This is a genomic window from Microvirga sp. P4_A5 (assembly GCF_056402495.1).
In genome coordinates, this window is sequence record NZ_JBFUHH010000011.1 from 1 (window position 1) to 57,671 (window position 57,671).

Consider the following 57,671-nt stretch of genomic DNA (forward strand, 5'->3'; position numbering starts at 1 on the left):
ATGGGAGAGGTTGCCGGCGGCGTCGGCGACGACGGCGCGGAACTGATAGGTGCCGTCTTCCAGGTCCGCCTGTGCGGCGGTCGTGGCGGTCCAAGTGCCGGTTGCGGTCTTGACCTGATAGGCGACGGTCGCGCCGCTCTCCTGACCCGTCAGGGCAAGGTCGAACGTGCGATCTGTCGTGGCCGCGGCGGAGCCCGCGAGATTGGCGAGAGACAGCGTTCCGGCCGCCGGAGCCGCCGTGTCGACCGTCACCGCGATCTCGTTCGAATGGGAGAGGTTGCCGGCGGCGTCGGCGACGACGGCGCGGAACTGATAGGTGCCGTCGGCCAGGTCCGCCTGTGCGGCGGTCGTGGCGATCCAGCTGCCGGTTGCGGTCTTGAGCTGATAGGCGACGGTCCCGCCGCTCTCCTGACCCGTCAGGGAAAGGTCGAACGTGTGGTCGGTCGTGGCCGCGGCGGATCCTGCGAGATTGGCGAGAGACAGCGTTCCGGCCGCCGGAGCGGCGGTGTCGACCGTCACCGCGATCTCGTTCGAATGGGAGAGGTTGCCGGCGGCGTCGGCGACGACGGCGCGGAACTGATAGGTGCCATCTTCAAGGTCGGCTTGTGCGGCGGTCGTGGCGATCCAGGCGCCGGTTGCGGTCTTGACTTCATAGGCGACGGTCGCGCCGCTCTCCTGACCCGTCAGGGCAAGGTCGAACGTGCGGTCTGTCGTGGCCGGGGCGGAGCCCGTGAGATTGGCGAGAGACAGCGTTCCGGCCGCCGGAGCCGCCGTGTCGACCGTCACCGCGATCTCGTTCGAATGGGAGAGGTTGCCGGCGGCGTCGGCGACGACGGCGCGGAACTGATAGGTGCCGTCGGCCAGATCCGCCTGTGCGGCGGTCGTGGCGATCCAGCTGCCGGTTGCGTCCTTGACCTCATAGGCGACGGTCGCGCCGCTCTCCTGACCCGTCAGGGAAAGGTCGAACGTGCGGTCGGTCGTGGCCGCGGCGGATCCCGCGAGATTGGCGAGAGACAGCGTTCCGGCCACCGGAGCCGCGGTGTCGACCGTCACCGCGACCTCGTTCGAATGGGAGAGGTTGCCGGCGGCGTCGGCGACGACGGCGCGGAACTGATAGGTGCCGTCTTCCAGGTCCGCCTGTGCGGCGGTCGTGGCGGTCCAAGTGCCGGTTGCGGTCTTGACTTCATAGGCGACGGTCGCGCCGCTCTCCTGACCCGTCAGGGCAAGGTCGAACGTGCGGTCTGTCGTGGCCGCGGCGGCGCCCGTGAGATTGGCGAGAGACAGCGTTCCGGCCGCCGGAGCGGCGGTGTCGACCGTCACCGCGATCTCGTTCGAATAGGAGAGGTTGCCGGCGGCGTCGGCGACGACGGCGCGGAACTGATAGCTGCCGTCGGCCAGGTCCGCCTGTGCGGCGGTCGTGGCGGTCCAAGTGCCGGTTGCGGTCTTGACCTGATAGGCGACGGTCGCGCCGCTCTCCTGACCCGTCAGGGCAAGGTCGAACGTGCGATCTGTCGTGGCCGCGGCGGCGCCCGTGAGATTGGCGAGAGACAGCGTTCCGGCCGCCGGAGCGGCCGTGTCGACCGTGTATGAGCTCGTGGAAATCGCAAGAACGGAGCTGCCAGCGTCACGGACTTCGACAATTATCGTATGGCTCGATAGAAGTGAGCTGATCTGGCCTTCGGTGACAGGAAAGCTCCAGGTTTTTTTATTCGGCAAGAGTTCGGCACGATAATAGTCGGTACCGTTCATGCTGACCCAAATCGTCTCACCTGCCGTCAGTCGCAATGATGTTCCGCCCGTGACGGTTAGCGCTTGATTGGCTTCGGAATTATTGATGATGCCGTCGCCCGCAACTGGGTCGATTGTTACCGATAAGCTGGTAGTCGCCATTTAAAATTCCCCCGTCGCACGCCGTTCTGGCGAACGCCTGTTGTATTTTCACCGCCGCTGCACACAGCTACACGTGGCCACTCACGCGACGTCTTGTCCGCCACAACGGTTTTGTTGCAGCCATCCCTGGATGGACAATCGTCCACCACGAGAGCTTTCTCATGTGCGTGAGTTTTGGATTGCGAATTACGAGACGGCATTCGCCGGAGCCGCTCGACCAAGCTGCAGGTAAGTCCTGCATCCTTTCGAGTGGCTCGCCCTGACTTTTTTGCTCCGCGGGAAGCGGGCCTGACAGTTAGCTCTCAATAGTGATTATCGTCCCAGAAGGGGAAATGATAGATACCTCTTAGGGGTTAGTCCGTTAAGTCTAGTCCGCAGAACGTAGTTAGGTGACTGTGCGAGCGACAACACGCCACGCGTGATCCGCAACCGGGCAAAGAACTGTTGAAGCGGCCGCTGAGAACCTCGCTGTACATCATAACACAATCGGGTAGGGCTCAGATCATTTATGAAATCTGTCGATGACCGGCGGGGACACTGATCCGCGGTGCCTCGGCAGAGGCCCGTCAGCGCGTCGAGAAAAAGGAAGCGATCCTGGTGGCGCGAAGCTGCGCTGCTCTCCATGGCCTCTTTGGGCCCTAGAAGGCATTCGAGCGTCTCGCCTTCTGGAATGACGGCGCTCCGATTCGATGGACTTGAACGGAAAGGCGGTGGCAATGCAGCCGACTCTACTGCGCCACCCCGCATTGACCAACTTGGCTGCTAGGTGTAATTTCTTCGGCGGCCGGAGTTTTGTTTCCTGCGCAAACTAAAGACTGCCGGAATATTAGTGGTGAACTTGCAGAGCGTTTAGGGAACAGTTCTATAAACGTCCGCCACGCGTGAGTTGAGTTGTCGCCTTCTACTTCATACCCATTGCCTTCCGGCAAGGATGAACAGGATGGCTGTAGCGCTCATATTGGTTCTGGTGGCCCTTGGCTCGGTGGCGTTCCACCTGTTTAGCCCTTGGTGGTGGCCGCCGATCGCTTCGAACTGGCGCTATATCGACACGACGATCATCATGACGTTCTGGATTACCGGAATCGTCTTCGTGGCGGTCGTGTTTTTCATGGCCTATTGCGTGTATCGTTTCCGGCATCAGCCGGGACGTAAGGCGCTTTACGAGCCAGAGAACAAGCGGCTCGAGTGGTGGCTGACGGTGGTGACCGGAATCGGTGTCGCGGCCATGCTGGCGCCAGGTTTGTACGTCTGGCGGCAGTTCATCACAGTCCCGGAGAATGCGACTGACATCGAAGTCGTGGGCCAGCAATGGCAATGGAGTTTCCGGCTGCCCGGCCCCGATGGACGTCTAGGAAAAACCGGCGTCCGCTATATCGATCTTGATAATCCGCTGGGTTTGGATCGCGATGACCCAAGCGCAAAAGACGACGTCATTGTCGAAGGCGGCGAACTGCATATGCCAATCGGCAAGCCAGTAAAGGTTCTGCTCAGGTCTCTGGACGTCATTCACGACTTTTATGTGCCTGAGCTGCGCGCAAAGATGGACCTCGTCCCCGGCCAGGTTTCGTATGTCTGGTTCGCGCCGATCAGGACCGGAACGTTCGAGATCCTGTGCGCCGAACTCTGCGGCGTCGGACACTCACAGATGCGCGGAACGGTAATCGTTCAGGAAATGGCCGATTACCAGGCATGGCTTGAAGATCACACGTCGCGAAATCTAGCCCGGCTCGCGCCTGTCGCCAACTGAACGGGAGGATCGGATAAAGGACTGAAAAGAGGCGCGTTGAGAATCTGGTCGTCGCGCTCACAGGGAGCAGAGGAGGGAGTGCCCTGATGGTTGACGTCCCGCTTGGTGCGGTCGGGATCGAGCCGGCCGAAGCTGACGATGTAGAATTGTACCATCCCAAAAGCTGGGTGACGAAATACGTCTTCAGTCAGGACGCGAAGGTGATCGCGATTCAATATTCGGCGGTCGCGCTGTCGGTGGGCCTGCTGGCGCTCGTATTGTCGTGGCTCATGCGGCTGCAGCTGGGCTTCCCGGGGGTGTTTTCCTTCATCGATCCCGGCGCCTATTACCAATTCATCACCATGCACGGCATGATGATGGTGGTTTATGTGCTCACGGCTTTGTTCCTCGGCGGCTTTGGCAACTACCTCATCCCGTTGATGATCGGCGCGCGCGACATGGTTTTTCCCTATGTCAACATGCTCAGTTTTTGGCTCTATCTGTTGGCGGTGGTGATCTTGATGATCAGCTTTTTCGCGCCTGGCGGACCCACCGGCGCCGGCTGGACCCTCTATCCTCCACAGGCGATTCTTTCCGGCACGCCGGGCGGGCAGGATTGGGGTATCGGGCTGATGCTCGTGTCGCTCATGGTGTTCATCATTGGCTTCACCATGGGCGGGCTGAACTATGTGGTGACGGTGCTTCAGGCGCGGGCCCGGGGCATGACCTTGATGCGCATGCCGCTGACGGTTTGGGGAATATTCACTGCGAGCTTTATGGCCCTCCTGGCTTTCCCCGCATTATTCGTCGGCGCCGTCATGATGCTTTTCGACAGATTCCTGGGGACGAGCTTTTTCATGCCGGCAATCGTCGAAATGGGTCAGCCGCTCGAGCGGAGTGGTGGCAGCCCACTCCTATTTCAGCACCTCTTCTGGTTCTTTGGCCATCCCGAAGTCTACATCGTCGCGCTGCCGGCCTTCGGCATCGTGTCGGATCTGATCAGCACCCACGCGAGGCGAAACATCTTCGGGTATCGCATGATGGTGTGGGCTCTTCTTGCAATCGGCGCGCTCAGTTTCGTGGTTTGGGCACACCACATGTACGTGAGCGGGATGAACCCTTATTTCGGGTTCTTCTTCGCCACGACGACCCTTATTATTGCTGTTCCGACGGCTATCAAGGTTTACAATTGGATCTTGACCCTATGGCGAGGAGATATTCACCTTACGGTTCCGATGCTGTTTGCGTTGGCTTTCATCGTCACGTTCGTGAATGGGGGCCTCACCGGCCTTTTCCTCGGCAATGTGGTCGTGGACGTCCCGCTATCAGACACCATGTTCGTCGTCGCGCATTTTCATATGGTGATGGGCGTGGCACCCATCCTGGTCATCTTCGGCGCCATCTACCACTGGTATCCAAAAGTGACAGGGCGGATGCTGAATGATGTGCTCGGGAAGTTCCATTTCTGGGTCACGTTCCTCGGGGCTTACGCGATCTTTTTTCCCATGCATTATCTGGGCCTGATGGGCGTTCCGCGCCGCTATCATGAGATCGGTGACATGGCCTTCGTCCCGCCATCGGTCCACACACTCAATGCGTTCATCACAATCGTGGCGCTCGTGGTTGGCGCAACGCAGCTCGTCTTCGTCTTCAACCTCATCTGGAGCCTGCGTCACGGCAAACCGGCCGGCGGCAATCCATGGCGGGCGACGACATTGGAGTGGCAAACGCCCGAGACGCCGCCGCCGCACGGCAATTGGGGCAAAGAACAGCCGGTCGTCTACCGCTGGGCCTACGATTACAGCGTACCGGGTGCGACCCAGGATTTCATACCGCAGAACCAGCCTCAGACCAACCGAACTGCCTCGGGATCGGCCCATGGGTAGCATTCTACTCTTCCTCGGCGTGCTGGCGGTCATCGGCGCTTGGTGGCTCTCAAAGCAGGGATTGACTTCGAAACCGTGGTTGGAGACAGGAGCCGAGGGCGTTTTTCTGGCGACGGATGAGGTGCGAGGGTCCCCGGCGAAGATCGGATTGGGCGTGTTTCTCGCTGTCGTCGGATGCCTCTTCGCGCTTTTCATCAGCGCCTACGCCATGCGGATGCAGATGCCGGACTGGCGCCCGCTGCCGGTGCCGAGCCTGTTATGGCTCAACACAGGAATGCTTGCTCTCAGCAGTGTCGCGTTGCACGGAGCGCGGAATGCCGTGCGACGGGGACAAAAGGTCGAGTTGAAAATTGGCCTACTTGCCGCAGGTGTCGCCGCGCTCGCGTTTCTGTCTGGCCAACTCTTGGCGTGGCGTCAGCTGACGGCTGAGGGGTATCTGCTCACAAGCAATTCAGCCAATGCGTTTTTCTACTTGGTGACCGGTGTCCACGGCCTGCATCTCGTGGGCGGTCTGGTCGCGCTATGCCGCACCGGGGTCAAAGCGTGGCGTGGCTTTCCCGCCGACGAGCTGCGCGTCAGCGTGGAGCTCTGCGCAACCTACTGGCATTTTCTGCTGCTCGTCTGGCTGGTCTTTCTCAGTGTACTGACCGGGTGGGCCGGCGACTTCGCCGACATCTGTCGGCAGTTGCTCACGTGAAGGGAGTCCTGCCCATGGCGGAACAAGCTCTAATCGACCGGCGGGCGCCTTCCGAGAGCACTTCCGGCTTGGCAAGCATCGCCACCGATTTTTCCGCTGAYCGCAAGGCTTTCAGGAACGTGTCCTGGGGAAAGGCGATGATGTGGATCTTTCTGCTCAGCGACACATTCGTCTTCARCATTTTCCTGATCTCATACATGACAGCCCGGATGTCCACGACGGTGGCGTGGCCGAACCCCAGCGAAGTCTTTGCCTTGACGATTGGCGGCACGACACTTCCACTTATCCTGATCGCCATCATGACGTTCGTGCTGATCAGCAGCAGCGGGACAATGGCGATGGCCGTGAACTTCGGATATCGCCGCAACCGGCGGATAACTGCGATCCTGATGCTGATGACGGCCATTCTCGGAGCCACATTCGTTGGAATGCAGGCGTTCGAATGGACGAAGCTGATCCATGAAGGCGTCCGGCCTTGGGCCAACCCCTGGGGCGCGGCCCAGTTCGGATCGACCTTCTTCATGATCACAGGATTTCACGGGACCCACGTGACATTGGGCGTGATCTTCCTGCTGATAATCGCGCGAAAGGTCTGGCGGGGCGACTACGACCGCGAGACGAAAGGGTTTTTCACCAGCCGAAAGGGAAATTACGAAGCCGTCGAGATCATGGGTTTGTATTGGCACTTCGTAGACCTGGTCTGGGTCTTCATCTTCGCCGTTTTTTATCTTTGGTAAAAGGACCCGAACATGGGACAGGCGAACGCACAGGCGGCCACAAAGCAGCATCCGATAACGCTCTACCTGACGGTGTGGGCATGGCTGTTCATACTGAGCGCGTGCTCCTACATGGTCGATTATTTCCAGCTGGAGGGAGGTGTGAGATACTCTCTCATCCTCCTTTTCATGATGTTGAAGGCAGGTCTCATCGTAGCCGTGTTCATGCACATGGCATGGGAACGTCTTGCGCTGATCTATGCAATTCTGGCCCCGATCAGCGCCGTTCTGGTCTTCGTGGCGATCATGATGCTTGAGGCCGACCACACGCTTCTCTCTCGCGCATCGTATTTTTCGCCAGCGCCCTAGGACGTTTCGGAGAAACGCCCAGCGCTCACGTCGCAGGGTGGGCTTCCTCGACGGGCGGCGGTTCCACCACGCGCCGGTAAAGGTGCCAGGTTGCGTGCCCGAGCACAGGCATCACGATCGCAAGTCCGACGAAGAGCGGCAAGGAGCCGATGAGAAGCGCTGCCGCCACGATCAATCCCCACAACGCCAACATCAGCGGGTTTTTCGCCACCGCTTTCACTGAAGTGTAGACCGCCACCGCGACACCGACATCCCGATCGAGAAGAAGGGGGAACGAAATTACGCTGATGCTCAAGACCAGCACCGCGAAGGCGAAGCCGATGACATTGCCGAAAATGATCATCCTTCTTCCTTCGGGAGTGTCCAACACCTGCCCGAGGAACTGCACATAGGATTCCGGCGCCGCGTAGCCGAAGAGAGACTCGTAGAGTGCCCGGGCGGTCATCAGCCATGCGAGAAAGATGATCAACAGCACGACGCCCAGCGCGATGATCGAAGGAATAGAGGGTGATCTCAACACGTCGAACGCATTCATCCAGGAGGTTGGCAGGCCAAGCTCCCGCCGACGGCTGATTTCATAAAGTCCAATCGCCGCGAAGGGGCCGACCAAGGCAAAACCCGAGGCCAGGGGATAGATCAGCGGCAGCGCATTGTTGCTGAATGTGAGGGCGGCAAGGCATATACCGACGATCGGATAGATCAGCCCCAGGAAGACCAAGTGAGATGGCATGGCAAGGAAATCCTGGAGACCCTTTGCCAACGCCTCGAGCAGATCTGAAGCATTGATTTTTCGAATAACCGGATGCGCCGGTGTTTCGCCCGCGCCGGCCACAATATGGATGTTCGCCATACCGCTTCTCCCTGGCACCTCAGGTCGCGGCAACGCTGTGAACCACACAAGGTTACACGCAAGCGTCATTATACGCCCGCCCGCCGCGTCTGTCGCCGCGAAACAGCCTGATAATGGGTTCTCGGGGCACGCACCCCACCATCTCGACACACGCCGGCGCTCAATCATCGCCGGGGAGGTCGATTGCACTGCGTCGACACCTTACAAGATCGACCAGCCCGCTTCGAACCTGAACAGTTATTCTGCTACGCGCAGATTCGCGCGCATTGGCACCGCCCCGACTTACGGACAGGAAAACAGGGGTCTAGACTGAAACCGGATCAATCTGGAGCGTGGCCGATGGAATCAGCGGACCCGTTCGACCTCAACCGTTTCATCACCGCGCAGGCGGATGTCTTCGCCACGGTGCTGGCGGAATTGCAGGCGGGTCGGAAAGAGAGCCACTGGATGTGGTTCGTGTTCCCGCAGTTGCGCGGCCTCGGATCCTCCCCCATGTCCCGGTTCTATGGCATAGGCACCCTCGACGAGGCGCGGGCCTACCTGTCCCATCCGCTCCTGGGCGACAGATTGGTGGTTTGTACCCGCACGGTCCTGGCGATCCGGGGAAGATCGCTCGTTGCGATTTTCGGAACCCCGGACCATTCGAAATTCTTCTCCTGCATGACCCTCTTTGCGCTGGCCTCTGGCGAAGGGAACGGCTTGTTCGGGCAGGCGCTCGACCGCTATTGCGACGGCCGGAGGGACGGCCGCACGTTGGCGCTCATCGAGGCAGGAACCGCATCGCCAAAGCCCGCATGAGACGGCCGCTCGCCTGCCAGCCTCACGCATGGTCTTCGACGGGCGGCGTGCCGTACGTGTGGAAGGACTCGACCGTCTTCATGCCCCAGGCCTGGCCCTTCTTGCGCTCCTCCTCCGTCCACACGATCGGCTTCCAATCCGGCGCCAGGATGAGGCGCGCGCCGGCATTGCAGACTTCCACGCGATTTCCTCCCGGCTCGTAGACATAGAGAAAGAAGGTCTGCTGCACGGCGTGCTTGTGCGGTCCGGATTCGATCGGGACGCCCGCCTCGAGGAAGATATCGGCGGCCCTCAAAATTTCCTCGCGACTGTCGAGCGCGTAGGTCAGGTGGTGAAAGCGTCCTTTGGCCCCCGTATGGTCCCGGGTGAAGGCGAAATCGTAGCTCTTGTTGGTCAGCGTCATCCACATGCCGGCCTCGGTGCCGTCGTTCATGACGATCTGTTCGGTGAGGCGGCATCCGAGATAGTTCTCGAAGAACAGGCGATTTGTCCGGATGTCGGACGCCAGGCAGTTGAGGTGGTCGAGCCTTCGGACATTCACTCCGCGAGCGGGAAACCGCTGCGCCTGGTTCTTCAGCGCGGGCCTCAGATCCGGCGGCGCGACATACCACTCGGTCTCGTAATAGAGCTCGATCGTATGGCCGTCGGGATCGCGGCAGAGAAAGGCCGGCCCGTGGCCGAGGTCACCGTCGGTCCAGCCCACATCGTAGCCGGAGCCGTTCAGTGCTGCGATCCGCCGTTCGAGAGCCTGCTGGCTTCGGGCGCGGAAGGCCATGTGGCCCATGCCGGGCCGCTTCGAGGCGGTGAGCTTGAGGGAATGGCGCTCGTAATCGTCCCAGCCGCGGAGATAGACGGACTCGCCCTGGCGGCCGCTCTCGGTCATGCCCATCACGTCCACGAAGAAGCGCAGGCTTTCGTCAGGCTTGGGGGTCAGAAGTTCGAGGTGGCCCAGATGGGCAAGGTCGAGGATGGGTTCGGCTTGCATGGTCATGATCCTTGTCGGGGAGCCTTCCCAGGCCCGCCGACCTGCTTGGCGAAACTCTCGTGCCGGTCGGCGATGGCGTTGGCGAGCGTTCCGTCGAGACCGAGTTCTTCGATCATGAGGCTCGCCTCCCGCATCTCGGCGGCGCGGCGGATGCCATGCTGGCCCACGCGGGACATCATTGTCTTGGCGAGGTTCTCCCAATCCATGCCGGGATAGGACGCCCCCAGGCTCGCCAGCACGGCCGGCATGACGCCGGCCCGCTGGGATGCGAGCGTGAAATCGACCATGAGAGCCTCCATGCCCTTGATGACGATGCTGCGGCACAGTTTTGTCGCGGAGGCCGTTCCGATGCCGATGCTGACCGGGTTGATCGTCATTCCCACTTCATTGAGCAGGTCCGAGACCTCGCGGGCCTTTTCGCCGCCGCTCAGGATGGGGACCTCGAGCCCCACCCCGCCCACAGGAGCCATGACGGCGAATTCGACGAAGCTCGCGCCGCTTTGGCCGATCTGTTCGGCGACCCGCATCTTCGTCGCGGGCGAGACGGAATTGAGGTCAACGTAGATCTGTGACGCCGTGAGCGAAGGCGCAGCCTCCTTCGCTGCCGCAACGGCCGATTCCGCGGTCACGGCGGAGATTACGATGACGGCGCGGCGGCAGGCCTCAGCCGTGCTGTCGGCCGCGTGAACTCCGGATTCCGCAGCGCGCCGCCGCAGTTCCGCACCCAGCACGGGATCCTCGAAAAGGATGTCGTAGACCGACACCCGCACGCCCGGCTTGGCCGAAAGCTGCATCGAGAAGAGCTGTCCCACTTCCCCGTACCCGATGATGGCGATCCCAAGGGTCATGTCAGTTCTGGTCCTTGTATTCCACATAGACGAGGCCTGCTTTCGCGAGCGGCTCCCGCATCTTGTAGAGGTCGAGCCCCAGCGTGCCGGCGGCAAGAAGCGCGCGCTTCGATTCTTCGTTGGCGACGCGCGCCTCGCCGCCGGCCGCAGCCGCCCCGGCGTCGCCGCGTGGGACCACCACGACTCCGTCGTCATCGGCGACGATCACGTCGCCCGCATTCACCAGAGCGCCGGCGCAGACCACCGGCACATTCACCGAGCCGAGCGTCGCCTTCACGGTTCCCTTCGCGGAGATCGCGCGGGACCAGGCAGGAAAGTTCATCTCCGTCAGCGTTTTCACGTCGCGGATTCCCGCATCGATCACCAGCCCGACGACGCCGCGCGCCTTGGCGGAGGTCGCCAGGAGATCGCCGAACATTCCGTCGGTGTTGTCCGCCGTCACCGCCACGACAAGGATATCGCCGGGCTGGCATTGCTCGATGGCGACGTGGATCATCCAGTTGTCGCCCGGCTGCGCCAGAACCGTGACGGCGCTTCCCGCCACTTGGGCGCCGGCCCAGATCGGCCGCATATAGGGCTTCATGAGTCCCAGGCGCCCCATGGCCTCGTGGGTGGTCGCGGTGCCGAGGGCGGCCAGTCGGTCGACGATGGCCCGGTCGACGCGCGGTGTGTTGGTGACGACGACGGGTTTCATGCCAATTCCTCGACGATCTGGGGAAAGATGCGCTGATAGGCTTCGCCGTAGGTCATCGCGCGACCGGAATTCCGGCCGCCCTGCATGCCGCGGTTCAAGGCGACGCGAGTGTAGTATTCCCACAGGTGCTTCTGCGCGGCGAGAATCTCGAACGCCTTGCGCTTCGCCTCCCATACCGCGTCGATGTTCAGGATCACGTTGGGCTTGTAATTGCACTGCTCGGGCTGGTGCGGCTCGAACAGGAACACCGGCGGCGCATTGTAGGCGAGATCGGGGCTCGGCTTGTGCCCGGCCGCCTGTGCGATGATGCGGGCTTCCTGGGCAAAGCGCGCTGCTTCCGGGTGGTCGACGTTATAGGGATCCTCGAGGGAGTGCGTGAGCACGAAGGACGGCTTGAGATCGCGGTAGATGTCGATCAGTCGGTCCAGCATCTCGGGCGTCGTCCGCAGCGGGTAGTCGCCTGCTTCGAAAAACTCGATCTCGGCGCCCAACGCCGCCGCCGCGCGCTCGGCCTCGTCGCGACGCTGCGCCATGACATCGGCAAGGGACGCGTCGCCTTTCTTCCAGGCCCACTGGCTTTCACCGCGTTCTCCATAAGAGAGGCAGACGATTTTCATCCGGTAGCCCTTTTGCGCATGGAGGGCGATGGCGCCGCCTGCGCGCCATACGAAGTCACCCGGATGGGCGGTGACGACAAGTCCGGTTTTGCCAGTAGTCATGAGAGCCTCGAAGGAAACGAAATGTCGGTTTGACGATCAGGCCGCGTCGCCTCCGGCCTCGCCGGCAAGCTGCAGATCTTCACGGGCGAACGCATAGCCGTCGAAGAGGAGGCGGGCCGTGCGCAGGAGGCCGGCGCGGTCCACGATGGGCTGTTCGGGCGTTCCGCCGACCTCGATCGTCACGCTGAACTCGCCGGTAGGGTGCTCCACCGAGAGCAGCTTCCGGCGTCCTGGCGGGATCTGCGCCACGCGGGCGGCGGGAGAGCCGGGGAGCACGCAGGCTGTGGCGACCGTCACGGCGGCAAAAACCCCGATGGCGGAGTGGCATTCATGGGGGATGAAGCTGCGGGTGCAGATGTGCCCGCCCGCGATAGGATTCGAGACCAGCGCGATCTTGGGGATCACCTTGGACGAGACGTCCCCGAGGCCCATGAGCCGGCCGGCCTCAAGGCGAATCTCTTCCAGACGGGCCTTCAATTCCGCATCCTTGTCGAGCATCTCGCGCGGTTCGTATCCCGTCCTTCCCACGGATGCCGCCTCGATCACGACGACCGGCATGCCGTTATCGATCAGCGTCGCGTCGACGCCCGCCACGCGGTCCACGGCGTTGCCTGTCGGCAGCAGCGAACGGCAGACCGAACCGGCAGAGTCGAGAAACTCGACGGCGATGGGCGCGGCGGTGCCGGGAACGCCGTCGATGCGAGCGTCACCGCCATAAACCACACGGCCGTCCTCGTCGGTTTGCACCGTCAGTTCGGCAACAGTTCCGGTATTGAGCGTGCGCACGCGAACCCGCGTGACAGGGCCTGTCGCCGATACGAGGCCGCGTTCGATCGAGAAGGGGGCGACGCCCGCGAGGATGTTGCCGCAATTGGGCGTGACATCCACCTGCGCTTTGTCCAGGGACACCTGCCCAAAGAGAAAATCGATGTCGCAATCCGCCCGCTTCGACCGGGACACGATGGCGATCTTGCTGGTGAGCGGATGCGCCCCGCCAATGCCGTCGATCTGCCGCGGATCGGGCGACCCCATGATCGACAGCAGCAGCGCGTCGCGCCGGGCCGGATCGTCCGGAAGATCCTCGGCGAGGAAGTATGCTCCCTTGGAGGTTCCGCCCCGCAGGATCATGCATGGAATGCGCGGTTGAATGGTCGCTCTCCCACCGACGGGTAAACAGGTTGCCATCAACCTGCATCAGTCAAAGAGGTGCAACAAATGGTTTGTTTTTGGTTTTCCGTGAAAGAGATTCATGAACGACCGAGCGGATCGGTGTCTCTCACGCAAACATTCCGACGATGATTCGTCGCAATTCGTCGGCGAGGGGCGAGAGGGGAACGCCGCGCTTCGACACGATGCCCAACTGCCGCGTGACGATCGGATTGCGGAGGGACACGAGCTTGATCCCGCGCTCATCGGGCGTGTCGATGGAAAGTCGCGGAATCACCGTGAGCGCGACGCCGGCTCGAACCAGCGCGATGGCGGTCTGGATGTGCTGGACCTCGAAGCGCCAGCACAGGGATTCCCGTCGACTCCCCAGCGCGTCGTCAATGATGATCCTGTTGCCGGCCCGGGAGCTGATCCTGATCAACGGTTCGTCGGCCAGGTCCGCCCAGCTCAGGACGGGTTGGGCGGCGAGCGGATGGTCCTCGGGGCAGACCAGCACGAAGGGATCCTTGATCAGCATCTCGATGTCGAAATCCCATCGATGGGCCGCCACCATGGTGATGCCGAATTCGACCGTGCCGGCCTGGACGAGATCGGCGATCTCGGTAGCGGAATTGTCGTAGATCCGGACGAACACGTCGGGATGCTGTTCCTGGAATCGACGAAGCGTGCGCGGCAGTCGCCCCGACGCAACCGTCGGGAGGCAGCCGATCGCCAGCATCTCCTGCCGACTCCGCCCCTCGCTGCGCAACTCGTCCAGAGAGCCGGAGAGGCTCTCGATGGTTTCCTTGACCTTGGGCAGAATTTTGAGGCCTGCCTGCGTCAGCGACACCTCCCGGGTCGTGCGGGACAGCAGCTTGACGCCGAGATCCTCCTCCAGCTTGCGAATGCGATGGCTGAGAGCCGTCTGGGACAAGTTGAGATGCGCGGCGGCATGCTGAAAACTGCCGCGTTCCGCAATGGCCACGAACGCATGAAGGCCAAGAAAATCAATGCGCATTCGGGGCTCCGAAAGAGGTCCTGCCGTTCAGGGGCATGGGCTCGCGTTGGTCGATCGATGAGGTATTTTCATCAATCGGCGGAAAGAAACCACTTATTTCAATCGATAGGAATGGCCCTCCGCGAAGTCCCAGCGACGGGCGCGCAAGCCTCCTATCCGTGCCGGCGAGCAATTGCGTTCGGCTGAGGTTTCCCGTTGCCAAGCAACGTGCCCTTAGATGAATAAAGTTAAGCAATGGCGGCAAAATAATAATTTGCTTCAGCTTCAATTTGCTGGCGTCCTTAGCCGAACCGCTCGTGAATTGAACGGAGCGGAGCACGGAGGAGACCATGGAATGAGCGAAAGCATGCCCACGCGCCCTGTTCGTTCGGATATCACGCGCCGAAATATCCTTCTGGGCGCCGCCGCGGCGACTGTCGCTGCCGGACATCCGGGACGGGCGAGCGCGCAGGCCTATCCAAGCCAGAACATCACGCTTGTGGTGCCTTTCACGCCGGGCGGATCAACCGACATCCTGGCGCGCCTCCTCGGGCAAAGGCTCGAAACCGCTCTGAAATTTCCGGTGATCGTCGAGTCGAGGCCGGGCGCAGGCGGGTCCATCGGCGTGGGGTCGGTCGCCCGCGCACCCGCGGACGGCCACACTCTGGTGATGGGACATATCGGAACGCTCGCGGTCAATCCGGCCCTCTATCCCAAGTTACCATACGATCCGCTGACGAGCTTCGCGCCGGTGAGCGGCATCGCGAACGTGCACAACATGCTCGTCGTGAACCCCGATGTTCCGGCACAGACGCTGCAGGAATTGATCGACTACGCCAGGAAAAACCCCGGGCAGCTGAACTACGCATCGGGCGGAATCGGCAGTGCGGCGCATATTGCCATGGTGGCGCTCGCCGATCGCGCGGGCATCACGATGACGCATGTCCCCTATCGAGGAACCGCCCCCGCCGTGACGGACCTTCTCGGAGGGCGGGTGCAACTCACCTTCACGGGAGCGCCCAACCTGATCCAGCACGTCGAAGCCGGCAAGATGCGCGCGCTTGCGGTTTCGGGGCTGTCGCGCCTGAAGGCTGCTCCCGCCGTTCCGACCGTCGCCGAATCCGGGTTCCCTGGATTCGAGGCATCGCAATGGTATGGCATCTTGGTGCCGGCGGGCACTCCGGAACCCGTGGTCTCACGCCTGAACACCGAGATCCGGGCCGCGATGGCGGCTCCCGAGATCGCCGAACGCCTGTCTCTGGAAGGCGCCGAGGCCTGGACCGATACGCCGGCCGAGTTTCGTGATCATATCGCGCAGGAAATGGTGCGCTGGGGAGAACTCGTGAAGCGGGCCGGGATTAAGCCCGAATAAGGCGATGCGGGACGCGCGAGGTTCGCAATATCACTTGCAACTCAGCGGCGCGCGAAGTCTCACTAAGCTGACGGGCATCGCGGCGCGTCATGTTCCGCCCGTTTGGCGCCTGCTGCACGGACAGTTGGGCGAAAACGCCAGAGCACGCGACACTGCCGACGCCAGCAGCGAACAACAGGCGCATCGAAGCCTGAAACAAGGGCAATGACGCCAAAGAGGGAAGGAAGAAATATGCTACGTCGGACTTTTCTAGGGACTGCGGGCGCAGCCCTCACCATTCTGGCTCTCGGCGGGGCGGCATCGGCCCAGGAAGCCTTCAAGATCGGCCTCATCCTGCCGATGACCGGGCCCTTCGCATCCACGGGCCGGCAGATCGAGGCGGCGGCCAAGCTCTACATGCAGCAGAAGGGCGATACGGTCGCGGGTAAGAAGATCCAGCTCGTGGTCAAGGACGACACCGGCATCGCCGACGTGACCAAACGCCTGGCGCAGGAGCTCATCGTCAACGACAAGGTCGGTGCGATTGCGGGCTTCGGGTTGACGCCGCTCGCGCTCGCCACCGCGCCGCTTGCCACGCAGGCCAAGGTGCCGGCGGTCGTCATGGCGGCCGCCACCGCCACGATCACGGAGGCCTCGCCCTATATCGTCCGCACCAGCTTCACGCTGCCGCAAGCGACGGTGCCGATGGCGGATTGGGCGGCGCAGAACGGCATCAAGAAGGTCGTGACCCTGGTGTCCGATTACGGCCCGGGCATCGACGCAGAGAAAGCATTCGCAGGGGCCTTCACGGCGAAGGGCGGGCAGGTCGAGAGCCTGCGCGTGCCGCTGCAGAACCCCGACTTCTCGCCGTTCCTGCAGAAGGTTGCCGATGCGAAGCCCGATGCGCTCTTCGTCTTCGTACCCTCGGGAGTCGGAGCGCAATTCATGAAGCAGTTCGTCGAGCGCGGCCTCGACAAGAGCGGCATCAAGCTCATCGGACCCGGCGACGTGACCGATGACGATATCCTCAACGGCATGGGCGACGTGGCGCTCGGCGCCATCACCACCCAGCATTATTCCGCCGCTCACGACAGCCCGGAGAACAAGGCATTCGTGGAGGCGTTCAAAAAGGCCAACCCCGGCATGCGGCCGAACTTCATGGCAGTAGGCGGCTATGACGGCATGCACCTGATCTACGAGGCTCTGAAGAAAACCAACGGTGCGGGTGGCGAAGCCCTGATCGATGCCATGAAGGGCATGAGCTGGACGAGCCCTCGCGGCCCGGTCTCGATCGATCCGCAGACGCGGGACATCATCCAGAACATCTACGTGCGCAAGGTCGAGCGGAAGGACGGGGAACTCTACAATGTGGAGTTTGCCACGATCCCGAACGTCAAGGACCCGGTGAAGGCCGCCAAGTCGAACTGACGCCCGTCGCGTATTCGGGAAGCGCTGTCCCAAAGCCGCGCTTCCCATGCTTTTTTCGGAGAGAGAGTTGCTGACGATCCTCTTTGACGGCATCGCCTACGGCATGCTGCTGTTCGTTCTGGCCTGCGGACTTGCCGTGACGCTCGGACTGATGAACTTCGTGAACCTGGCGCATGGCGCATTCGCGATGGCCGGCGGCTATGTGATGGCCGTTATGATGAACCGCTACGGCGTGCCCTTTCTCGCGACGCTTCCGTTCGCCTTCATCGTACCCGCCCTCATCGGCCTCGTTCTCGAACGGACCCTCTACCGGCGGCTCTATGCGCGCAATCACCTCGATCAGGTGTTGTTCTCCATCGGCATCGTCTTCATGGCTGTCGCCGCCGTCGATTACAGCATGGGCTCCCAGCAGCAATTGATCCAGCTGCCGACCTGGCTGCAGGGTCGCGTCGACGTCTACGGCGTGCAGGTCGGCCTCTATCGCAGTTTCATCATCGCCGTATGCGGCGTGCTCGTGGTCGCGCTGCAACTTGTCCTGACCAGGACGCGCTTCGGCAGCCGGTTGAGGGCGGCGGTGGACGACCCCCGTGTCGCCCGGGGGCTGGGGATCAATGTGAGCCTGATCTTCGCCGCCACCTTCGCCGTCGGCTCCGGACTTGCAGGCTTGGGCGGAGCGCTCGGAGCCGAGATCCTGGGGCTCGATCCGACCTTCCCGCTGAAGTTCATGATCTACTTTCTCATCGTCGTCACGGTCGGCGGAACGACGAGCATCACCGGCCCGTTTCTGGCCTCGCTGCTTCTCGGCATCGCCGACGTGGCGGGAAAGTATTACGTGGCAAGTCTGGGCGCCTTCGTCATCTACACGCTCATGATCGTCGTCCTCGTTCTTAGACCGCAGGGACTCTTCGCCCGTGCCCGCTGATTCGACCGGAAAGAACGAGATGCCGACGGACATTGCCGATCAGGTGAGGACGACCTTGAGCCGGAAAAGCCGGTGGGGGATCGGCGAGATCGGGTTCTGGCTGGCTGCGGCCGCCACGGTCTACCTTCTGCCGGAACGCCATCTCATCCTGAACGAGATCGCGATCATCGGCCTCTTCGCGCTCTCCCTCGATCTCATCCTCGGCTATGCGGGAATCGTGTCGCTGGGCCACGCCGCGTTTTTCGGGTTGGGCGCCTACACGGCGGGCCTGCTTGCCAAGCATGGAATGGGCGATCCTCTCCTGGGCCTGGGCGCGGCCATGTCGAGCGCCGCGATCCTCGGCTTCGTCACCAGCTTCCTCGTGCTGCGAGGCGCCGACCTGACGAAGTTGATGGTCACGCTCGGCGTCGCGCTCCTGCTGGGCGAGGTCGCCAACCAGGCGTCCTGGCTGACGGGCGGCGCCGACGGCCTTCAGGGCATTGCCATGGGGCCGGTTCTCGGGTTGTTCGATTTCGATATCTTCGGGACGACGGCCTATGCGTACAGCCTTTCGGTGACTTTTCTTCTGTTCGTGATCGCACGGCGGATCGTGGTGTCGCCATTCGGTCTCTCGCTCCGTGCGGTCCGGGACAACCCCCTCAGGGCCCGCGCCATCGGCATCCCGGTCGACCGCCGCCTCGTGTCGATTTACACATTGGCGGCCGCCTATGCGGGAGCGGCGGGGGCGCTTCTGGCGCAGACCACCCAGTTCGTTTCACTCGACGTCCTCGCCTTTCATCGCTCCGCCGACGTTCTGCTCGTCCTCGTCATCGGTGGTGTCGGCTATCTCTACGGCGGGCTTATCGGTGCCGTCCTCTTCAAAGTCCTTCAGGACGTGCTCTCGAGCTGGACGCCGCAATACTGGCAGTTCTGGATCGGCTTGATCCTGGTGGTGCTCGTACTGGCGGGACGGGAGAGACTGACGGAGAGGGTCAAAGGGTGGTGGTCCCGTTCGAAAAAACGTCTCATGGATAAGGCCCGACTCTTGCCATCCACGACCCCGCGGGAGCCTTGATATGATGATGGCTCTCGAAACGAAAGCACTGGTCAGGCGCTTCGGCGGGCTGACGGCCACCGACAACGTGACCTTCGGGCTGGAGCAAGGCGCACGCCATGCGCTGATCGGGCCGAACGGCGCCGGCAAGACCACCTTCATCAATCTCCTGACCGGCGTCCTCGCGCCGACCTCCGGACAGATCCTGCTGAATGGATCGGACATCACGCGCATGCGGCCTGAATTGCGGGTTCGGCGCGGTCTTGCGCGAACCTTCCAGATCAACCAGCTCTTCCCCGCCATGACTCCGCTCGAGACCATCGGTCTTGCCGTGTCCGAACGCATGGGCGGCGGTGGAGATTGGTGGCGGGTGACCGGCACCAAGCGCGGCATCGTCGATGAAATCGTCGAAATCGCCGATCAGTTTCGTCTGACGGATGTGCTGGATGAGCGCACATCGGACCTCCCCTATGGCAAGCAGCGGCTGGTGGAGATTGCCGTCGCGTTCGCGTGCCGGCCGAATGTGCTGCTCCTCGATGAGCCTGCGGCCGGGGTGCCGGAGGCCGAGCGCCACGATTTGCTCTCCACCGTCGCGGCCCTGCCGCGCGATGTCTCGGTGCTCCTGATCGAGCATGACATGGATCTGGTTTTCAGCTTCGCGGACCGCATCTCCGTTCTGGTGAACGGCGCGGTCTTTGCGGAGGGCACCGTCGAGGAAGTATCCTCCGACCCACGGGTCCGCGCCGTCTATCTCGGAGAAAGCGTCGATGAGTGACCTCCTCGACATGCAGCACGTCTCCGCCGGCTATGGCGATGCCGTCGTCATCTCCCGGATCGACCTGCGTCTGCAGCCGGGCGAATCCCTGGCCGTGCTCGGGCGGAACGGGACCRGCAAGACGACGCTTCTCAACACCATTATCGGCGTGACCCGCCACCGTGGTGGGACGATCTCGCTTGCTGGCCGCGACCTCACCTTTCTGCGTCCGGACACGCGTGCGCTCCTCGGCATCGGCTGGGTGCCGCAGGAGCGAAACATCTTCAAATCCCTGACGGTCGAGGAGAACCTGACCGCCGTGGCCCGGCCGGGTGCCTGGAGCATCGCGCGTGCCTACGAGATGTTTCCGCGCCTTCGGGAGCGCCGCTCCAACATGGGCAATCAACTCTCGGGCGGCGAACAGCAAATGCTGGCGATTGCCCGCGCGCTCGTGCTGAATCCCAAACTGATGCTTCTGGACGAGCCCACCGAGGGCCTTGCGCCGATCATCATCGAGGAATTGCTGGCGGTGCTGAAACGCATCATCCGCGACGAGGGCATGTCCGCCATCGTGGTCGAGCAACATGCGCAGAAAATCCTGAGCGTGACCGACCGGGCCATCATCCTCGACCGGGGCGCGATCGTGCACGCGAGTTCGAGCCGCTCCCTGATCCAGGATCCAGCGCCCCTCGAACAGCATCTTGGCGTGGCCGGAAAGAAGAAAGCCGTCCATGCTGTCTTGACCCACGCCACCCCAATCGGAGGATCCACTGATGCAGCGCACTAGGCCGCCTTTCYGGGCCGACATGGTCGGAAGCCTTCTTCGGACGCGCCCCCTGAAGGAAGCGCGGGACAAGCATCATCGCGGTGAGATGTCCGACGATGCCTTGAAGGCCGTCGAGGACCAGGAGATTCGCGCCCTCATCAAGCGCCAGGAGGAAACCGGCCTGCAGGCGGTAACGGATGGCGAGTTTCGGCGGGCCTATTGGCACTTCGACTTCCTGGAACATCTCGACGGCGTGACCTCGGTCGAGGCCGATTCCGGCATGAACTTCAAGGGTGGCGTCGGCATCACCAAGGCGCTTCGCATCACCGACAAGGTCGGCTTCTCAAACCATCCGATGGTCGAGCATTTCCGCTTCGTGAAGGACAACACGAGCCGGACGGCAAAGATGACAATCCCCGGGCCCAGCATGCTCCATTACCGCGGGGGTCGGAAGATGATGAACATGGGCGTATATCCAGAGATGGACCAGTTCTACGCCGATGTCGGCGCAGCCTACAACAAGGCGGTTCATGCCTTCTACGATGCGGGCTGCCGGTACCTTCAGCTCGATGACATCTCCTTCGCGTATCTGTGCGATCCCGATCAGCGCGAGATGCTGCGTCAACGCGGAGACGATCCGGAGAAACAACCCGACATCTATGCGGGCATGGTGCGGGCGGCATTGAAGGACAAGCCCGAGGACCTTGCGATCACCATGCATCTCTGTCGGGGCAATTTCCGATCGACCTTCATTGCGTCGGGCGGATACGAGCCGGTGGCCGACACGCTGTTCAACGCCATGCCGGTCGACGGCTATTTCATGGAATGGGACAGCGACCGGGCAGGGGGCTTCGAGCCGCTGCGATTCCTGCCGAAGGGCAAGACCGTCGTTCTTGGCCTCGTGACGTCCAAGACGGGTATTCTCGAAAGCAAGGACGACATCAAGCGCCGCATCGACGAGGCGACGAAATATGCCGATCTCGATCAGTTCTGCCTGTCTCCCCAATGCGGTTTCGCTTCGACCGAGGAGGGCAATACCCTCGCAGAGGACGAGCAATGGGCCAAGCTGCGCATGATCGTCGAGGTCGCCAAAGAGGTCTGGGGCTAAGGGACCTCTTCATGCAATGCCGTCCACTGAGTGTCGGCTGACGTTGGTCGGTTTTGCGAGAAGGAGCCGCGGCCATCACCGTTCGGGCCGCGGCTCCCTCGACAGCGTTCAGACCGACTCTTTGAGCTCTTTTGCCGCGCGGAACGCGACCTTCTTCGAGGCCTTTACTTTGACGGGCTCGCCGGTCTGTGGGTTGCGGGCCATGCGGGCCGGACGCTTGCGCACCTGAAGGATGCCAAGACCGCTGAGACGCACCTTGTCTCCCTTCCGCAGGCTCTTGGTGATCGTTTCAACCACATGGCCGATCAACTCGTTCGCCTGACGTTTGGTCAATTCATGCGCCTCGGAGATGGTCTCCGCGATGTGGCGCAACGTCAGAATGCCGCTCGATTTTGCAGCGGCACTCGTCGTTTTCTTGGCGGCTTTCTTGACCGGTGCCTTTTTGGCGAGCGCCTTCTTGGCGGCAGGCACCTTCTTGGCCACGGCTTTCTTGGTCACGGTCTTTTTGGCAGCAGCTTTTGCGGCGGAAGCCTTGGGTGCTGCGGCCTTGCGGGCAGGCGCTTTCTTGGCGGCTGCCTTCGCGGGAGTTTTGGCCATATGAATATCCTTTCGGGAAAGAATCGGCCGGAAATAATTGTCAGATTATTTCTTTTCATCCAAGCCTAAAGCGGGAGAATTGTTGGGAGAACGTGATCGTGCGAGTGGCTGGGTCTCGAATAAGACTTCGAGATAGAGCGTTTGGGTGTCCCAAGAAGAGCCCGAAATGGGGCCCCCGCGACTCTAAACCGGCCGATCGGCCCTCATGGCCTCCATGCGGATTTCCTCGGTGAGTTGCGCCTTCAGGCTCGAGAATTCCGCGCTGGTCTTCATGGTGTAGTGGCGCGGATGGGGAAGATCGACCGGAAGGGCGGCCTTGATGCGGCCGGGACGTGCCGACATGACGAGGACGCGGGAGGCCAGGAATATGGCCTCCTCGATGTCGTGCGTGACGAACAAAACCGTCTTGCGCTCGCGCTCCCAAATTCCGAGCAGCAATTCCTGCATCAATCCCCGGGTCTGGTTGTCGAGGGCGCCGAACGGCTCGTCGAGAAGCAGGATCGCAGGGTCGTTCGCAAGCGCGCGCGCGATGGCGGTGCGCTGCTGCATCCCGCCCGAGAGCTGTTTGGGGTAGTGGTGCTCGAAGCCGGATAATCCGACTTTTTCGATATAGGACGCGACGATGACGCGACGTTCCGACTTCGGCATCCCCTTTTCGCGCAGGCCGTAAGCGATGTTCTCCGCGATCGTCAGCCAAGGGAAGAGCGTGTAGGATTGAAAGACCATGCCGCGGTCGGCGCCCGAACCTTTGATTTCGCGGCCGCCGAGAAGGACACGCCCCGTGCTGGGCTGATCGAGGCCGGCAACAATGCGAAGGAGCGTGGATTTTCCGCAGCCGGACGGACCCAGGATGGTGATGAAATCGTTCTGGGCGACCTCAAGATTGGTCGGCTCCAGCGCCTGGATGGGCGCACCGCCCTGCATTGCCGGGAAAGTTCGGGACACGTTCTCGATGCTGAGGATGATTTCGGTCATGCGAGCCGCCAGCGGAACAGCGTCCGGTTCAGCGCCTTGAACAGGAAATCCGAGATGAGACCGATGATGCCGATCACGATGATGCCGAAGATCATCTGGCCTGTCGCCATGAGCGCCTGGCTGTCGATGATCATGTGGCCGATCCCCGATGAAGAGCCGATCAGCTCCGCCACGATCACATAGGTCCAGGCCCAGCCGAGCACCAATCTGAGGATTTCCGCGATGTCGGGCGCATTGGCGGGGATGAGCACGCGCTTCACCACACTCTGGCTGGTCGAGCCGAGTGTATACGCCGCCTCGACGAGATCGCGCCGCGTGTTCCCGACTGCCACCGACACCATGAGGATGATCTGGAAGAACGAGCCGATGAAGATGACGAGAAGCTTCTGCATCTCGCCGATGCCCGCCCACAGGATGAGAAGCGGCACAAAGGCCGAAGCCGGAAGGTAGCGGGCAAAGGACACGAACGGCTCGAGAAGCGCCTCGAAGGGCTTATAGGCGCCCATCAGAATGCCGATGGGAACCGCGATGAGAGCAGCCATCACGAAGCCGCCGACCACGCGCCAGATGGTAACACCGATATCGGCGAGAAAGTCGAAACGCGTGAGCAGAAGCCAGCCGTCCTGCAACATGGTCAGCGGATCGGCGAGAAACGTCCGTGACACAAAACCGCCCAACGTCGCAACCGACCACGCGGCGACGAACAGGACGAAGAACGCGATGCCCAGCACCATACGCGTGCGGGGATCGACCGGTTCGAGAGGACGCGGCATGAATGATCTGTCCTGTCAGCCGAGCGTGGACTGAACGATGCCTATAAAAGTGATTGAAAAAGCCACGGCCGCAGCAAGGGTGCGGCCATGGAGAGCGGATGGCGCTACTGGATGAAGCCCGTATCGGCCAGTGCGTCCATGTCGGGCTTTTGCTTGATGACGCCGATTTCCATCAGGAGATCGGCCGCCTCGGCCGAGAACGTCTTGAACTCGCCCTCGAAGAATTTCCTGTTCGCGGCGCGGTCCTGCCAGCGAAGATATTGAGCCGATTTGCCGAACGCCTCCCCGGTCTGCTTCACGTCGGCGCCCATGATCTCGTAGGCCTTGGCCTGATCCTTGCCGATCATCTCCACAGCCTCGAAGTAACTGTCGGCCAGGGCTTTGGCGGCCTTCGGATTGTCGCTGAGGAATTTGGGCGTGCAGCCGAACGTGTCCATGACCATGGGGTAGTCGAGCGTGGTGGCGATGATCTTGCCCGCTTGTGGTGCAGCGCGGACCGAAGAGAGATACGGCTCATAGGTCATGGCCGCGTCATTCTGGCCGGCGATGAAGGCTTGCGCCGCCGGGCCCGGCTCCATGTTCACCACAGTGACATCCTTCATGGAGAGGCCGTTCTTCTTCAGCATCCACGCCAGGGCGAAATAGGGAGAGGTTCCGGGCGCGGAGGCCGCCACGGTCTTGCCTTTGATGTCCTTGATGGACGCGACGTCGGTTCTCACCACCATGCCGTCTGCGCCATAGCTCTTGTCGAGTTGGAAGATCTGCTTGGTCGGGACCCCATTGGCGTTCCACACGACCCAGGTCTCGACCGTCGTGGCGGCGCATTGGATGTCGCCCGACTGAATCGCCAGGTGGCGGCTCGCCTGCGGTACTTTCTTGATCGTGACGTCGAGCCCGTTCTTCTTGAAAATGCCGGCTTCCTTCGCGAGCGTAAGCGGCGCGAAGCCCGTCCATCCCGAAATGCCGATCACCACCTTGGCGTCCTGCGCCGAAGCCGAACCGGCCGCCAGCGCCAACACGGCCAAACCACCCAACACCGCCTTCATTGCAGCCTCCGCTGTTTGAGAATGAATTATTGATCGGTTCCGACGACGCCCAGGAGCGCAAAGCGAGCGAATGGCATCACGCAAACGACACGAAGTCAAATGCCCGCACATGCGCCATCGGACGCAGATTTTTCCATCGGAGATTCAACGTGTATCCGGAGACGACGCATGCCCTATCTCCATGAGGATCGCTCTTCCGCTCCCAGCCACCTGGATGAGGTCTTGCGCCGGGTCGAGATGCAGCGTGTCGAAGCAGTCGAGGGTGTACAACGCCCCCTGACATGTGACATCGATCGCCGCATCGAGCGGAACGATGAACGCCGCGCAGATCTCATCGGAAAGCAACGTCACGCCCCAAGTCATGATCCTTGTGCGATGCTGAAAGCGGTCGCGCCTCGTCATCACGTTGAGGTCCCGGATCGGTCCGGAACGGAGCCTGCCGACGGTGTGGTCGTCCCCGGAAAAAGACAGCTTGGGGGACCGCTTGTCCAGCCGGTAGATTTCACCGCTGACATCGAGTTCGAGACCCTCGCCTTCCAGCACGATGAGCGTTCGGTCCATACCCGGAAACGACGAAAACGGGCCGTCGGCTGCCACATCCGCCATGCTGATGCGCCAGCCGAAGGTGTCGAAGCCCGATTCTTCGGGGAAGGCCGCGATTTCCGCAGTCGTGCCGCCGCCATTCTTCCACGGAAGGCGGACAAGCTGGTCTGCTCGGGTGACGCGGGCAATCATCGCGTTCATTCCAGGCTCGGTAGATTGAGGCCGTGCTCGCGGGCGCACGCGATGGCGGTGTCATAACCCGCATCCGCATGTCGCATGACGCCGGTCGCCGGATCGTTCCAGAGCACGCGCTCGACGCGGCGGGCCGCCTCGTTTGTGCCGTCGCAGACCACCACCATTCCGGAATGCTGGGAAAAACCCATGCCGACGCCCCCGCCGTGATGAAGCGAAACCCAGGTTGCGCCCGAGGCGCAGTTGAGGAGCGCGTTCAGCAGGGGCCAATCGGAGACCGCGTCCGAGCCGTCCTTCATCGCCTCGGTCTCCCGGTTGGGACTGGCAACCGATCCCGAATCGAGATGGTCGCGCCCGATGACCACGGGGGCCTTCAGCTCGCCGCTCGCCACCATCTCGTTGAAGGCAAGGCCGAGCCGATGGCGGTCCCCCAATCCGACCCAGCAGATCCTTGCAGGGAGACCCTGGAATTTGATGCGGGCCCGCGCCATGTCGAGCCAGTTGTGCAGGTGCGCGTTGTCGGGCAGCAATTCCTTCACCTTGGCATCCGTCTTGTAAATATCCTCGGGGTCGCCCGACAACGCAGCCCAGCGGAACGGCCCGATGCCCCGGCAGAAGAGCGGGCGGATATAGGCCGGCACGAATCCCGGAAACGCGAAAGCGTCCGCCACGCCTTCTTCCTTGGCCATCTGACGGATGTTGTTGCCGTAGTCGAAGGTCGGCACGCCCGCCTTATGGAACTCCAGCATGGCGCGCACATGCTTCGCCATGGAGCGCTTCGCCGCCCGCTCCACCGCCTTCGGATCGCTCTCGCGCTTTGCCTCCCATTCGGCGAGCGTCCAGCCCTTTGGAAGATAGCCGTTGATGGGGTCGTGCGCCGAAGTCTGGTCCGTTACCGCATCGGGCCGAACGCCGCGACGGGCGATCTCCGGGAAAATGTCGGCGGCGTTGCCGAGCAGGCCCACCGAGACCGGTTTCCTCTCGCGGCACGATTGCTCGATGATGGCGAGCGCCTCGTCCAGCGTATCGGCGCGCTTGTCCACATAACCCGTCTTCAGCCGCATCTCGATGCGGCTCGGCTGACATTCCACCGCCAGGCACGATCCGCCCGCCATGGTGGCGGCAAGCGGTTGCGCTCCGCCCATACCGCCGAGCCCTGCGGTCAGGATCCAGCGGCCGGAGAGATCCCCGCCATAATGCTGGCGGCCCATTTCCACGAAGGTCTCGTAGGTGCCCTGCACGATGCCCTGGCTGCCGATATAAATCCACGAACCGGCGGTCATCTGGCCGTACATCATGAGCCCCTTGCGATCGAGCTCGTGAAACGTGTCCCAGGTGGCCCAATGGGGCACGAGGTTGGAATTGGCGATCAGCACGCGCGGCGCATCCGCGTGGGTGCGAAAAACCCCAACGGGCTTGCCCGATTGCACGAGAAGAGTCTCGTCCTCGCCCAGCGCTTCGAGGGCCGCCACGATGCGATCGTAGCTTTCCCAGTTTCGGGCCGCACGGCCGATCCCGCCATAGACGACGAGTTCGCCCGGCTTCTCGGCAACCTCGGGGTCGAGGTTGTTCATCAGCATCCGCAGGGGCGCCTCGGTCAGCCAGCTCTTGGCCGACAATTTCGTGCCGTGAGCGGCGCGGATCACGCGGGCATTGTCGATGCGGGTCATGATGGGGTCCTTCCTGCGGAGCGCGCGAAGTTCAGGCATTCCTGGAGAATGCGGATCAGAACCGCGCGCATGGGCGTGGCATAGGCTTTGTCGTAAGGTGTGGGCCAATCACCTTCGGCGACGGGACCCAGCGGCTCGACCATGTAGCCACGGCACGCGAGTTCCATCTGGATCGCGTGCACGCCGTCCTGCGGACGGCCGAACGCGCGGGTGATGAAACCACCCTTGAACCTGCCATCGAGCACGTGGCTGAAATCGCTCGCTGCGCAGATCCGCGTGATTGCGTCGCTCAAGGGGAGCGCGCAGGTCGTCCCATCGTTCGTGCCGATGTTGACATGCGGCAGCGTGCCATCGAACAGGCGCGGGATTACGGAGCGGATCGAATGGCAATCGTAGACGACGACGTGCTCGTGCCGCGCGCGCAGGCGCTCGATTTCCGTGCGGAGCACCGCATGATAGGGATCGAGAAAGCTGGCGCGCCGCGCGGCGATCTCTGCCTCGTCGGGCTCTTCGCCGGGGCGGTACAACCTCTCGCCATCGAAGGTTGTGGTGGGGCAAAGCTCCGTGGTCGCCTGGCCGGGGTAGAGAGATCCTCCGGCGGGGTCCCTGTTGACGTCGATCACCGTGCGGGAAATCGCCGTCCTGACGACCGTTGCCCCGAAGTCGGCGGCAAAATCGTACAATTGTTCGATCCACCAATCCGCGTCCTTGCGGGAGAGCCAGGGCGAGACCAGACGGCTTTCATATGGCTCGGGTATGTCCGTGCCCGTGTGGGGAAGGCTGATGAGAAGCGGGGCTTCTCCTCGTTCAATCTCCAGCCAACCCGGGGCGTTCATCGTCCATCCCCTGTCACGGAGGGAAGGGCGTCGAGGCCTGCCGCGCCGGCGAGCGCGCCCGATCGCACAAGCGCGCTCGCCTGCTCGATATCGGGGGCAATATAGCGGTCATCGATCATTTGCGGCACAATTTCGCGCAGCAATGCGCGTGCGCGCTCCAGCCGCTCGCTCGACCGCATCGGAGCATGGAAGTCGCAACCCTGAACGGCGACCAGAAGCTCGATGCCGATCACATGAACCGCATTGGACGCCATCGACAGCAACCGGCGAGCACCGTGCGTGGCCATGGACACATGGTCTTCCTGATTCGCCGAGGTGGGAATCGAGTCGACGCTGGCCGGGTAGGCGCGTTGCTTGTTCTCAGACACCAGAGCGGCGGCGGTCACCTGCGGAATCATGAAGCCCGAATTGAGCCCGGGCTTGGATGTCAGGAAAGCCGGCAGACCGGATAGGGCCGGGTCGACCAGCATGGCGATGCGCCGTTCTGCGAGCGACCCGATCTCGCACAACGCCAGCGCAATCATGTCGGCCGCGAAAGCCACGGGCTCAGCATGGAAGTTGCCGCCGGAGATGACCTCGCCCGTATCGGAAAATACCAGCGGATTGTCCGATACGCCGTTCGCCTCGACTCCCAGTGTCTCGGCCGCCTGCCGCAACAAATCGAGCACCGCGCCCATCACCTGGGGCTGGCAGCGCAAACAATAGGGGTCCTGCACCCGGGCATCGTCGACCAGATGCGAGGCGCGGATGGCACTTCCCTGCATCAGCGTGCGCAAGGCCGCCGCGACCTCGATCTGGCCGCGATGCCGCCGCAGCTTCTGGATGCGTTCATCGAAGGGCCCGTCAGACCCTTTGGCGGCGTCCGTCGCCAGGGCACCGGTGACGATCGCGGCCTGGAATACGCGTTCGGTCTCGAACAGGCCTGCGAGCGCAAGGGCCGTGGAGACCTGCGTACCATTGAGCAGGGCAAGGCCCTCCTTCGGGCCGAGCGCGAGCGGCTCCAGTCCGACGCGGCTGAGCGCCTCAGGGGCGGGAATCCGCGCGCCGTCCACGAGAAAGTCTCCGACGCCCATCAGCGCCGCCGCCATGTGGGCGAGCGGCGCCAGATCGCCGGATGCGCCGACCGATCCCTGCCCGGGGATCACCGGTGTGAGGCCTGACGAAAGACAGGCCTGCAGATGGACGATCGTCGACCAGCGTACACCCGACGCCCCCTGCGCGAGGCTTGCGAGCTTGAGCGCCATCACCAGCCACACGACCGCCGGCGGCAACATTTCGCCGACTCCCGCGGCATGGGACAGCACGATGTTGCGCTGGAGAGCGGCGAGATCGGCGTGGCCGATGCGCACGTTCGCAAGCTTCCCGAAACCGGTATTGATTCCGTAGACGGGTTCGCCTTTCGCGACGATCGTCTCGACGGTTCTCGCCCCGGCCTCGATCGCCGGCCGGCATGTGTCGTCGAGCGCGATGGCGGCGCCCGAATAGACGCGTCGCCAATCGGCGAGCGTCACGGAGCCCGGGATAAGTGTTACGGTTGCGTTCACTGTCCTCTCCAGATGCGGCGATGAAGCGGGTTGAAGCCGAGCCGGTAGACGAGTTCGGCCGGCCGTTCGATGTCCCAGATGGCAAGATCGCAGGACTTGCCGTGTTCGAGCGTCCCGATGTCGTTGAGCCGGCCGAGGGCGCGCGCCGCCTCGCGGGTCACTCCCGCCACGCATTCCTCGACCGTCAGGCGGAACAGGGTCGCGCCCATGTTCATCGCGAGCAGCAGCGAGGTCAGCGGCGATGTGCCGGGATTGCAATCGGTCGCGAGCGCCATGCGCGTGCCATGCCGGCGGAAGGCGGCGACGGGCGGCGCCTGCGTTTCGCGCAGCATGTAGTAGGCGCCCGGCAGCAGCACCGCGACGGTGCCCGTTTTCGCAAGTGCGGCCGCTCCCTCGTCGTCCGTGTGCTCGAGATGGTCGGCCGAAAGCGCCCCGAATCCTGCGGCGAGCTCGGCTCCGTGCAGGTTCGAGAGCTGATCGGCGTGAAGTTTCACATCGAGCCCCAGCGCCTTCGCTGCGGCAAAGACCCGCGCAGTCTGCTCAGGCGAGAAAGCGATTCCCTCGCAGAACGCGTCGACGGCGTCGACGAGACCCTCTCGCGCCAGGGCAGGAAGCATCTCGTCGCAAACAAGTGCGATGTAACGGTCCTTGTCGGCCTCTTCGGGCGGGAGAGCATGAGCGCCCAGGAACGTGGTTGTGATGGACACCGCGCGCTCATCGGCAAGCCGCCGGGCCGCGCGCAGCATGCGTGCTTCGGTCACGAGGTCGAGTCCATAGCCGGATTTGACCTCGATGGTCGTGCAGCCTTCGGCGAGCAGGTGATCGAGCCGTTTCAGCGCGCTGGCGACAAGCTCACTCTCGCTCGCGCCCCGGGTCGCGCTGACGGTGGAAAGGATCCCACCCCCGGCGCGCGCGATTTCCTCGTAGGACGCGCCCTTCAGCCGAAGCTCGAATTCATGCGCGCGGTCGCCGCCAAACACCAGATGCGTGTGGCAATCCACAAGTCCGGGCGTGATCCATCGCCCGCCGCAATCGATCCGCTCCACCGCGTCCCAGGCGGTTGGCAACCCGTCCGACGATCCGACGAAGGCGATGCGGCCATCTTTCGATGCCAGCGCGCCGTGTTCGATAATCCCCAGGCCGTCACCGGCCAGAGTGGCCAGGCGGGCATTCAGCCAGATCCGGTCAAAGCGCATGTTTCTGCTCCGGCGACCTCGTTATGTCTATACATAATCGCCCAAAACAATTATTGTCCAGTCGGATTCGAACGGTTTTGAGAATTTCGCCATCGCGTCGCTTTTTGCGACCACTGGCGGCGCGGATGGCACCACTTTTTGAACGACCACAGGGTTTGGCGATGCGAAAGCTCATTTTCGATCATGCGTTGCTCCCCACCGGATGGGAGTCGAATGTCGCCGTCGACATCGAGGACGGCGTCATTCGCGTGGTGCGGTCGGGCGTCGCGCCGGATGGCTTCGAACGAGTCGCGGGGATCGCGCTGCCAGGGCTTCCGAACCTTCACAGCCATACCTTCCAGCGCGGTATGGCCGGCTTGGCGGAAACACGCGGCCCCGAAGGCGACAGCTTCTGGACATGGCGGCAGGTGATGTACCGCTTTCTCGCCCATCTGACGCCCGACGATGTCGAGGCGATCGCGGCTTTTGCCATGATGGAGATGCTGCAGGGCGGATTCACGGCACTGGCCGAGTTCCACTATCTGCATCACGATCCCGCTGGCCGTGCTTACGACAATCCTGCGGAGCTTGCCGCGCGCATCGGAGCCGCGGCGAACGAAACCGGCATGGGGCTGACGCTCTTGCCGGTATTCTACGCGCAGGGCGGATTTGGCGGCGCGCCGCCCACCGAAGGCCAACGGCGTTTCGTCTGCGACGTCGCGCAGTTTTCACGTCTCGTCGGAGCGACGAGAGACGCCCTTGCGAACCTGGACGACGCGACCGTGGGGATCGCTCCGCACAGTCTGCGCGCCGTGACGCCGCGCGATCTCGCGGAGATTGTCGCGATCGCTCGACAAGCGCCGATCCATATCCATGTTGCCGAACAGGTGAGGGAAGTCGAGGATTGTGTCGCCTGGTCGGGTCAGCGACCGGTGGCATGGCTGCTCGATCATGCGCCGGTCGATAGGCGCTGGTGCCTTATCCATGCGACTCACCTCGATCCGCATGAGACCCGCGCTCTTGCGGCGTCCGGCGCGGTGGCCGGCTTGTGCCCGCTGACCGAGGCCAGCCTTGGCGACGGGATTTTCGATGGTGCCGGATTTCTCGCAGCAGGCGGACGTTTCGGGGTCGGGTCCGATTCGAATATCGAGATCAGCGCGCCGGCGGAACTGAAGCAGCTCGAATACAGCCAACGTCTCAGGCACCGCGCCCGCAACGTGCTGGCGCAGCATAAGGGCCAGTCGACCGGGCGCAGCCTCTACCAGAATGCACTGACAGGTGGGGCTCAGGCCCTCGGTCGGCGCGTCGGCGCCATCGATGTCGGCCATCGGGCGGATTTTGTCGTGCTCGATGCGACGCATGCTGATCTCGCCGCGACGTCAGGCGATTATTGGCTGGATTCGTACGTTTTTGTCACTGGAAAAGCTGCTATCGACAGGGTCTTCGTCGCAGGCAAGTCCGTTGTGTCCAATGGGCGCCATATTGCACGTGAGGCCATCAGTTCGCGCTACCGGCGCGCGATGGCTCGGATCATGGCTTAGAGCAGCTCCATGAAAGCAGTTGCCTAGTATGAAACATCTGCATCAACGCATCCGCGACGACATTGAGGCGCGCATCATGTCGGGACAATGGCCTCCGGGCCATCGCATCCCGTTCGAGCATGAACTCATGGTCGAATACGGCTGCTCACGCATGACGGTCAACAAGGTCCTTTCGGCTCTCGCGGCGAACGGCCTGATCACCCGTCGACGCAGGGCCGGATCCGTGGTGGCTGAACCGAGCACGCAACGTGCCGTGCTCGAAATTCAGGATTTCGCGCTCGAGGCGGAGCGCGCCGGCACGATCTACCGTTTCGAGATTCTGCGTCGCGTCATCGAGCCGATCGACGCCGCCGCGGCGCAACGGACCGGCATGCCGGCCGGAACCGAAATGCTCAACCTCGCGACGCTTCATCTGATGGACGGCGTGCCGGGTGCCTACGAGCAGCGCTTGATCAACCTGGCGACAGTACCCGAAGCCAAAGACGAACGCTTCACGGACGATCCGCCCGGCACCTGGCTGTTGAGGCGCGTGCCTTGGACCGATGCGGAACATATCGTCCGTGCCCTCAATGCCGACCGGCTGCTGGCCAAGCGGCTGAACATTCAAGTCGGGGATGCTTGCCTGGTGCTTGAGCGGCGGACCTGGCAGGCTGGTGTTTTCGTGACCGAGGCGCGCATCACATATCCGGGCGACAGGCACCACCTCGTCGGGCACTTTTCACCGATCGTCCAAGCCCAATCAGGAAATTCGGCCCTCGTCTGAAATCGGACTGGCGAGCGTCAGTTTTTATTTGATTCCGTTGAGCTCCGCCGTGATATCGGCGAGCGTCGGGACATAATCGTCCCCGTGACCTGTGCCGACCGCGAGCGCGAAGCTGTTGCGCACGGAAGCACCGACCGGATTCGCCAGGTCGACCGATTGCGCGAACGACGCCAGATAAGTCATGTCCTTCAGGCCGTTGCGAAGCGTGAATTTGTGGGCGTTCGGGTCGCGGTCGAGCACCCATTTGAAATAGGTTTGATAGAAGCCGCAATCCATGCGGCCGCCGCGGATGACGCTGTCGAAGAGTTGCGGCGTAAGGCCCGCTTTTGCTCCGAGCGCCAGGGCTTCGGCGTAGAGCGCCGCATATCCCATCGACAGGAAATTGTTGAGAAGTTTCATCGTGTGTCCCGTTCCGGTCGGGCCCGTATGCACCACCCGGGCGGCGAAGGCGTCGAGCAGAGGGCGGACCCGCGCCACGACAACGGCGTCGCCTCCAACCATGACATCGAGCGTGCCGGCGAGGGCGTCCGCCGGCGTGCGCCCGAGCGGCGCATCGACCAGGGTAATTCCCAACGGTGCGAGTTCGGCCGCGAGCCGCGTCGTTATCGAAGGATCCGAGGTCGAGCAGTCGATGACGAGGAGCGGCTTTGCCGCTGCGATCAGGCCGTCGGGACCCTGGATGATCGCCTGCACCTCCGGCGATCCCGTGACGCAGAGGATCACCACGTCGGATGCGGCTGCGACCTCTTTGGGGCTCGCCGCCTCGGTCGCCCCTCGCGCAATGAGGTCTTCCGCCGGGGCGCGGTTGCGGTGTGCCATGACCGTCAGCGGCCAGCCTTTGGCGAGTATGTTGCCCGCCATGCCATGACCCATGAAACCAAGGCCGATGAAACCAACACGCTCTTTTGCCACAATTCCGCTCCTCTGCCTCACGGAGGATAACATACTGACTTGCGGCTTTCACACGCCGCGCCGGCGAAAGTCCCGGAGGGACGGCTTTTCAGTCCTTGGAGGTTCGTTGATGCTGTAGTATTCTGCAAATGGCACCCTCCTGTCGTGGTCCTTGAGATGCAGACGTCGGTGAGCCCGGCTCATGTGACTCCCCGCTCACAGCAAACGCAGTTGAGATTGTTTCGCCCTGACGATCCTGCATCTGCCCTCGGTATCGCGGTCAACCACCTGATGACGAAACCGGCCTTTGCCAACCTCCGATTTGGTGATTGGTCTCGGATCCTCGTCGGCCAGATCAACCGTGGGCATTACTGCTTCGTCGTCGATGACACAGGCCAGGTCAGGGGATTTGTCGGCTGGGCTCTCACCAGCAAGGAAAAGGCCGAAGCCTGGGTCGAGGGCCGCCGAGGTCTTTCCTACCAGGACAGCAGCGCGGGAGATTGCGTTGTCTTCAATGCATGGTCCGCAAACGACGGCGAAGTGCAACGCTTTCTCGTCGATGCAACTCGCAAGCTTATCCGGGACAAGCAGACCATTTACTTCAAGCGGCATTATGGTGATGGCAGCACGAGGCCGGTGCGGCTCAATGTGAATGAGTTTGTCGCCGCGCATGTGGGCCGAAGCGGCGCGAAGCCTGACCATGGCCGTTCAGCTAAGTAGGCGGCGTGACTTGCGCCGTTCGTGCGTGGCGGATACCGACGCGGAGTTTTTGAGCCGCGCGTGAAGCACAGGCTGCCCGATGGACGGTCGCGTCCGGAGAGTGGCTCCTCACGTCTCTTAGTTGGGAGCGCATGACATGTCCGGCAGCAGCACCCTGATCTCCACCGTCAATCCTATCGGCAACACAGATGTCGATGGCCTCCTGTGGGGTTGGAGGTGGAATACTCCCACTCTCAACTATGCGTTTCCGACAGCCGCCACGGCTTACGGCGGTTACGCCCAGGTCAACGGATTCCAATCTTTCAACGGGAGCCAGATCCTGGCCGTCCTGCAGGTTCTGACGAACGTCATGAGCTTTACGAACCTCTCCTTCAATCTGGCGGCAAACCAGAACACGACGTCCGGCGTCACCCTCCGATGGGCCGAAGCCAGCTCGATCAACTATACCAACGATAGTAATGTGGCGACGCAGACGGGTCTCAGGACCATCGGGTCGGCCTGGTCGACCGCTCCCGAACTGGGATTCAACGGTTCGCCGCCCAGCACGCCATTCTATGCACAGGGCGACGCTTGGTTCAGTCCGGTCAACTACGACAATCCTCTCCCCGGGAACTGGGCCTTTACCGCCGGCATCATGCATGAAACCGGGCATTCTCTGGGCCTGAAGCACGGACACAGCGCCTTCGTCACTCACGGCGCCTCGTTTCCGACTCTTTCGGCCGATCACAACTCCTTCGAGTTCTCGGTGATGACCTACAGCCAGTTTCCCGGCGACGTTCTGGGAATGCCGAACTTCGACAACGCGGTCGATCACCCGACCACATTCATGCAGGCGGATATCGCGGCGCTGCAATATCTCTATGGCGCCAACTATAACTACAACAGCGGCAACACCGTTTATTACTGGAACCCAGCGAGCGGTGAACTGTCGATCAATGGGGCTCGTCAGGGCGCGCCGAGCAGTCAGCGGGTGTTCATGACCGTCTGGGATGGCGGGGGAAGCGACACCTACAACTTCGCGGATTATACGACCGACCTGAACGTCAATCTTGCTCCTGGCGGATGGACATCGCTCGGCGCGGGATTGTCGCCCGACCTCGGCAATGATGGACCGGGGACTCCGGAGCACTACGCGCGCGGCAATATTTTCAACGCACAGCTCTTTCAGGGAAACCCAGCCTCGCTGATCGAAAACGTGATTGGCGGATCGGGCAATGACGCGATTTCCGGCAACAACGTCAACAATGTCCTCCAGGGGCTCCCCGGCGACGATACCCTGTTGGGCCTCGAAGGCGCCGACATCCTCACGGGTGACGAAGGAAACGACAAGCTAAAAGGGGGTGGCGGTGCYGACCAGCTTTTCGGCGGCGATGGTGACGACAACCTCAAAGGCGGCGGCGGAGCCGATCTTCTGAGAGGCGGACCAGGCATCGACACTGCGACATACGAGGATTCGGGTTCGGCGGTCGCCGTCAACCTGTTGTCGGGAAGTGGGGCCGGCGGCACTGCGAATGGCGACGAACTCGTGCTGATCGAGAATATCATAGGGTCGGATTACGACGATCTCCTGATTGGCGATGATGGCGCCAACAGGCTGCGCGGGGGGAACGGCAGGGATAATATCAAAGGAGGCGGTGGGGCCGACGTATTGGATGGCGGAACGGGGCCCGACGTTATGGACGGAGGCGCCGGGAATGACACCTATTACGTCGACAACCTGGGCGATCAGGTCGGCGAGAACCCCGGAGCTGGGATCGACACAATCCATGCGAGCATCAGCCTGACGGCCCCGGCAAACGTCGAAAATATCATCCTTGAAGGAACCGGAAATCTGAATGTGAGCGGCAATGCGCTGGCAAACCTCATGATCGGGGGGACAGGAAGCGATGCCCTGGCGGCTGGCGATGGAAACGACACGCTCAGCGGCGGCGACGGACCGGATACGCTCTCCGGCGGCAATGGAGACGACGATCTGTCGGGCGGGGCGGGCAATGACCGGGTGGCTGGCGACGCAGGCAACGACGCCCTGAAGGGCGGCGCAGGCAATGACGTCATGACCGGAGATGCTGGCGACGATCAGGTCTTTGGCGATGCGGGAGACGACACCGGCTACGGCGGGGACGGCAACGATATCGTGGCAGGCGACGCTGGCGACGACCGGCTGTTCGGTGATGTCGGCGCGGATATCCTCAGCGGCAGCGCAGGGGCAGATTGGTTGTATGGCGGGGCCGGCAACGACCGACTCGTAGGCGGCTTGGGGCGGGATATCATGAAGGGCGACRCGGGCCGGGACACCTTCGCGTTCGACGACAGGGAAACAGCCGCAACGCGAAAAAGCGCGGACTACATCGTTGATTTCGCCGGAAAACTTGGCGACAAGCTCGATCTCGCGCTCATCGACGCCAACGTCAAAGCGCGCGGCGACCAATCGTTCTCGTTCCTTGGCGAAAAAACCGCGTTCACCAAAGCGGGTCAGGTTCGATACGAGCAGACCAAGACGGATACGTGGGTCTACCTCAACACGGATTCGGATAAGGCCGCCGAGGCGGTGATCCGTCTAAAGGGAAGTTTCGATCTATCCAAGGGTTGGTTCCACCTCTAGCCAGGATGAAATTTCTCGCGCCGCTCGATCGCGCGTGATCAAGCGCCAAAGAAGTGACGATCCTGCAGGCTTCGAAGAGCCATCAATGCGGACCCGCCCTCCAGTTCCAGGTCGCCGATCCGGATCGCGTCACCCTGTCGGACGGACTCCGCCAATCGACAATCCGCCGCGAGGTAAAATGGCGCGAGCGTATCCGGTGCAAGCGCGCGCGCCGGACGAAACTCCGCGGTCATGCCCGCGATGGTGTGATGATGGCCTCCCATCGTGAGCGGCATCCCGGCGGGAAGGTCTTGAGTTGCCACCGCCACGAGATCGAAGCGAGGCCGGTAATCGTTGCCGTAACCGGAGACATTGTGTATTGCCGCGTCGAGAATACTGGTTGCCGCCTCTAGGCCGAGCAGATGGCGCGGCACGAAAACCATGGCAGTGGCGCCGGTGCGACTGACGATATGTCCTTTCTGGGCGAGCATCTCCCACGTCTTCGCATTGTCGCAGCGGATCACCACGAAGACGCCGCCGGCGAAGCTGATCTCATCCGCTGTGCGCAGGCAATGGAATACGTCGAGGCGGCGCTCGCCCGAGAGAATTCCGCCGTCCTCGCGATGCGCGAAAATCGTGGGTACTTCGCCGATGCGGGCGATGGGGGCGTGGAGGTCTGGACGATCCGGTTGAAGCCCGGTCGCATTCGCAACAACCAGGAGCTCGCACAGGTCCGGAACGGCGCGCTGGGGAAACGCAGCCGTAACCTCTCGCCGCGCCGCGACGATGTCATCGACGGCACGGGAGCCGAGCGTCCAATGCGCGGCGAGCGCGCTGCATCGGGCGGAATTTTCGTTGCTTTCGAGGTGGCCCGTGGAGGCGTCGAAGACGAAATCATATTCGCTCGACTTCCCGGCCGCGATCAGGTCAAAGCCAAGAACCTCCGCCCAGCTGATCAGGCCGATGAGCAAACTCGGCTGGTCGCCATCCACCGTCGTCACCACACGGCCGCGATCCGCCGCGAGTTTCTTGAGCCCTGGGCCGACGACGCTGTCGAGTTCCTTGGTGACCAACGCGATATGCTTTTCGGCTTCCACCGCCAGCATGGCATGGCGCGCCGCCGCCACAGGCCTGCCGGTCGCCTCCACCATGACGTCGAACGGGAGCTCGCTCACCATGGCGAGATCGTTCGTCGCGATGTAGTCGCCCTCCGACCAGGCGGCCTTCGCCTCTCTGGCGGATTCACAAATGCGGATCCGCCTTGCCTCAATGCCGGCTGCAAGAAAGCCTGCAGCCGCGCCCTGCGCCGACACATCGACCGCGATGCGCGCGGACAGCAACGGGACGCGTTGGGCCTGAGCGAGAAAGCTCTGTCCGAATCCGCCCGTTCCCACGACGCAGGTCTCAACGGGACGTTCGGCTTTGGCATAAAATGAGCGGTAGTCCATTGATGTGTCCCTTTGAGCGCAGGATGGACCCGGCGCTCTTGCGCGCAGATCGTGAAGTGGGTGGAGGCGATCCGGCCGGATTTACCGGAGCAGGTCCCAGGCTTTCAGGAAGAAGTCCGGCGAACCGAAATTTCCCGATTTGAGAGCCAGCACAAGGTCGGTGCCGGAAAGGGTTCGCGTCCAGGGGACACCCGGATCGATCTCAGGACCTATGGCGAGCGCTTTGACTCCGAGCGCGCCGACGACAGCGCCCGATGTCTCGCCACCGGCGACGATCAGCCGTGTGAAGCCCAGTGGGGGAAGCGCACGCGCGATCTCCGCCAGGAATCGTTCCACGAGGTCGCCCGCATTCATTCGGCCGAGCTTGGTTTGAACGTCCCGTACGGCATCGGGCGTTGCCGTGGAATAGATCAGGATCGGCTTGCGCGAATCCTGCGCTGCCATCCAGTCCTTTACCGTCTCGACCGAAAGGTCGCCCGACGCGAGGGCCATGGGGTCGATGTGGAATGCCGGAAATCCTTCGGCGATGGCGGTGCTCACTTGGCGCTGGGTCGCGCTCGAACACGAACCGGCGAGGATGAGGGCCTTCCCGGCGGGCGCCTCGAATTTTTCTCCTGCCGCCGGGGGACGTGCAGCTTGTTCTTCGCGATAGGCTGCGGGAAGCCCCATCGCCACGCCGGAGCCTCCGGTGATCAGCGGCATGTCGGCGGCCGCCAGACCGATCGTGCGGAGATGCTGGTCGGTAATCGCATCGACAATGACGATCTGACGCCCCGCTGACGTCTCGCGCGCAAATGCTTGGCGGACAGCCTCTATTCCGGCCTCGACATCCTCGAACGGGACAAGGCCGACCGAGAGCGTGGTCTGCCGCTGAAGCACCCGCACGAGATTCGAATCCCGCATGGGGGTCAGAGGGTGGTCTTTCATGCTGCTCTCGTGCAGAGGCACGCCGTTGACGAACAGATGCCCTTGGTAAACCGTACGGCCATTGGCGGGGAAGGCAGGACACGCGAGGGTGAATGCACTGCCGGTAAAAGTCAGAAGAGCCTCAGTGACGTTGCCGATATTGCCCTCATCCGTCGAGTCGAAGGTCGAGCAGTATTTGAAGAAGAAATTCGCCGCGCCCGCCTGCCTCAACGCCGCCGCGGCCGCAAGAGATTGCGCGACAGCCTCCTCCGCCGGCAGCGTGCGCGATTTCAACGCCACGACCACCGCATCGGCCTGCGCGAGATCAAGTGTTGCGTCCGGCACGCCGATCGTTTGAATCGTCTTGAGCCCCCCTCGCGCCAGCATGAGCGCAAGGTCGCTTGCCCCCGTCAGATCGTCGGCGATGCATCCCAGTCTCATCAAACACTCCCCGACCTATTTGTTCGACCACGTCGAGAGCCAGGCGAGCCCGTCCTCGGTGCGTCCGCGAGGCTTGTATTCGGCGCCGATCCAGCCATCATATTCCATCCGGTCGAGGGCCCGAAAAATCTCCGGATAATTGATCTCGCCCTCATCCGGCTCTGCGCGGTCGGGAACGCCGGCGATCTGCACATGGCCGATCAGCGGCAGATGCGTTTCAAGGCGGCGGATGAGATCGCCCTGCATGATCTGCGTGTGGTAACAATCGAACATGATCTTCACGTTGGCGCGGCCGACCTTCTCGATGATCGCGGCCGCCTGTTCGACATGATGCAGAAAGTAACCGGGCTTGTCGCGGTGATTGATCGGTTCGAGCAACAGGGTCAACGAGGCTTGCGCTGCCTTGTCGGCGGCGGATTTCAAGTTCTCGACGAATGTGTCTTCGGCATCGCCGTCACGTTCGGCCGGAACCACGCCCGCCATGCAGTGAATGGCATTCGCGCCAATCTCGGCCGCATATGACAGCGCCGTGTCGAAGGCGCGTCGGAAATCGGTCGCGCGGCCCGGGAGCGCACCCAACCCGAACTCTCCCGCGGCCGCATCGCCCACTGGCGTATTGAGGGCGAGCATTGTCAGGCCGCCGCGGGCGAGCGCTGCCTTGATGTCGTGCGCCGACACGTCGTAAGGCCAATGCATCTCGACGCCGGTGAACCCGGCCGCGGCCGCGGCGCCGATCCGGTCCGTCAAGGGAAGATGCGTGAACAGGAAGCCGAGATTCGCGGAGAAACGTCGCATCGCGCTACTCCCTCACAGGCGAGCGTTGAGAGCGCAAGGCAGGGGCCGTCGCAGGCTCCTCATCGATCGAGCGATCGAGTTTGTAGTGTGCAACGAGATCGTTGACTTGGGCGGATGAGAGAATCCGCGGATTCATGCCGCGCAGCAGAAGATAAAGCTTCGCCGTTTCCTCCAATTCCTCGGTCGCGTAGATCGCGGATTCGAGGTCGCGCGCGGCGACCACCGGCCCGTGATTGGCAAGCAAAATGGCGCTGTATTTTCCGGCTAGCGCGCGGATGGCATCGGCAACCGCCGGATCGCCCGGCCAACAATAAGGGACAATGGCGGTTTTACCGACCCGCATCACGAAATACGCCGTCATCGGCGGAAGGGCATCGGATGGATCCATGTCGGGCAGCATCGAGACGGCGACCGAATACGTGGAATGCAGATGCACGACGGCCCGGGCCTCCCGACGGGTCTCGAGAAGGGCCGTGTGCAGCGGAAGCTCCTTGGTTGGCAAATCACCCGAGATCAATCGGCAAGCGGGGTCGAGACGGCTCAACCGAGCAGGGTCGAGGAAACCCAACGAAGAATTCGTCGGGGTCGCGAGAAAGCCGCCATCGGACAAGCGGACCGAGATATTGCCGGACGATCCGGTGGTGAGACCGCGCTCGAAAAGGGAGCGGCCGAACCTGCAGATGTCTTCCCGAAGTCTCGCCTCTTCGCTCACGTCCGCTTTCCTTCGCGCAATGTCGGGGTAGAAACAATCGAGCAGCTATCCTACTCCGCTGGGCGCAGGAAGGCTGCTGGATCTAGATGACGTTTCTTACGCGCTCCCAAGTTTTCTCCATATGCGCGTTGAGCACCTTCGACAGTAGGCCCGAATCACGGGCCTCGAGCGCGGATATGATTTCCTCATGGTCGGCCACGGCACCCGCCCATTTCTCCGGCCCCTCGTTGCCGATGTAGCGAATGCGCCGCAGGCGAGCCTGCAAGATGCCATGCACGTCGGCCAATGCATCATTCTTTGAGATCCGCAGGATCGCCGTGTGGATATTCTGGTTCAATTTAAAATAGGGCAAGCGATCCCGGTTGGCGTACATTTCCATCATGCGGTCGTGCAGCCGCCGCACCTCCTGGATTTCCGCATCAGTGGCGTGCTCGCAAGCAAGGCGCCCCGCGAGGCCCTCCAGATCGCCAAGGACCACCAGGCTGTCGTGGACGTCCTTCGGGGAGAACTGACGCACCACCGCGCCGCGCCCGGGCGAAAGTTCCAGAAGGCCCTCGCTCGCAAGAAACTTGAGAGCCTCACGCAACGGCGTGCGCGAGACGCCCAACTCGATGCCCAGATTTCCCTCGTGGATCCGAGAACCCGGTGCGAGGTTTCCCTCGATAATCATATCCCGAACGCGCGCCACGATCGCCTCGTGGAGGCTGGGGCGCGCAATCGGACCCCTATCCTCGAGATCGATCGGCAGGGAGTTGCCCGCCCCAGGTTTCATCTGCTGATTCATCTTCCCGTACTGCCCACGAGCCCGATCGCCATCAAGCGACGCTTATAGCGCCGTTCCAACTTATCACAAATAAAATTCTGTATGCAGCATGCTTGCGTACAAATATTGCGGCTGTTACGGTCGGAGCGTTGATCAGATGAGGTTTCCGTGAGCGGCAGTACTTCCCCCACTCGGTCCGAGCGTCCGACGATCGCATTCGCCATGGGCGATCCGGCAGGCATCAGCCCGGAACTGGCCGCACAGCTTGTCGCGGCCAAGGACCTCCATGGCGATGCCCAATTGGTGCTGTTCGGAGACTTGCGGATATTTCGGGACGGTGCCCGCACCGCAAAGGTTGACCCCGATATCGACGTGGTTTCTTCCGAACATGATGTTGTCCCCGCCGTCGGCCGTCCGATTTTCGTGGATCTGAAAAACCTCGCCCTGGAGCAGGTGACCCCCGCAACCGCCACGGTGGAAGGCGGTCGATTTGCCACGGAGAATTTTCGCCGGGCGCTGCTCTTCGCACAATCCGGACGCGCTGACGCGGTCTTCTTCACACCCTTCAACAAGAAGGCGATGCGCCTTGCCTATGACGGCTACGACGACGAGATCCGCTTTGTACGAGACGTGCTGAACACGGCCGTCGAGGCGAGCGAATTCAATGTTCTGGGCAGCCTGTGGAATGCGCGCGTGACGTCGCATATTCCGCTGTCGCAGGTATCCTCCGCCATTTCGGCGGCGGCGATCCTGAGAGCCACGACACTCGCGGACCGCTGCATGCGCACAGCCGGATTTACGCAGCCTCGAATTGCCGTGGCGGGATTGAACCCACATGCGGGAGACGGCGGCAATTTCGGCCGCGAGGAAATCGACATCATCGAGCCGGCGGTTCGCGAGGCGCGCGCGCGGGGATTGATCGTCGAGGGGCCGTTTCCGTCCGATACCGTATTCCTGCGAGCGAAAAACGGCGATTTCGATGCGGTCCTGACGATGTATCACGACCAGGGACAGATCGCCAYGAAGCTGATGGGGTTTGATCGCGGCGTGACATTGATCGGCGGCTTCCCGTTTCCGATCTGCACGCCGGCTCACGGCACCGCCTATGAGATTGCCGGCCGTGGCATCGCCAATCTTGGCGCCAGCCGCGAGGCGCTGCAATTGGCGATCCGGATGGCGACAGACGCCCGCGCAAAGCGCGTCGCCGAGGGCGAAGCTGCCTGAGTTTCATCCAGATATCAACGATTCCGGTTCCGACGCCATGGGCCGGTGCCATCAAAAAGGGAGGAAGACAATGCTGAAGAAAACATCATGGTTGTTCGCAACGGCCGTCGCGACCGTACTCGGGGGCGCCGCCCAGGCCGATTGGCAGCCCACCAAACCGGTGGAGTTCGTCGTCACATCCAGCCCCGGCGGCGGCACCGACAACTTCGCGCGTATCGTCCAGTCGATCATTGCGAAGCACAAGCTCATGGATCAGTCCATCGTCGTCACCAACAAGGGCGGCGGCAGCGGCGCGGAGGGTTACGTCTACACGAAGGTGGCGGCCGGCGATCCCCACAAGCTCACCTTCGGTACCAATAACGAGTACCTGCTGCCCTACGTCGCCAAGCTGGCCTACAAGCCGGACGAATTGACCCCCGTGGCCGCCATGGCGCTCGACGAGTTCTTGCTGTGGGTCAACGCGAAGGCGCCTTTCGATGATGCGAAAAGCTACATCGAGGCAGCGAAGGCGAAGCCCGAAACCCTCAAGATGGGTGGCAGTCAGTCCAAGGATACAGACCAGACACTGACCAGCCTCGTCGAAGATGCAACGGGCACGAAGTTCATCTACGTCCCGTTCCAGGGTGGCGGGACGGCCGCCGTGCAACTCGCGGGCGGACACATCGACTCCAACACCAACAATCCCAATGAAAATGCCGGTCAGTGGAAGGCCGGGATGATCAAGCCCCTGTGCGTGTTCAGCCCGACGCGTCTGCAGGAAGGCCCGAAGGTCACGGCCACGATGGGCTGGTCCGACATCCCCACCTGCAAGGAAGCGGGCATCCCGGTCGACCAGTTCCAGATGCCGCGCACCACCTGGTTGCCGGGCGGCGTGCCCGCGGAGGCGGTCGCGTTCTATGCCAGTCTGCTCAAGAAGGTGAGCGAAACACCGGAGTGGAAGGAATACATCGAACGCACATCGCAGACGGGGCGCTTTCTTGCCGGCGAAGAGCTGAAGACCTTCATCGCGCAGGACGACGCCAAGAACAAGAAAGTGTTCGAGCGCGAAGGTTGGGTCGTTCGCTGACTTGCAGCGAGCCGAGAGCCGGCGCAGTCTGAACTGCGCCGGCTTCGTCAATGTTGCGCGATGATGGTGATGCTATGATTTCTCGGTTTTCAGCGGAGATTGCCACCTCGATCGCAACGGCAGGCCTGGGCCTCGCCGCGGTTGTGGGATCGCTCGAATACGGAACCGGCTGGGGTGCCGCGGGACCCGAGCCCGGCACATTTCCCTTCTATATCGGACTGTTGGTGATGGCGGCGAGTGTCGCAACGCTTGCACAGAGTGTCGTCGGTCGTGCGGCGCTGCAGAATGTTCTCGTCGACCGTGCTCAGGCCAGGCGGGTGGCGACGTTCTTCGGTCCCATGGTCCTTTTCGTCATCGCCTCCCTTCTCCTCGGTCTCTACGTGGCGACAGCGCTCTATCTCACCTTCGTCATGTGGTTGCAGGGAGGATACCGGCTCGTGATCTCGGCAGCCGCCGGGGTATTCGCCGCAATCTTTTTCTACTTCGTCCTCGAAGTCGGATTCCAGGTCTCCCTCCTCAAGGGCCCGCTGGAAGCTGCCTTGGGCCTTTACTGAACAGCAACCCTTCGAGGGGAGACAGGCCTTGGAAAATTTCGCACCGCTCATGCACGGTTTCGGTGTCGCGCTGACCACCTATCACGTGGCCCTGATGATCGTTGGGGTTCTGCTGGGAATCCTCGTGGGCGTTCTGCCGGGCCTCGGGGCGCCGAATGGCGTGTCGTTGCTCCTGCCGCTGACGTTCACGATGGACCCGGTCTCGGCCATCATCCTTCTGTCGAGCATGTATTGGGGCGCGCTGTTCGGCGGCTCGACCACGTCGATCCTGTTCAATATTCCGGGCGAACCCTCATCCGCCGCGACAACGTTCGACGGCTACCCCATGGCAAAGCAGGGAAAGGCCGCGGAAGCACTGACGCTGGCGTTCCTGTCGGCCGGATTCGGTGCGCTGGTGGGCGTGATCCTGATCACGGTTCTGTCGGGATGGGTTGCGAATTTCGCCCTTCGCTTCAGCTCCCCGGAATATTTCGCCGTCTATTTTCTGGCCTTCGCGAGCTTCGTCGGTCTCGGCGCGGCATCTCCCTTCAAGACTGTCGTTTCAATGGGCCTCGGCTTTGCCTTCGCGGCAGTGGGGATGGATACGATTTCAGGTGGCTTGCGCCTCACCTACGGTTTTAACGAACTCCTCTCCGGCATCAGCTTTCTCATCGCGGTGATCGGTCTTTTCGGCATCGGCGAACTCCTGCTGACGATGGAGGAAGGTTTGCGCTTCGACGGTATCAAAGCGCGCGTCACGCCTCGCGACGTCATCCGCACGATTGCGACCATGCCGCGATATTGGGTCGCCCTCGTGCGAAGCAGCATGATCGGCTGTTGGATGGGAATCACGCCGGGCGGACCGACGGCCGCCTCGTTCATGAGCTACGCATTCGCCAAACGCCTCTCGCGTCACAAGGACCGTTTCGGAAAAGGCGAGCCGGAAGGTGTCGTGGCGCCGGAAACCGCCGATCACGCCGCCGGCAGCAGCGCCATTCTCCCGATGATCGCCCTCGGCGTGCCGGGCTCGGCGACAGCCGCCGTCATGATGGGCGGATTGATGATCTGGGGACTGAACCCAGGGCCCATGCTGTTCATCGAACGACCGGATTTCGTCTGGGGACTGATTGCCAGCATGTATCTCGGCAATATCGTAGCCGTGCTGGTGGTCCTGGCCACCATCCCGCTCTTCGCCTCCATCCTGCGCATCCCTTTTGCGATCATCGGGCCTGTGATCGTCGTGGTTTGTTTCATCGGCGCCTACACGGTCGCGGGCCGGCCGTTCGATCTCTGGCTGGCTCTGGCCTTCGGTGTCGCGGGCTACGTTTTTAAGAAGCTCGACTATCCCATCGCTCCGCTGGTCCTGGCGATGGTGCTCGGCGACAAGGCCGAGGACGCGTTCCGGCAATCCATGATCATGTCGAAAGGCTCGCTTGGGATCTTCTGGTCGAACGGCCTCGTGGGAACGCTCATTACGCTCGGAATGGTGCTTGCGCTCTGGCCCGTTCCGGCCGCGGCCGCCGCTCGCATCGTTCGCTTCAAGTCGTCGTCGGCTGCTGCGTGACGACGTCATGACAACATTTGACCTGGACCGTGCCGCCGCATGGAGGCCGGAGCAGACACCGGCCTGGGAGACCGTTTGCGATGAACTCCGATAACCTCGCGGTCGCCTTCCTCGGTATCGGCCTCATGGGATCGCGCCAGGCAAAGCGTCTGCTTGAGGCGGGCTACACGCTCGCGGCATGGAATCGCTCGCGGTCGAAAGCGGATGCGCTCGCTTCCCTGGGGGCCCGCGTCGCCGACCTTGCGGCGGAAGCCGTGCGTGGGGCAGACGTGGTCGTCCTCATGCTGGAGAACGGCGCCACCGTCTCGGACGTCCTGTTCGGTCAGGGCGTGGCGGGAGCTTTGCGTCCCGGCAGCATCGTCGTTGACATGAGCTCCATCAAGCCTTCGGAGGCGCAGGAGCACGCAAGGTTGCTGAAAGAGCGGGGCATCGCCCATCTCGACGCACCGGTCTCCGGCGGCACCGTCGGCGCCGAGCAAGGTACGCTTGCCATCATGGCGGGCGGCGATGCGGACATTTTTGCCAGGGTGGAACCTCTCCTGCGCGCGATGGGGCGGCCCGTTCATGTGGGGCCTGGCGGGGCCGGACAACTCGCCAAGCTCGCCAACCAGATCATCGTCGGCGTCACGATTGGGGCCGTGGCCGAGGCGCTGCTTCTTGCGCAGCGTGGCGGCGCGGACCCCGTCAAGGTACGGGAAGCACTGCGCGGAGGATTTGCCGAGAGCCGCGTTCTGGAATTGCACGGCCAGCGCATGGTGGAACGGGACTTTGCCACCAAAGGACGCTCGGTCACGCATCTGAAGGATCTCGACAACGCCCTCGACGCCGCGGGCATCCTTGAAATGCAGACGGCGCCATACACAGCCCTCACAGCCGACCTCTTCCGCGGGCTTCTCGATCATGCGGGCGATCTCGACCATTCCGGACTGATCGTCGAGCTTGAGCGTCGGAACGGCAGCGGGCAGATAATCAAGGACGCACAGATATGACCGACAGGAAGACGCTCCGCAGCCGAGCTTGGTTTGCCCGCCAGGACAAGATGGGTTTCTACTATCGCTCTTGGCTCAAGAACCGCGGTTTCCCGCATGATCAGTTCGATGGTCGTCCGGTTATCGGAATCTGCAATACCTGGTCTGAGCTCACGCCCTGCAACTCACATTTCAGAACCATCGCAGAACATGTGCGTTGGGGCGTGCTGGACGCAGGCGGTTTTCCGCTCGAATTCCCCGTCATGTCGCTCGGCGAGACCATGCTGCGACCGACCGCCATGCTCTACCGCAACCTCGCCTCCATGGATGTGGAGGAATCGATCCGCGCCAACCCCCTCGACGGGGTCGTGTTGCTGATGGGCTGCGACAAGACAACGCCGGCGCTGCTGATGGGCGCCGCCAGCGTGGATCTGCCCACCATCGGTGTGTCCGGGGGTCCGATGTTGCGGGGCTTCTACAAGGGAAAGCATATCGGCTCGGGGACCAACACGATCTCCATGAGCGAGCAGTTGCGCTCCGGCCAGATCACCCTGGAGGATTTCTACGAGGCGGAAGCCTCGATGCACCGCTCGCAAGGGCATTGCATGACCATGGGCACTGCTTCGACTATGGCGTGCATGGTGGAAGCGCTCGGCGTCGGCCTGCCCGGCAATGCGGCCATCCCCGCTGTCGATGCCAGGCGCAATCTGCTGGCGCGGGAAGCCGGCCGTCGCATTGTCGAAATGGTGAAGCAGGACATCGTGCTGTCGCAGATCATGACACGCCAAGCCTTCGAGAACGCGATCCGCGTCAATGGAGGGATCGGCGGCTCGACCAATGCGGTCGTCCACCTCATCGCGATGGCCCGTCGCATCGGCGTCGAACTCAGCCTCGACGACTGGGATCGTCTCGGACGCGAGGTGCCCTGCCTCGTCGATCTGATGCCATCCGGCCGTTTTCTGATGGAGGATTTCTTCGAGGCCGGGGGCTTGCCGGTGGTCATCCGGGAGCTTGCCGACAAGGGCCTCATGAACAAGGACGCCATGACTGTCAATGGCCGCACGATCTGGGAGAACAATCAGGATGTGACGTGCTGGAACGACGAAGTCATTCACCCATTCGATGCACCGGTAAAGCCCAATGGCGGTATTGCTGTGCTGAGGGGCAATCTCGCACCCAACGGCGCCATTGTGAAACCGTCCGCGGCGTCCCCGCACCTGATGCGCCATACGGGCCGCGCGGTGGTGTTTGAGTCGATCGAGGATCTGCATGCCCRCATCAACGATGATGCGCTCGATATCGACGAGACCTGCGTGATGGTGCTGAAGAATTGCGGACCGAAGGGATATCCGGGAATGGCGGAAGTCGGCAACATGCCGTTACCTCCGAAAATTCTGAAGCGCGGAATCACCGACATGATCCGTATCTCGGACGCACGGATGTCAGGAACCGCCTACGGAACCGTGGTGCTTCACGCCGCGCCCGAAGCGGCGGCTGGCGGACCCCTCGCGCTCGTCGAGAACGGCGACCTGATCACCCTCGATGTCGAGGCGCGCAGCCTGCATCTGCACGTCGTCGACGCCGAACTCGATCGCCGCAAAGCTGCCTGGCAGGCGCCAACGGGCCACGGTGATCGCGGCTATGTGAAGCTTTATGTGGATCACGTGCTCCAGGCCGATGAGGGCGCGGATTTCGACTTTCTCGTCGGCAAGAGCGGCGCCGCTGTGCCGCGTGACAACCACTGAAACACGTCCGATCCGGAGACCGCCATGCCCGCTGCATCAGAACGTCCCTACAAGGGCGTCTTCCCCGTTGCGCCAACTCCCTTTCTGGAGAACGGCGACCTCGATCTCGAAGGCCAGCGCCGCGTGCTGGATTGCATGATCGACCAGGGTGTCGACGGGATTTGCATCCTGGCCAATTATTCGGAGCAGTTCCTCCTGACGGACGACGAGCGGGACAGGTTGACGGAGATGTGCCTCGCCCATGTGGGCGATCGTGTGCCAGTGATCGTCACCACCAGTCACTTCAGCACGCGCATCGCCGCGGAGCGTTCTCGCAAGGCGGCCGAAGCAGGCGCCCGCATGCTGATGTTGATGCCGCCCTATCACGGGGCAGGCTTGCGAGCGGATGAGAAGGGGATGACGGAGCATTTCGCGGGCGTCGCCGAAGCCGCCGGCATTCCCATCATGATTCAGGACGCGCCTTTGAGCGGCGTTCCCCTCTCGCCGTCATTTCTGGTCCGCCTGGCCCAGGACATTCCTCTCGTGCGCTACTTCAAGATCGAGGTCGCCGGAGCCGCCACCAAGCTGCGGAGCCTGATCGCGATCGGCGGTGATGCCATCGAAGGTCCGTTCGACGGTGAGGAATCGATCACGCTCATGGCGGATCTCGATGCCGGGGCGACAGGAACCATGTGCAGCGCGTTGCTGCCCGATCTGATCAAGCCGGTCGTCGAGCATCACCGCGGGGGAGAGCGCAAGGAGGCAGCGGCCGCCTACGCGCGCATCTTGCCCCTGATCAACTACGAGAACCGCCAATGCGGCCTACGCGCGGCGAAAACCGTGATGATGGAGGGAGGAGTCATTCGGAGCGATGTCGTCCGTCACCCACTCGAAGCGCTCCATCCTCAAACCCGTGCCGGCCTTCTGGAATTGGTCCGCGAACTGAACCCCATCGCACTCCATTGGGGCAAATGAACAGCTCCGAGTTAGCCGACGGGTGAGCGGCAGCCCCTCGTTGTCTGCCGTCTCCCGAAAAGCAGCCTAGGGAATTTCGTGCTGCCGGGTCTGACCGAACAGTGCTTTTGCCGCTTTCCATGTCGGGGCTATGAGATATTCGACAATCGGAATGAGAACGGCGCCAAGCGCGAGGCCGATCATCCCTGACCCCGTAGCCGCAACGGTCCACTCGATGAGGCCGGCGGCCGGTGGGAGGGCGTGCGCGGCGGCTTCCGCGATGGCCTGGATCGCGTGCGCGGGAAGGGGCAATCCGTGCAACTCCAGGCCATGCACGATGATGCCCCCGCCAACCCAGATCATCGCCGCTGTGCCCACAACGGCGAGGAATTTCAGGAAGTAAGGCATTCCCACGACCAGCGCCCGCCCCAACACACGCGCGGCTTGGCCAAAAAGGGAGCTCGAGTCGTTCCGCGCCAGCGCAAGGCCGAGGTCGTCCGCCTTCACGATAAAAGCAACCCCGCCATAGACCATGACGGTGATGCCGATTCCCACCACTGCAAGGACGACAGCCTGAAACCAAAAACTTCCCGCCGGCAAGGCGGCCAGCGTGATGGCCATGATCTCGGCGGACAAAATGAAGTCCGTCTTGATGGCGCCGGACACTTTCTCGTTTTCGAGGTCGTTGGGATCCGACGCGGCGGACCTTACATGCGCTTCGTGATTGTGCGCCTTGTCTGGCGAAATGGCCTCGAAGACTTTCTCGGTGCCCTCATAGCACAAGAAAGCCCCGCCGAGCATCAACAGGGGCGTAATCGCCCAGGGAGCGAAGATGCTAAGCGCCAGCGCCGCAGGCAGCAGGAAGAGCAATTTGTTGCGCAGGGATCCGACGGCGATCTTGCCAACAATGGGCAATTCCCGCGCCGCCGCGAACCCAACCACATAGCGCGGGGTGACAGCCGCGTCGTCGATGACGACACCCGCAGCCTTTACACCCGCTTTCGCCGCCTGCCCTGCCACATCGTCGAGGGAAGCGGCCGCGACCTTGGCAAGCGCGGCGACATCGTCGAGAAGGGCGATCAGTCCGATGCTCACAGGGTGTCCTTTGGCTCAGTCGCCTTGTCGGGAGCCTGAAAGGCGGAACGCTACCTTGTTGGCTTTCAAACGGTGGGAGCAGAAACGACGCAGCCCATCAAGTGATGAGGGCTCGGGTTAGTTCCGGGGAGACCGCACCGAAAACCGCCAGCTATCGAACATCAGCCTTGACCTTCCCATAATGGGAGGGTTTATCACCCAATCCGCATCGAGATTTCAAAGGACGATCCCGTGACGGACAAATACTCAAGCTTAAACCGTCCCAGCCATACCATGGTGATCGCCGTCGATGGAATGACGTGCGCTTCCTGTGTCGGGCGGGTCGAAAAAGCCGTTTCTGCCGTTCCCGGTGTTGAAGCCGTGTCTGTCAACCTCGCCACCGAACGTGCCCATGTGAGCGTCCGCGATGTTGGGCTGGCACCTGTCCTGGCCGCGATCCGGTCGGCTGGCTACGAGCCGCGCGAGGACAGCATCGATCTGGCGGTGGAACATATGACCTGCGCGTCCTGTGTCGGTCGCGTCGAGCGTGCGATCAAGGCTGTAGGGGGCGTGACCGAAGCCTCGGTCAATTTGGCGACGGAGCGCGCGCATGTGCGATACGCCGGAGGCGCCGACACGCTCGCGTCGATCATCGAGGCGACCGAAAAGGCCGGCTACCCATCGTCGCTCCTGACGTCGGATCGTGCTCGACGCGACGAGGAGGAGGCGCGGGCGGCCGAACTCGCCCGGTTGCGGCGAATGCTCACCCTTGCCGCTGCCGCGACCGTGCCGCTGCTGGTTTTCGAGATGGGTGCGCATCTGTTCGAGGGACTGCACCACTTCCTGTCGGCCAGCGTCGGTGAGCAGAATGTGCGGCTTCTGAGCTTCGTCTTCGCCAGCATCGTACAGTTTGGTCCCGGCCGTGTCTTTTACGCCAAAGGCTGGCCCGCCTTGCTGCGTGGGGCGCCCGACATGAATTCGCTGGTGATGATCGGCACCAGCACGGCCTACGGCTACTCCCTGGTCGCCACCTTCGCACCGTCTCTTCTGCCGGCGGGGATGGATTACACCTATTACGAGGCCGGTGCCGTCATCGTTACGCTCGTCCTCCTGGGGCGATTTCTCGAGGCGCGTGCAAAAGGCAGAACCGGCGATGCGATCCGTCGTCTCATGACGCTGCAGGCCAAAACCGCGCGGGTGATCCGCGATGGGCAGGAGCGGGATGTCCCTGCCGAGGCGGTCCGCGTCGGCGATGCGGTGGTGGTGCGGCCCGGCGAACGGGTGCCGGTTGATGGCGAGGTGATCTCGGGCTCGTCGTTCGTCGACGAATCCATGATCACCGGTGAGCCAATCCCCGCTCAAAAGAGCGCCGGGTCGGCAGTCGTGGGCGGGACGGTCAACAAGACAGGATCGTTCCAATTCCGCGCCGAGAAGGTCGGGGTCGATACTGTGCTGGCGCAGATCGTTCGCACGGTCGAGGCCGCGCAGGGAGCGAAACTGCCGATCCAGGCTCTTGTTGACAAGATCACTCTGTGGTTCGTCCCGGCCGTCATGGCGGCCGCTGCCATCACCTTCGCCCTCTGGCTCGTCCTCGGGCCCGAGCCGGCCTTGAGCTTTGCCTTGGCGAACGCCGTGGCGGTGCTGATCATTGCCTGCCCCTGCGCGATGGGATTGGCGACCCCGACCTCCATCATGGTGGGGACAGGCAAAGCTGCAGAACTCGGCATCCTGTTTCGCCGGGGCGAGGCGCTTCAAGCGCTGAGGAACGCAAAAATCGTCGCACTCGACAAGAYCGGTACCTTGACCATGGGCCGACCGGAGCTGACCGACATCGAATTGGCGGCAGATTTCAGCGAAGACGACGTGCTGACGCTGGTTGCATCGGTTGAAGCGCGCTCGGAGCATCCCATCGGCGAGGCGATCGTCTCCGCGGCACGCCATCGCGGACTCACATTGGCCGAGCCTGCCTCCTTTGAGGGAATTCCCGGTTTCGGTGTCGTTGCAAGGGTTAATGGTCGTGAAGTCGCGGTCGGCGCGGACCGGCTCATGACCCAGCGCGGATATGATGTCGGTGCATTTTCACCGGTGGCGGAACGGTTTTCCGCTCAAGGAAAATCTCCCCTTTACGCTGCCGTTGACGGCCGTCTCGCGGCGATCCTCGCGGTTGCGGATCCCATCAAGGAAACGACCCCGGACGCGCTGAGGGCACTTCGCGCATTGGGGCTGCGCATCGTGATGATCACCGGCGACAATCGTCGGACAGCTGCGGCCATCGCCAGGATGCTCGATGTGGACGAGGTCATGGCAGAGGTGCTGCCGACCGACAAGGCCGCGGCCGTCCAACGTTTGCAGCAAGGCGGGGTTGCAGTTGCCTTCGTGGGTGATGGAATCAACGACGCGCCCGCGCTCGCCCAGGCGGATGTCGGCCTCGCCATCGGCACCGGAACTGACATCGCCATCGAGAGCGCCGACGTTGTGCTGATGTCGGGCGACCTCCGTAACGTGCCGAACGCCATCGGCCTCTCGCAAGCCACCATCCGCAATATCTCGCAAAACCTGTTCTGGGCTTTCGCCTACAATGCGGTCCTCATCCCGGTTGCGGCAGGTGCGCTCTATCCGTTGCTCGGGATCCTGCTGTCGCCGATGGTCGCTGGCCTCGCCATGGCATTCTCGAGCGTCAGCGTGGTGAGCAATGCTTTGCGGCTTCGGCGCTTCACTCCGCCGCTGCGAACGGGCGAGGAGCGCGCGAACGGACTTCGCGCCATTCCAGCCGAGTAATGTTGTGCAAGTCATTTCAAGTCGCCGTGCGCAAGCCATTTTATCGAGAGGCCGGAAGGATCGAACATGAACATCGGTGAAGCAGCTCGGGCGTCGGGCCTTTCGGCCAAGATGGTTCGGTATTATGAGAGCATCGGCCTGATTCGACCCGCACTCAGGACCGAGAGCGGCTATCGCGTCTACGGCGAGGACGACATCCACACCCTCCGGTTCATCCGCCGCGCACGCGGGCTCGGTTTCTCGATCGAGGAAACATCCGAATTGCTGACTCTCTGGCGCGACAAGACCCGCGCGAGCGCGGATGTCAAATCATTCGCACTCAAACACGTGCGGGAACTCGAGGCCAAGATCGAGGAACTTCAGGCGATGTGCCGCACCCTGACGCATCTGGCCGGGCATTGCCACGGTGACGAGCGACCGGAATGCCCCATCCTCGACGACATGGCGAAGCTCTCGCCTAACGGCGAGCGTGGCCCCAGCCGCGGAGCAATAAAACGCCGCGGGCCTTCACCTTCCAGCCGCGCGTAGGGAGCGCGGGCCGACTGCGGGTCTGTCGCATTCCGTTGTTTTGCCGCTTTCTGTCCCGCCCCAGCCCGCGCCAGAATGGCGAACGCGCCGCTATCCTCTACTGTTCTTCCGCTACGGCAGAGACGGCTTGACAGTCTCCCGTGACTGAACAAACATGTCATCAATAAGACAAATGTGCACGGGAGGCACTCTATGGTCGGGTTGACACGTCGACAGGTTGCGGGCGGGCTTCTGGGGGCTTCGGTTTTGCCGTCCTTTGGCGCTTACGCCCAGGCCAAGAAACTCACGCTCTACATGGGGCCGCCGGAGCCGACCTGCGTCGCGCTGACTGGGGCTTTCGAGAAGAAGACCGGCATCTCGTCCACCATGCTGCGGCTCTCGGCAGGCGAGGCGGTCAACCGGATCCGCGCAGAGAAGAACAAGCCGCAGGCGAGCGTGCTCTACGGCATTGGACTGCCGTCGATGATGACGTTGAAGGCTGACGGTCTCTTGCAGCCCTACAAGCCGGCGGGCCTCGATGACATACCGGCGAAATATGTCGATCCGGAAGGCTATTGGACCGGAATCGACGTGGACTTCATCGGCTTCGCGACCAACAAGAAGTTTCTAGAAGAGAAAGGTCTGAAGGCACCCACGAGCTGGGAAGACCTGACACGTCCCGAATATGCCGGCCAGATCTGCCTCGGCAGCCCCGCCACCTCCGGCACTGGCTACACCTTCCTCACAACGATCCTGCAGGTGATGGGTGAGGAAAAGGGCTGGGACTACCTGAAGCGTTTCAACGCCAACGTGTCGCAATACACGCGCTCTGGAATCGGTCCGACCCAACTCGTCGGACGAGGCGAGGTCGGCATCGGAATCCTCTTCGCACATGATATTCTCGGAAGCATCCACAAGGGCTTCCCGATCGAGATGACTTTGCCGCAGGAAGGAACAGGCTACGATCTGTTCTGCGCGGTCATGCTCAAGGATGCGCCGGAGCCGGAGGCCGCGAAAGCCTTTCTCGATTGGGCCGTCACACCCGAATCGCAGGAGCTCCTGGCGGCATCGGAATATTTTGACGTTCCGACGAACAAGAAGGCGAAAGTCCACGATCTCGTGAAGCCCTTCGGCAACGCCAAGCTCATCGATTTCGACTTCAAATGGGCCGGTAACTCGGAGACGCGGCAGGCCATCATCGCGCGGTTCCAGAGCGAGATCCTCGCCGGAAGGAAATAACCACCATGTCTTCGATCGCGCTTGCGAGCGTGACCGGGAACAAACACAGCCGGGATTGGACGCTGTACGTCCTCTACCCGGTTGTGGCTGTGTTTCTCTTGGTCTTCACCGCCTATCCGATGATCGACCTGTTCGCCCGCGCGTTCGTGGTCGATGGGCGCGTTTCGCTGGCAACCTTAAGCGCCATCGTGGCCGACCCATTCAACCGGAAGGTCTTCTGGAACACCCTCCTGCTCGGCGGGACGGTCGCGATCCTCGGCACCATTCTTGCCACGCTCTATGCCTATGCGATGACGCGCGTGGCCATTCCAGGCAAGTCGGTTTGGCATTTCTTTGCATTGCTACCGACCATTTCGCCGCCAATCCTGATGGCGCTCGGGCTGATCTTGCTCTATGGCCGCCGGGGGCTGATCACCAACGAGCTGCTCGGCATCCAGACAACCGGGCTCTACGGTTTCAAGGGCCTGGTGATAGCCCAGCTCATCTCTTATTTTCCTTTCGCCTATCTCCTCATGCTCAATCTCTTCCGCGGCCTCGATGCCTCTCTGGAGGAGGCGGCGGCGACCATGGGTGCGAATGGATGGCGGGTGTTGACGACGATCAGTCTGCCGCTGCTGGTGCCGGGCCTCGCCGGCTCGGCGCTCCTCATGCTCAGCTACTCCTTTGCCGATCTCGGCAACCCGCTGTTGCTCGGCGGTGATTTTCCGGTGATGTCTTCCCAGATCTATCAGACCATCATTGGCATGTACGATATCCCGCAAGGCGCGGCGCTCGCGGTGCTGCTTCTTATCCCGGCGGTCTTGATGTTCTTCGCGCATAAGGCCCTGTCGGCCCGCACGTCGTTCGCGACGGTCGGTGCGAAAGGGTCAAGCCGCCACCGCGAGATCCGCCATCGTGGCGTCCAGGCTGCCGCCCTCCTGTTCGTCGGAACGATCACGCTCGTCATCTGTCTCCAATATGCGACGGTCATCGCGGGCGCGACGACGCAATTGTTCGGGATCAACTATACGTTCACCACCAAGCACTTCGTTGCCGCCTTGACAAAATCGCGCGGGGCCCTCCTCGATACCCTCACTCTCGGCATCATCGCGTCCCTCCTGTCGGTCGTCCTTGGGCTCGTGATCGCCTGGATCGTCGCCAGAAGCCGGGTTCACGGTCGATCATTGCTGGATTTCGTCGCCAACCTGCCGCTTGCGATTCCCGGCACCGTCATCGGTCTCGCGTTCGGTCTGGCGTTCAACGGTCCGCCCCTGATGCTGACCGGGACAGCACTCATCATTATCGTGGCCTTCGCGGTGCGGACCTTGCCGTATGGCATCCGCTCCGGTGTCGCTGCCCTCGATCAGATCAACCGATCGCTCGACGAAGCCTCGACGACCATGGGTGCCACATCCGGACAGACGCTGTGGCGAATCCTACTGCCTCTCGTGCGACCCGCGTTGCTT

52 protein-coding genes (1 of these 52 running past the window's edge) are annotated in these 57,671 nt (G+C 62.4%); 28 read left to right on the top strand and 24 right to left on the bottom strand.

Annotation, left to right across the window (positions count from 1 at the left end; translation table 11 throughout):
- A partial coding sequence (locus tag AC1DVM_RS05620) for an Ig-like domain-containing protein (protein ID WP_477252739.1) occupies positions 1-1,890 on the bottom strand: 1,890 nt, incomplete at its 3' end.
- 940 nt (positions 1,891-2,830) lie between these two features.
- On the opposite strand from AC1DVM_RS05620, the gene AC1DVM_RS05625 reads away from it, so the two are divergent.
- The 5 genes from AC1DVM_RS05625 to AC1DVM_RS05645 all read left to right on the top strand — a co-directional run bounded on the left by AC1DVM_RS05625 (position 2,831) and on the right by AC1DVM_RS05645 (position 7,284).
- The gene (locus AC1DVM_RS05625; RefSeq protein ID WP_477252740.1) at positions 2,831-3,637 is read left to right on the top strand and encodes a cytochrome c oxidase subunit II; all 807 of its coding nucleotides are present in this window, start codon (positions 2,831-2,833) and stop codon (positions 3,635-3,637) included.
- Positions 3,638-3,723: 86 nt separating this feature from the next.
- Positions 3,724-5,502: a cytochrome c oxidase subunit I gene (gene ctaD, locus AC1DVM_RS05630; protein WP_477252742.1), complete on the top strand. Its 1,779-nt coding sequence runs from the start codon at positions 3,724-3,726 to the stop codon at positions 5,500-5,502.
- Positions 5,495-6,199: a cytochrome c oxidase subunit 3 gene (locus AC1DVM_RS05635; RefSeq protein ID WP_477252743.1), complete on the top strand. Its 705-nt coding sequence runs from the start codon at positions 5,495-5,497 to the stop codon at positions 6,197-6,199. Before ctaD ends, AC1DVM_RS05635 begins: the two co-directional genes overlap by 8 nt.
- Before the next feature lie 14 nt (positions 6,200-6,213).
- A complete protein-coding gene (locus tag AC1DVM_RS05640; RefSeq protein WP_477252745.1) occupies positions 6,214-6,936 on the top strand; it encodes a heme-copper oxidase subunit III family protein in 723 nt (240 codons plus the stop codon).
- A gap of 12 nt (positions 6,937-6,948) precedes the next feature.
- Positions 6,949-7,284, top strand: coding sequence for a cytochrome C oxidase subunit IV family protein (locus tag AC1DVM_RS05645; RefSeq protein ID WP_477252747.1), 336 nt, complete (start codon positions 6,949-6,951; stop codon positions 7,282-7,284).
- A gap of 25 nt (positions 7,285-7,309) precedes the next feature.
- On the opposite strand, the gene AC1DVM_RS05650 is transcribed toward AC1DVM_RS05645, so the two are convergent.
- Positions 7,310-8,134 (bottom strand): DUF2189 domain-containing protein, encoded by an 825-nt coding sequence (locus tag AC1DVM_RS05650; RefSeq protein WP_477252845.1) that lies wholly within the window; start codon positions 8,132-8,134, stop codon positions 7,310-7,312.
- Positions 8,135-8,473: 339 nt separating this feature from the next.
- On the opposite strand from AC1DVM_RS05650, the gene AC1DVM_RS05655 reads away from it, so the two are divergent.
- Positions 8,474-8,932, top strand: a complete 459-nt coding sequence (locus tag AC1DVM_RS05655) for a DUF1810 domain-containing protein (RefSeq protein WP_477252749.1) — start codon at positions 8,474-8,476, stop codon at positions 8,930-8,932.
- A gap of 22 nt (positions 8,933-8,954) precedes the next feature.
- On the opposite strand, the gene AC1DVM_RS05660 is transcribed toward AC1DVM_RS05655, so the two are convergent.
- The 6 genes from AC1DVM_RS05660 to AC1DVM_RS05685 all read right to left on the bottom strand — a co-directional run bounded on the left by AC1DVM_RS05660 (position 8,955) and on the right by AC1DVM_RS05685 (position 14,342).
- On the bottom strand, positions 8,955-9,917 hold the full coding sequence (locus AC1DVM_RS05660) for a catechol 2,3-dioxygenase (RefSeq protein ID WP_477252751.1): 963 nt from the start codon (positions 9,915-9,917) through the stop codon (positions 8,955-8,957).
- Positions 9,918-9,919: 2 nt separating this feature from the next.
- Entirely contained in the window at positions 9,920-10,765 is an 846-nt protein-coding gene (locus AC1DVM_RS05665) for an NAD(P)-dependent oxidoreductase (RefSeq protein WP_477252752.1), read from the bottom strand.
- Between the two features lies 1 nt (position 10,766).
- Positions 10,767-11,459 carry a 4-carboxy-4-hydroxy-2-oxoadipate aldolase/oxaloacetate decarboxylase gene (locus AC1DVM_RS05670; protein WP_477252754.1) on the bottom strand — a complete coding sequence of 231 codons (693 nt, stop codon included), beginning with the start codon at positions 11,457-11,459 and terminating at the stop codon, positions 10,767-10,769.
- Positions 11,456-12,178 carry a PIG-L deacetylase family protein gene (locus tag AC1DVM_RS05675; protein WP_477252756.1) on the bottom strand — a complete coding sequence of 241 codons (723 nt, stop codon included), beginning with the start codon at positions 12,176-12,178 and terminating at the stop codon, positions 11,456-11,458. Before AC1DVM_RS05675 ends, AC1DVM_RS05670 begins: the two co-directional genes overlap by 4 nt.
- A 36-nt stretch (positions 12,179-12,214) precedes the next feature.
- On the bottom strand, positions 12,215-13,306 hold the full coding sequence (locus tag AC1DVM_RS05680) for a 4-oxalomesaconate tautomerase (RefSeq protein ID WP_477252758.1): 1,092 nt from the start codon (positions 13,304-13,306) through the stop codon (positions 12,215-12,217).
- 148 nt (positions 13,307-13,454) lie between these two features.
- Positions 13,455-14,342, bottom strand: a complete 888-nt coding sequence (locus AC1DVM_RS05685) for a LysR family transcriptional regulator (protein WP_477252760.1) — start codon at positions 14,340-14,342, stop codon at positions 13,455-13,457.
- Positions 14,343-14,676: 334 nt separating this feature from the next.
- Here AC1DVM_RS05685 and AC1DVM_RS05690 point away from each other — a divergent pair, with 334 nt between their 5' ends.
- The 7 genes from AC1DVM_RS05690 to AC1DVM_RS05720 all read left to right on the top strand — a co-directional run bounded on the left by AC1DVM_RS05690 (position 14,677) and on the right by AC1DVM_RS05720 (position 21,683).
- Positions 14,677-15,693, top strand: coding sequence for a Bug family tripartite tricarboxylate transporter substrate binding protein (locus AC1DVM_RS05690; protein ID WP_477252761.1), 1,017 nt, complete (start codon positions 14,677-14,679; stop codon positions 15,691-15,693).
- Between the two features lie 231 nt (positions 15,694-15,924).
- The gene (locus AC1DVM_RS05695; RefSeq protein WP_477252763.1) at positions 15,925-17,100 is read left to right on the top strand and encodes an ABC transporter substrate-binding protein; all 1,176 of its coding nucleotides are present in this window, start codon (positions 15,925-15,927) and stop codon (positions 17,098-17,100) included.
- Positions 17,101-17,167: 67 nt separating this feature from the next.
- Complete coding sequence (locus AC1DVM_RS05700; protein WP_477252765.1) at positions 17,168-18,022, top strand: branched-chain amino acid ABC transporter permease; 855 nt, start codon at positions 17,168-17,170, stop codon at positions 18,020-18,022.
- Between the two features lie 19 nt (positions 18,023-18,041).
- Entirely contained in the window at positions 18,042-19,076 is a 1,035-nt protein-coding gene (locus AC1DVM_RS05705) for a branched-chain amino acid ABC transporter permease (protein ID WP_477252767.1), read from the top strand.
- Between the two features lies 1 nt (position 19,077).
- Complete coding sequence (locus AC1DVM_RS05710; RefSeq protein ID WP_477252768.1) at positions 19,078-19,830, top strand: ABC transporter ATP-binding protein; 753 nt, start codon at positions 19,078-19,080, stop codon at positions 19,828-19,830.
- Positions 19,823-20,596, top strand: coding sequence for an ABC transporter ATP-binding protein (locus tag AC1DVM_RS05715; RefSeq protein WP_477252770.1), 774 nt, complete (start codon positions 19,823-19,825; stop codon positions 20,594-20,596). Before AC1DVM_RS05710 ends, AC1DVM_RS05715 begins: the two co-directional genes overlap by 8 nt.
- Entirely contained in the window at positions 20,583-21,683 is a 1,101-nt protein-coding gene (locus tag AC1DVM_RS05720; protein WP_477252771.1) for a 5-methyltetrahydropteroyltriglutamate--homocysteine S-methyltransferase, read from the top strand. The genes AC1DVM_RS05715 and AC1DVM_RS05720 overlap by 14 nt, the downstream gene beginning before the upstream one ends.
- 108 nt (positions 21,684-21,791) lie before the next feature.
- Here the strand turns inward: AC1DVM_RS05720 and AC1DVM_RS05725 are convergent, their stop codons facing one another.
- From AC1DVM_RS05725 to hutI, 9 genes are all read right to left on the bottom strand, one after another.
- Positions 21,792-22,280 carry an HU family DNA-binding protein gene (locus tag AC1DVM_RS05725; RefSeq protein WP_477252772.1) on the bottom strand — a complete coding sequence of 163 codons (489 nt, stop codon included), beginning with the start codon at positions 22,278-22,280 and terminating at the stop codon, positions 21,792-21,794.
- Positions 22,281-22,463: 183 nt separating this feature from the next.
- The gene (locus AC1DVM_RS05730) at positions 22,464-23,255 is read right to left on the bottom strand and encodes an ABC transporter ATP-binding protein (RefSeq protein WP_477252774.1); all 792 of its coding nucleotides are present in this window, start codon (positions 23,253-23,255) and stop codon (positions 22,464-22,466) included.
- A complete protein-coding gene (locus AC1DVM_RS05735) occupies positions 23,252-24,028 on the bottom strand; it encodes an ABC transporter permease (RefSeq protein WP_477252776.1) in 777 nt (258 codons plus the stop codon). Before AC1DVM_RS05735 ends, AC1DVM_RS05730 begins: the two co-directional genes overlap by 4 nt.
- A gap of 104 nt (positions 24,029-24,132) precedes the next feature.
- The gene (locus tag AC1DVM_RS05740; RefSeq protein WP_477252778.1) at positions 24,133-25,074 is read right to left on the bottom strand and encodes an ABC transporter substrate-binding protein; all 942 of its coding nucleotides are present in this window, start codon (positions 25,072-25,074) and stop codon (positions 24,133-24,135) included.
- Positions 25,075-25,218: 144 nt separating this feature from the next.
- On the bottom strand, positions 25,219-25,818 hold the full coding sequence (locus tag AC1DVM_RS05745) for a HutD/Ves family protein (protein WP_477252780.1): 600 nt from the start codon (positions 25,816-25,818) through the stop codon (positions 25,219-25,221).
- Positions 25,815-27,482, bottom strand: a complete 1,668-nt coding sequence (hutU, locus tag AC1DVM_RS05750) for a urocanate hydratase (protein ID WP_477252846.1) — start codon at positions 27,480-27,482, stop codon at positions 25,815-25,817. The genes AC1DVM_RS05745 and hutU overlap by 4 nt, the downstream gene beginning before the upstream one ends.
- Entirely contained in the window at positions 27,476-28,315 is an 840-nt protein-coding gene (gene hutG / locus AC1DVM_RS05755) for an N-formylglutamate deformylase (RefSeq protein ID WP_477252782.1), read from the bottom strand. The genes hutU and hutG overlap by 7 nt, the downstream gene beginning before the upstream one ends.
- Positions 28,312-29,859 carry a histidine ammonia-lyase gene (gene hutH, locus AC1DVM_RS05760; RefSeq protein WP_477252784.1) on the bottom strand — a complete coding sequence of 516 codons (1,548 nt, stop codon included), beginning with the start codon at positions 29,857-29,859 and terminating at the stop codon, positions 28,312-28,314. Before hutH ends, hutG begins: the two co-directional genes overlap by 4 nt.
- Positions 29,856-31,055 carry an imidazolonepropionase gene (gene hutI / locus AC1DVM_RS05765; RefSeq protein ID WP_477252785.1) on the bottom strand — a complete coding sequence of 400 codons (1,200 nt, stop codon included), beginning with the start codon at positions 31,053-31,055 and terminating at the stop codon, positions 29,856-29,858. The genes hutH and hutI overlap by 4 nt, the downstream gene beginning before the upstream one ends.
- Positions 31,056-31,216: 161 nt before the next feature.
- Between hutI and AC1DVM_RS05770 the strand changes: the two genes are divergently transcribed.
- The gene (locus AC1DVM_RS05770; protein WP_477252786.1) at positions 31,217-32,575 is read left to right on the top strand and encodes a formimidoylglutamate deiminase; all 1,359 of its coding nucleotides are present in this window, start codon (positions 31,217-31,219) and stop codon (positions 32,573-32,575) included.
- Positions 32,576-32,603: 28 nt separating this feature from the next.
- On the top strand, positions 32,604-33,338 hold the full coding sequence (hutC, locus tag AC1DVM_RS05775; RefSeq protein WP_477252788.1) for a histidine utilization repressor: 735 nt from the start codon (positions 32,604-32,606) through the stop codon (positions 33,336-33,338).
- A gap of 24 nt (positions 33,339-33,362) precedes the next feature.
- On the opposite strand, the gene AC1DVM_RS05780 is transcribed toward hutC, so the two are convergent.
- Entirely contained in the window at positions 33,363-34,250 is an 888-nt protein-coding gene (locus AC1DVM_RS05780) for an NAD(P)-dependent oxidoreductase (RefSeq protein ID WP_477252790.1), read from the bottom strand.
- Between the two features lie 156 nt (positions 34,251-34,406).
- On the opposite strand from AC1DVM_RS05780, the gene AC1DVM_RS05785 reads away from it, so the two are divergent.
- Positions 34,407-34,949, top strand: coding sequence for a toxin-activating lysine-acyltransferase (locus tag AC1DVM_RS05785; protein ID WP_477252792.1), 543 nt, complete (start codon positions 34,407-34,409; stop codon positions 34,947-34,949).
- 136 nt (positions 34,950-35,085) lie between these two features.
- Positions 35,086-37,551 (top strand): M10 family metallopeptidase C-terminal domain-containing protein, encoded by a 2,466-nt coding sequence (locus AC1DVM_RS05790; RefSeq protein WP_477252793.1) that lies wholly within the window; start codon positions 35,086-35,088, stop codon positions 37,549-37,551.
- A 38-nt stretch (positions 37,552-37,589) separates the two neighbouring features.
- Here AC1DVM_RS05790 and AC1DVM_RS05795 read toward each other — a convergent pair whose 3' ends face one another.
- The 5 genes from AC1DVM_RS05795 to AC1DVM_RS05815 all read right to left on the bottom strand — a co-directional run bounded on the left by AC1DVM_RS05795 (position 37,590) and on the right by AC1DVM_RS05815 (position 42,604).
- The gene (locus tag AC1DVM_RS05795) at positions 37,590-38,978 is read right to left on the bottom strand and encodes an NAD(P)H-dependent oxidoreductase (RefSeq protein ID WP_477252794.1); all 1,389 of its coding nucleotides are present in this window, start codon (positions 38,976-38,978) and stop codon (positions 37,590-37,592) included.
- A gap of 81 nt (positions 38,979-39,059) precedes the next feature.
- Positions 39,060-40,325 (bottom strand): 3-oxo-tetronate kinase, encoded by a 1,266-nt coding sequence (otnK, locus tag AC1DVM_RS05800; protein ID WP_477252796.1) that lies wholly within the window; start codon positions 40,323-40,325, stop codon positions 39,060-39,062.
- 15 nt (positions 40,326-40,340) lie between these two features.
- A complete protein-coding gene (gene otnI, locus AC1DVM_RS05805) occupies positions 40,341-41,120 on the bottom strand; it encodes a 2-oxo-tetronate isomerase (RefSeq protein WP_477252798.1) in 780 nt (259 codons plus the stop codon).
- Between the two features lie 4 nt (positions 41,121-41,124).
- Positions 41,125-41,832 carry a 3-oxo-tetronate 4-phosphate decarboxylase gene (otnC, locus tag AC1DVM_RS05810; RefSeq protein WP_477252799.1) on the bottom strand — a complete coding sequence of 236 codons (708 nt, stop codon included), beginning with the start codon at positions 41,830-41,832 and terminating at the stop codon, positions 41,125-41,127.
- 82 nt (positions 41,833-41,914) lie between these two features.
- Entirely contained in the window at positions 41,915-42,604 is a 690-nt protein-coding gene (locus AC1DVM_RS05815) for a GntR family transcriptional regulator (protein WP_477252801.1), read from the bottom strand.
- Positions 42,605-42,817: 213 nt separating this feature from the next.
- Here AC1DVM_RS05815 and AC1DVM_RS05820 point away from each other — a divergent pair, with 213 nt between their 5' ends.
- From AC1DVM_RS05820 to AC1DVM_RS05850, 7 genes are all read left to right on the top strand, one after another.
- Positions 42,818-43,819: a 4-hydroxythreonine-4-phosphate dehydrogenase PdxA gene (locus AC1DVM_RS05820; protein WP_477252848.1), complete on the top strand. Its 1,002-nt coding sequence runs from the start codon at positions 42,818-42,820 to the stop codon at positions 43,817-43,819.
- Between the two features lie 70 nt (positions 43,820-43,889).
- Positions 43,890-44,885, top strand: coding sequence for a Bug family tripartite tricarboxylate transporter substrate binding protein (locus tag AC1DVM_RS05825; protein ID WP_477252802.1), 996 nt, complete (start codon positions 43,890-43,892; stop codon positions 44,883-44,885).
- A 74-nt stretch (positions 44,886-44,959) separates the two neighbouring features.
- A complete protein-coding gene (locus tag AC1DVM_RS05830) occupies positions 44,960-45,439 on the top strand; it encodes a tripartite tricarboxylate transporter TctB family protein (RefSeq protein WP_477252804.1) in 480 nt (159 codons plus the stop codon).
- Positions 45,440-45,467: 28 nt separating this feature from the next.
- Positions 45,468-46,982, top strand: coding sequence for a tripartite tricarboxylate transporter permease (locus AC1DVM_RS05835; protein WP_477252805.1), 1,515 nt, complete (start codon positions 45,468-45,470; stop codon positions 46,980-46,982).
- A gap of 80 nt (positions 46,983-47,062) precedes the next feature.
- Positions 47,063-47,971 carry an NAD(P)-dependent oxidoreductase gene (locus AC1DVM_RS05840; protein ID WP_477252807.1) on the top strand — a complete coding sequence of 303 codons (909 nt, stop codon included), beginning with the start codon at positions 47,063-47,065 and terminating at the stop codon, positions 47,969-47,971.
- Positions 47,968-49,695, top strand: a complete 1,728-nt coding sequence (locus AC1DVM_RS05845; protein WP_477252809.1) for an IlvD/Edd family dehydratase — start codon at positions 47,968-47,970, stop codon at positions 49,693-49,695. The genes AC1DVM_RS05840 and AC1DVM_RS05845 overlap by 4 nt, the downstream gene beginning before the upstream one ends.
- 24 nt (positions 49,696-49,719) lie before the next feature.
- Positions 49,720-50,649: a dihydrodipicolinate synthase family protein gene (locus tag AC1DVM_RS05850; RefSeq protein WP_477252810.1), complete on the top strand. Its 930-nt coding sequence runs from the start codon at positions 49,720-49,722 to the stop codon at positions 50,647-50,649.
- Between the two features lie 66 nt (positions 50,650-50,715).
- Here AC1DVM_RS05850 and AC1DVM_RS05855 read toward each other — a convergent pair whose 3' ends face one another.
- On the bottom strand, positions 50,716-51,723 hold the full coding sequence (locus AC1DVM_RS05855; protein ID WP_477252812.1) for a DUF808 domain-containing protein: 1,008 nt from the start codon (positions 51,721-51,723) through the stop codon (positions 50,716-50,718).
- 273 nt (positions 51,724-51,996) lie between these two features.
- Here AC1DVM_RS05855 and AC1DVM_RS05860 point away from each other — a divergent pair, with 273 nt between their 5' ends.
- The 4 genes from AC1DVM_RS05860 to AC1DVM_RS05875 all read left to right on the top strand — a co-directional run.
- Entirely contained in the window at positions 51,997-54,480 is a 2,484-nt protein-coding gene (locus AC1DVM_RS05860) for a heavy metal translocating P-type ATPase (RefSeq protein WP_477252850.1), read from the top strand.
- Positions 54,481-54,546: 66 nt separating this feature from the next.
- Positions 54,547-55,008 (top strand): Cu(I)-responsive transcriptional regulator, encoded by a 462-nt coding sequence (gene cueR / locus AC1DVM_RS05865; protein ID WP_477252814.1) that lies wholly within the window; start codon positions 54,547-54,549, stop codon positions 55,006-55,008.
- Positions 55,009-55,200: 192 nt separating this feature from the next.
- Positions 55,201-56,226: an ABC transporter substrate-binding protein gene (locus AC1DVM_RS05870; protein WP_477252815.1), complete on the top strand. Its 1,026-nt coding sequence runs from the start codon at positions 55,201-55,203 to the stop codon at positions 56,224-56,226.
- A 5-nt stretch (positions 56,227-56,231) separates the two neighbouring features.
- On the top strand, positions 56,232-57,671 hold the 5' portion of the coding sequence (locus tag AC1DVM_RS05875) for an ABC transporter permease (RefSeq protein WP_477252817.1). Its footprint extends 225 nt past the window's final position; the window shows 1,440 of its 1,665 coding nt (coding positions 1-1,440); the start codon lies at positions 56,232-56,234; its stop codon lies off the right edge, out of view.

Bases quoted from the DNA above. Each gene is read 5' to 3' on its own strand.
- AC1DVM_RS05625 (WP_477252740.1), top strand. From the start codon at position 2,831: ATGGCTGTAGCGCTCATATTGGTTCTGGTGGCCCTTGGCTCGGTGGCG.
- ctaD (WP_477252742.1), top strand. From the start codon at position 3,724: ATGGTTGACGTCCCGCTTGGTGCGGTCGGGATCGAGCCGGCCGAAGCT.
- AC1DVM_RS05635 (WP_477252743.1), top strand. From the start codon at position 5,495: ATGGGTAGCATTCTACTCTTCCTCGGCGTGCTGGCGGTCATCGGCGCT.
- AC1DVM_RS05645 (WP_477252747.1), top strand. From the start codon at position 6,949: ATGGGACAGGCGAACGCACAGGCGGCCACAAAGCAGCATCCGATAACG.
- AC1DVM_RS05650 (WP_477252845.1), bottom strand. From the start codon at position 8,134: ATGGCGAACATCCATATTGTGGCCGGCGCGGGCGAAACACCGGCGCAT.
- AC1DVM_RS05655 (WP_477252749.1), top strand. From the start codon at position 8,474: ATGGAATCAGCGGACCCGTTCGACCTCAACCGTTTCATCACCGCGCAG.
- AC1DVM_RS05660 (WP_477252751.1), bottom strand. From the start codon at position 9,917: ATGCAAGCCGAACCCATCCTCGACCTTGCCCATCTGGGCCACCTCGAA.
- AC1DVM_RS05665 (WP_477252752.1), bottom strand. From the start codon at position 10,765: ATGACCCTTGGGATCGCCATCATCGGGTACGGGGAAGTGGGACAGCTC.
- AC1DVM_RS05670 (WP_477252754.1), bottom strand. From the start codon at position 11,459: ATGAAACCCGTCGTCGTCACCAACACACCGCGCGTCGACCGGGCCATC.
- AC1DVM_RS05675 (WP_477252756.1), bottom strand. From the start codon at position 12,178: ATGACTACTGGCAAAACCGGACTTGTCGTCACCGCCCATCCGGGTGAC.
- AC1DVM_RS05680 (WP_477252758.1), bottom strand. From the start codon at position 13,306: ATGATCCTGCGGGGCGGAACCTCCAAGGGAGCATACTTCCTCGCCGAG.
- AC1DVM_RS05685 (WP_477252760.1), bottom strand. From the start codon at position 14,342: ATGCGCATTGATTTTCTTGGCCTTCATGCGTTCGTGGCCATTGCGGAA.
- AC1DVM_RS05690 (WP_477252761.1), top strand. From the start codon at position 14,677: ATGAGCGAAAGCATGCCCACGCGCCCTGTTCGTTCGGATATCACGCGC.
- AC1DVM_RS05695 (WP_477252763.1), top strand. From the start codon at position 15,925: ATGCTACGTCGGACTTTTCTAGGGACTGCGGGCGCAGCCCTCACCATT.
- AC1DVM_RS05705 (WP_477252767.1), top strand. From the start codon at position 18,042: ATGCCGACGGACATTGCCGATCAGGTGAGGACGACCTTGAGCCGGAAA.
- AC1DVM_RS05710 (WP_477252768.1), top strand. From the start codon at position 19,078: ATGATGATGGCTCTCGAAACGAAAGCACTGGTCAGGCGCTTCGGCGGG.
- AC1DVM_RS05725 (WP_477252772.1), bottom strand. From the start codon at position 22,280: ATGGCCAAAACTCCCGCGAAGGCAGCCGCCAAGAAAGCGCCTGCCCGC.
- AC1DVM_RS05730 (WP_477252774.1), bottom strand. From the start codon at position 23,255: ATGACCGAAATCATCCTCAGCATCGAGAACGTGTCCCGAACTTTCCCG.
- AC1DVM_RS05735 (WP_477252776.1), bottom strand. From the start codon at position 24,028: ATGCCGCGTCCTCTCGAACCGGTCGATCCCCGCACGCGTATGGTGCTG.
- AC1DVM_RS05740 (WP_477252778.1), bottom strand. From the start codon at position 25,074: ATGAAGGCGGTGTTGGGTGGTTTGGCCGTGTTGGCGCTGGCGGCCGGT.
- AC1DVM_RS05745 (WP_477252780.1), bottom strand. From the start codon at position 25,818: ATGAACGCGATGATTGCCCGCGTCACCCGAGCAGACCAGCTTGTCCGC.
- hutG (WP_477252782.1), bottom strand. From the start codon at position 28,315: ATGAACGCCCCGGGTTGGCTGGAGATTGAACGAGGAGAAGCCCCGCTT.
- hutI (WP_477252785.1), bottom strand. From the start codon at position 31,055: ATGCGCTTTGACCGGATCTGGCTGAATGCCCGCCTGGCCACTCTGGCC.
- AC1DVM_RS05770 (WP_477252786.1), top strand. From the start codon at position 31,217: ATGCGAAAGCTCATTTTCGATCATGCGTTGCTCCCCACCGGATGGGAG.
- hutC (WP_477252788.1), top strand. From the start codon at position 32,604: ATGAAACATCTGCATCAACGCATCCGCGACGACATTGAGGCGCGCATC.
- AC1DVM_RS05785 (WP_477252792.1), top strand. From the start codon at position 34,407: ATGCAGACGTCGGTGAGCCCGGCTCATGTGACTCCCCGCTCACAGCAA.
- AC1DVM_RS05795 (WP_477252794.1), bottom strand. From the start codon at position 38,978: ATGGACTACCGCTCATTTTATGCCAAAGCCGAACGTCCCGTTGAGACC.
- otnK (WP_477252796.1), bottom strand. From the start codon at position 40,325: ATGAGACTGGGATGCATCGCCGACGATCTGACGGGGGCAAGCGACCTT.
- otnI (WP_477252798.1), bottom strand. From the start codon at position 41,120: ATGCGACGTTTCTCCGCGAATCTCGGCTTCCTGTTCACGCATCTTCCC.
- AC1DVM_RS05815 (WP_477252801.1), bottom strand. From the start codon at position 42,604: ATGAAACCTGGGGCGGGCAACTCCCTGCCGATCGATCTCGAGGATAGG.
- AC1DVM_RS05825 (WP_477252802.1), top strand. From the start codon at position 43,890: ATGCTGAAGAAAACATCATGGTTGTTCGCAACGGCCGTCGCGACCGTA.
- AC1DVM_RS05830 (WP_477252804.1), top strand. From the start codon at position 44,960: ATGATTTCTCGGTTTTCAGCGGAGATTGCCACCTCGATCGCAACGGCA.
- AC1DVM_RS05840 (WP_477252807.1), top strand. From the start codon at position 47,063: ATGAACTCCGATAACCTCGCGGTCGCCTTCCTCGGTATCGGCCTCATG.
- AC1DVM_RS05850 (WP_477252810.1), top strand. From the start codon at position 49,720: ATGCCCGCTGCATCAGAACGTCCCTACAAGGGCGTCTTCCCCGTTGCG.
- cueR (WP_477252814.1), top strand. From the start codon at position 54,547: ATGAACATCGGTGAAGCAGCTCGGGCGTCGGGCCTTTCGGCCAAGATG.
- AC1DVM_RS05870 (WP_477252815.1), top strand. From the start codon at position 55,201: ATGGTCGGGTTGACACGTCGACAGGTTGCGGGCGGGCTTCTGGGGGCT.